General features: G+C 60.8%; 50 protein-coding genes and 2 tRNA genes (2 of these 52 cut by a window edge). 32 read left to right on the top strand and 20 right to left on the bottom strand.

Annotated features, from left to right (window positions below):
• The 3 genes from NVB75_RS22760 to NVB75_RS22770 form a co-directional block, all read right to left on the bottom strand.
• On the bottom strand, positions 1-613 hold the 5' portion of the coding sequence (locus NVB75_RS22760) for an extracellular solute-binding protein (protein WP_063033383.1). Its footprint begins 413 nt before the window's first position; 613 of the gene's 1,026 nt are visible here — the first part of the coding sequence; the start codon lies at positions 611-613; the stop codon falls past the left edge of the window.
• A 170-nt stretch (positions 614-783) separates the two neighbouring features.
• Positions 784-870: transfer RNA gene (locus NVB75_RS22765), tRNA-Leu, on the bottom strand.
• Positions 871-1,048: 178 nt separating this feature from the next.
• Positions 1,049-1,135, bottom strand: a tRNA-Leu gene (locus NVB75_RS22770).
• Positions 1,136-1,359: 224 nt separating this feature from the next.
• Here NVB75_RS22770 and rnr point away from each other — a divergent pair.
• From rnr to NVB75_RS22835, 13 genes are all read left to right on the top strand, one after another.
• Positions 1,360-3,993, top strand: coding sequence for a ribonuclease R (rnr, locus tag NVB75_RS22775; RefSeq protein WP_218264399.1), 2,634 nt, complete (start codon positions 1,360-1,362; stop codon positions 3,991-3,993).
• Positions 3,990-4,745 (top strand): 23S rRNA (guanosine(2251)-2'-O)-methyltransferase RlmB, encoded by a 756-nt coding sequence (rlmB, locus tag NVB75_RS22780; RefSeq protein ID WP_003217493.1) that lies wholly within the window; start codon positions 3,990-3,992, stop codon positions 4,743-4,745. Before rnr ends, rlmB begins: the two co-directional genes overlap by 4 nt.
• Positions 4,746-5,052: 307 nt before the next feature.
• Complete coding sequence (gene rpsF, locus NVB75_RS22785; RefSeq protein ID WP_003217491.1) at positions 5,053-5,475, top strand: 30S ribosomal protein S6; 423 nt, start codon at positions 5,053-5,055, stop codon at positions 5,473-5,475.
• Positions 5,476-5,503: 28 nt separating this feature from the next.
• Positions 5,504-5,734 carry a 30S ribosomal protein S18 gene (rpsR, locus tag NVB75_RS22790; protein WP_002551829.1) on the top strand — a complete coding sequence of 77 codons (231 nt, stop codon included), beginning with the start codon at positions 5,504-5,506 and terminating at the stop codon, positions 5,732-5,734.
• A 36-nt stretch (positions 5,735-5,770) separates the two neighbouring features.
• Entirely contained in the window at positions 5,771-6,658 is an 888-nt protein-coding gene (locus tag NVB75_RS22795) for a hypothetical protein (protein WP_258343428.1), read from the top strand.
• A gap of 18 nt (positions 6,659-6,676) precedes the next feature.
• Positions 6,677-7,123: a 50S ribosomal protein L9 gene (gene rplI, locus NVB75_RS22800; RefSeq protein WP_003171376.1), complete on the top strand. Its 447-nt coding sequence runs from the start codon at positions 6,677-6,679 to the stop codon at positions 7,121-7,123.
• A gap of 120 nt (positions 7,124-7,243) precedes the next feature.
• Positions 7,244-8,638 (top strand): replicative DNA helicase, encoded by a 1,395-nt coding sequence (dnaB, locus tag NVB75_RS22805; RefSeq protein ID WP_003217484.1) that lies wholly within the window; start codon positions 7,244-7,246, stop codon positions 8,636-8,638.
• A gap of 99 nt (positions 8,639-8,737) precedes the next feature.
• Positions 8,738-11,041: a YgiQ family radical SAM protein gene (locus tag NVB75_RS22810; protein ID WP_008439091.1), complete on the top strand. Its 2,304-nt coding sequence runs from the start codon at positions 8,738-8,740 to the stop codon at positions 11,039-11,041.
• Between the two features lie 221 nt (positions 11,042-11,262).
• Complete coding sequence (locus tag NVB75_RS22815; protein WP_003217480.1) at positions 11,263-12,195, top strand: NAD synthetase; 933 nt, start codon at positions 11,263-11,265, stop codon at positions 12,193-12,195.
• Positions 12,192-12,641, top strand: coding sequence for a hypothetical protein (locus tag NVB75_RS22820; RefSeq protein ID WP_258343429.1), 450 nt, complete (start codon positions 12,192-12,194; stop codon positions 12,639-12,641). The genes NVB75_RS22815 and NVB75_RS22820 overlap by 4 nt, the downstream gene beginning before the upstream one ends.
• Positions 12,642-12,828: 187 nt before the next feature.
• Positions 12,829-16,119 carry a DUF2126 domain-containing protein gene (locus NVB75_RS22825; RefSeq protein ID WP_258343430.1) on the top strand — a complete coding sequence of 1,097 codons (3,291 nt, stop codon included), beginning with the start codon at positions 12,829-12,831 and terminating at the stop codon, positions 16,117-16,119.
• Between the two features lie 175 nt (positions 16,120-16,294).
• Positions 16,295-18,781 carry a circularly permuted type 2 ATP-grasp protein gene (locus NVB75_RS22830; RefSeq protein ID WP_258343431.1) on the top strand — a complete coding sequence of 829 codons (2,487 nt, stop codon included), beginning with the start codon at positions 16,295-16,297 and terminating at the stop codon, positions 18,779-18,781.
• Positions 18,781-19,671: a transglutaminase family protein gene (locus NVB75_RS22835; RefSeq protein ID WP_017478354.1), complete on the top strand. Its 891-nt coding sequence runs from the start codon at positions 18,781-18,783 to the stop codon at positions 19,669-19,671. Before NVB75_RS22830 ends, NVB75_RS22835 begins: the two co-directional genes overlap by 1 nt.
• Positions 19,672-19,801: 130 nt before the next feature.
• On the opposite strand, the gene NVB75_RS22840 is transcribed toward NVB75_RS22835, so the two are convergent.
• Positions 19,802-19,981 carry a hypothetical protein gene (locus NVB75_RS22840; RefSeq protein WP_017478355.1) on the bottom strand — a complete coding sequence of 60 codons (180 nt, stop codon included), beginning with the start codon at positions 19,979-19,981 and terminating at the stop codon, positions 19,802-19,804.
• 68 nt (positions 19,982-20,049) lie between these two features.
• Positions 20,050-20,637, bottom strand: a complete 588-nt coding sequence (locus NVB75_RS22845) for a TIGR00730 family Rossman fold protein (protein WP_063033377.1) — start codon at positions 20,635-20,637, stop codon at positions 20,050-20,052.
• Positions 20,638-20,974: 337 nt separating this feature from the next.
• On the opposite strand from NVB75_RS22845, the gene azu reads away from it, so the two are divergent.
• On the top strand, positions 20,975-21,421 hold the full coding sequence (gene azu, locus NVB75_RS22850) for an azurin (protein WP_008439083.1): 447 nt from the start codon (positions 20,975-20,977) through the stop codon (positions 21,419-21,421).
• 111 nt (positions 21,422-21,532) lie between these two features.
• Here the strand turns inward: azu and nadE are convergent, their stop codons facing one another.
• The 3 genes from nadE to NVB75_RS22865 form a co-directional block, all read right to left on the bottom strand.
• The gene (gene nadE, locus NVB75_RS22855; RefSeq protein ID WP_177025915.1) at positions 21,533-22,360 is read right to left on the bottom strand and encodes an ammonia-dependent NAD(+) synthetase; all 828 of its coding nucleotides are present in this window, start codon (positions 22,358-22,360) and stop codon (positions 21,533-21,535) included.
• A gap of 3 nt (positions 22,361-22,363) precedes the next feature.
• The gene (pncB, locus tag NVB75_RS22860) at positions 22,364-23,578 is read right to left on the bottom strand and encodes a nicotinate phosphoribosyltransferase (protein WP_076018037.1); all 1,215 of its coding nucleotides are present in this window, start codon (positions 23,576-23,578) and stop codon (positions 22,364-22,366) included.
• 225 nt (positions 23,579-23,803) lie between these two features.
• The gene (locus NVB75_RS22865) at positions 23,804-24,700 is read right to left on the bottom strand and encodes a LysR family transcriptional regulator (protein ID WP_258343432.1); all 897 of its coding nucleotides are present in this window, start codon (positions 24,698-24,700) and stop codon (positions 23,804-23,806) included.
• A 154-nt stretch (positions 24,701-24,854) separates the two neighbouring features.
• Here NVB75_RS22865 and NVB75_RS22870 point away from each other — a divergent pair, with 154 nt between their 5' ends.
• The 9 genes from NVB75_RS22870 to NVB75_RS22910 all read left to right on the top strand — a co-directional run bounded on the left by NVB75_RS22870 (position 24,855) and on the right by NVB75_RS22910 (position 36,018).
• The gene (locus tag NVB75_RS22870; protein ID WP_226475853.1) at positions 24,855-26,345 is read left to right on the top strand and encodes an aldehyde dehydrogenase family protein; all 1,491 of its coding nucleotides are present in this window, start codon (positions 24,855-24,857) and stop codon (positions 26,343-26,345) included.
• Positions 26,346-26,515: 170 nt separating this feature from the next.
• Positions 26,516-27,799, top strand: coding sequence for an FAD-binding oxidoreductase (locus NVB75_RS22875; RefSeq protein ID WP_076018034.1), 1,284 nt, complete (start codon positions 26,516-26,518; stop codon positions 27,797-27,799).
• Positions 27,800-28,186: 387 nt separating this feature from the next.
• Complete coding sequence (locus NVB75_RS22880; protein WP_017478363.1) at positions 28,187-29,323, top strand: ABC transporter substrate-binding protein; 1,137 nt, start codon at positions 28,187-28,189, stop codon at positions 29,321-29,323.
• Between the two features lie 213 nt (positions 29,324-29,536).
• A complete protein-coding gene (locus NVB75_RS22885) occupies positions 29,537-30,451 on the top strand; it encodes a branched-chain amino acid ABC transporter permease (RefSeq protein ID WP_003217447.1) in 915 nt (304 codons plus the stop codon).
• A 2-nt stretch (positions 30,452-30,453) separates the two neighbouring features.
• The gene (livM, locus tag NVB75_RS22890; RefSeq protein ID WP_167664835.1) at positions 30,454-31,731 is read left to right on the top strand and encodes a high-affinity branched-chain amino acid ABC transporter permease LivM; all 1,278 of its coding nucleotides are present in this window, start codon (positions 30,454-30,456) and stop codon (positions 31,729-31,731) included.
• Positions 31,728-32,603, top strand: coding sequence for an ABC transporter ATP-binding protein (locus NVB75_RS22895; RefSeq protein WP_258343433.1), 876 nt, complete (start codon positions 31,728-31,730; stop codon positions 32,601-32,603). Before livM ends, NVB75_RS22895 begins: the two co-directional genes overlap by 4 nt.
• Complete coding sequence (locus NVB75_RS22900) at positions 32,600-33,316, top strand: ABC transporter ATP-binding protein (RefSeq protein WP_063033374.1); 717 nt, start codon at positions 32,600-32,602, stop codon at positions 33,314-33,316. The genes NVB75_RS22895 and NVB75_RS22900 overlap by 4 nt, the downstream gene beginning before the upstream one ends.
• A gap of 805 nt (positions 33,317-34,121) precedes the next feature.
• On the top strand, positions 34,122-34,889 hold the full coding sequence (locus NVB75_RS22905) for an SDR family oxidoreductase (protein ID WP_003217437.1): 768 nt from the start codon (positions 34,122-34,124) through the stop codon (positions 34,887-34,889).
• A 223-nt stretch (positions 34,890-35,112) separates the two neighbouring features.
• Positions 35,113-36,018, top strand: coding sequence for a cation diffusion facilitator family transporter (locus NVB75_RS22910; RefSeq protein WP_258343436.1), 906 nt, complete (start codon positions 35,113-35,115; stop codon positions 36,016-36,018).
• Here NVB75_RS22910 and NVB75_RS22915 read toward each other — a convergent pair.
• The 5 genes from NVB75_RS22915 to ureE all read right to left on the bottom strand — a co-directional run bounded on the left by NVB75_RS22915 (position 35,990) and on the right by ureE (position 39,712).
• On the bottom strand, positions 35,990-37,120 hold the full coding sequence (locus NVB75_RS22915; protein WP_258343438.1) for an AGE family epimerase/isomerase: 1,131 nt from the start codon (positions 37,118-37,120) through the stop codon (positions 35,990-35,992). The genes NVB75_RS22910 and NVB75_RS22915 overlap by 29 nt on opposite strands.
• Positions 37,121-37,305: 185 nt before the next feature.
• Positions 37,306-37,878: a HupE/UreJ family protein gene (locus NVB75_RS22920; protein WP_258343440.1), complete on the bottom strand. Its 573-nt coding sequence runs from the start codon at positions 37,876-37,878 to the stop codon at positions 37,306-37,308.
• A gap of 24 nt (positions 37,879-37,902) precedes the next feature.
• A complete protein-coding gene (gene ureG, locus NVB75_RS22925) occupies positions 37,903-38,517 on the bottom strand; it encodes an urease accessory protein UreG (RefSeq protein ID WP_003217431.1) in 615 nt (204 codons plus the stop codon).
• Between the two features lie 23 nt (positions 38,518-38,540).
• A complete protein-coding gene (locus NVB75_RS22930) occupies positions 38,541-39,215 on the bottom strand; it encodes an urease accessory protein UreF (RefSeq protein ID WP_258343442.1) in 675 nt (224 codons plus the stop codon).
• The gene (gene ureE / locus NVB75_RS22935) at positions 39,212-39,712 is read right to left on the bottom strand and encodes an urease accessory protein UreE (protein WP_076018025.1); all 501 of its coding nucleotides are present in this window, start codon (positions 39,710-39,712) and stop codon (positions 39,212-39,214) included. Before ureE ends, NVB75_RS22930 begins: the two co-directional genes overlap by 4 nt.
• A gap of 338 nt (positions 39,713-40,050) precedes the next feature.
• On the opposite strand from ureE, the gene NVB75_RS22940 reads away from it, so the two are divergent.
• Complete coding sequence (locus NVB75_RS22940) at positions 40,051-40,539, top strand: C40 family peptidase (RefSeq protein ID WP_177025921.1); 489 nt, start codon at positions 40,051-40,053, stop codon at positions 40,537-40,539.
• 1 nt (position 40,540) lies between these two features.
• Here the strand turns inward: NVB75_RS22940 and NVB75_RS22945 are convergent, their stop codons facing one another.
• Together NVB75_RS22945 and NVB75_RS22950 are read right to left on the bottom strand one after the other, a co-directional pair.
• Entirely contained in the window at positions 40,541-41,173 is a 633-nt protein-coding gene (locus NVB75_RS22945; RefSeq protein WP_017478372.1) for a TetR family transcriptional regulator, read from the bottom strand.
• Between the two features lie 151 nt (positions 41,174-41,324).
• Positions 41,325-41,774, bottom strand: coding sequence for a hypothetical protein (locus tag NVB75_RS22950; RefSeq protein WP_258343446.1), 450 nt, complete (start codon positions 41,772-41,774; stop codon positions 41,325-41,327).
• A 368-nt stretch (positions 41,775-42,142) separates the two neighbouring features.
• Here NVB75_RS22950 and NVB75_RS22955 point away from each other — a divergent pair, with 368 nt between their 5' ends.
• A complete protein-coding gene (locus NVB75_RS22955) occupies positions 42,143-44,212 on the top strand; it encodes an AsmA family protein (protein ID WP_258343448.1) in 2,070 nt (689 codons plus the stop codon).
• Between the two features lie 127 nt (positions 44,213-44,339).
• On the opposite strand, the gene NVB75_RS22960 is transcribed toward NVB75_RS22955, so the two are convergent.
• Both NVB75_RS22960 and NVB75_RS22965 read right to left on the bottom strand, forming a co-directional pair.
• Positions 44,340-44,870: a bacterioferritin gene (locus tag NVB75_RS22960; protein WP_003217418.1), complete on the bottom strand. Its 531-nt coding sequence runs from the start codon at positions 44,868-44,870 to the stop codon at positions 44,340-44,342.
• A 98-nt stretch (positions 44,871-44,968) separates the two neighbouring features.
• Positions 44,969-45,880 (bottom strand): LysR substrate-binding domain-containing protein, encoded by a 912-nt coding sequence (locus NVB75_RS22965; RefSeq protein WP_258343450.1) that lies wholly within the window; start codon positions 45,878-45,880, stop codon positions 44,969-44,971.
• A 124-nt stretch (positions 45,881-46,004) separates the two neighbouring features.
• On the opposite strand from NVB75_RS22965, the gene NVB75_RS22970 reads away from it, so the two are divergent.
• Both NVB75_RS22970 and NVB75_RS22975 read left to right on the top strand, forming a co-directional pair.
• Complete coding sequence (locus NVB75_RS22970) at positions 46,005-46,646, top strand: FMN-dependent NADH-azoreductase (protein WP_258343452.1); 642 nt, start codon at positions 46,005-46,007, stop codon at positions 46,644-46,646.
• Position 46,647: 1 nt separating this feature from the next.
• Positions 46,648-46,953, top strand: a complete 306-nt coding sequence (locus tag NVB75_RS22975; RefSeq protein WP_177025925.1) for a multidrug efflux SMR transporter — start codon at positions 46,648-46,650, stop codon at positions 46,951-46,953.
• Here NVB75_RS22975 and NVB75_RS22980 read toward each other — a convergent pair.
• On the bottom strand, positions 46,946-47,842 hold the full coding sequence (locus NVB75_RS22980) for a DMT family transporter (protein ID WP_177025926.1): 897 nt from the start codon (positions 47,840-47,842) through the stop codon (positions 46,946-46,948). The genes NVB75_RS22975 and NVB75_RS22980 overlap by 8 nt on opposite strands.
• Positions 47,843-47,939: 97 nt before the next feature.
• Here NVB75_RS22980 and NVB75_RS22985 point away from each other — a divergent pair, with 97 nt between their 5' ends.
• The 3 genes from NVB75_RS22985 to NVB75_RS22995 all read left to right on the top strand — a co-directional run bounded on the left by NVB75_RS22985 (position 47,940) and on the right by NVB75_RS22995 (position 50,318).
• Positions 47,940-48,728 (top strand): helix-turn-helix transcriptional regulator, encoded by a 789-nt coding sequence (locus tag NVB75_RS22985; RefSeq protein ID WP_258343454.1) that lies wholly within the window; start codon positions 47,940-47,942, stop codon positions 48,726-48,728.
• A gap of 71 nt (positions 48,729-48,799) precedes the next feature.
• Entirely contained in the window at positions 48,800-49,114 is a 315-nt protein-coding gene (locus NVB75_RS22990; protein ID WP_010173948.1) for a PsiF family protein, read from the top strand.
• Between the two features lie 190 nt (positions 49,115-49,304).
• Positions 49,305-50,318: an AI-2E family transporter gene (locus tag NVB75_RS22995; RefSeq protein ID WP_076018014.1), complete on the top strand. Its 1,014-nt coding sequence runs from the start codon at positions 49,305-49,307 to the stop codon at positions 50,316-50,318.
• Between the two features lie 118 nt (positions 50,319-50,436).
• Here NVB75_RS22995 and NVB75_RS23000 read toward each other — a convergent pair whose 3' ends face one another.
• Positions 50,437-51,705, bottom strand: a complete 1,269-nt coding sequence (locus NVB75_RS23000; RefSeq protein ID WP_017478383.1) for an Hsp70 family protein — start codon at positions 51,703-51,705, stop codon at positions 50,437-50,439.
• A 288-nt stretch (positions 51,706-51,993) separates the two neighbouring features.
• Between NVB75_RS23000 and NVB75_RS23005 the strand changes: the two genes are divergently transcribed.
• Together NVB75_RS23005 and NVB75_RS23010 are read left to right on the top strand one after the other, a co-directional pair.
• Complete coding sequence (locus tag NVB75_RS23005; protein WP_003217399.1) at positions 51,994-52,941, top strand: DnaJ C-terminal domain-containing protein; 948 nt, start codon at positions 51,994-51,996, stop codon at positions 52,939-52,941.
• A 2-nt stretch (positions 52,942-52,943) separates the two neighbouring features.
• Complete coding sequence (locus NVB75_RS23010) at positions 52,944-53,252, top strand: chaperone modulator CbpM (protein ID WP_003217397.1); 309 nt, start codon at positions 52,944-52,946, stop codon at positions 53,250-53,252.
• A 5-nt stretch (positions 53,253-53,257) separates the two neighbouring features.
• Here the strand turns inward: NVB75_RS23010 and NVB75_RS23015 are convergent, their stop codons facing one another.
• Positions 53,258-56,857: the 3' portion of an NEL-type E3 ubiquitin ligase domain-containing protein gene (locus NVB75_RS23015; RefSeq protein WP_258343458.1), read on the bottom strand. The gene runs 2,316 nt beyond the window's last position; the window shows 3,600 of its 5,916 coding nt (coding positions 2,317-5,916); its start codon lies off the right edge, out of view; it ends in the stop codon at positions 53,258-53,260.

A 56,857-nucleotide genomic window follows, 5' to 3' on the forward strand; every position in this document is an offset into this window, starting at 1 on the left:
CCTTGCCGAAGGCGCGCAGGCCGGTCAGCCATTCTTCAGCGGCTTCGCGACCGTGCAGCTTGATGATCGCCACGGCCTGTTCCTGGAATGCGCCGCTGGTGGGTACGAAACCGACCTTGCCTTGCCATTCAGGTCCGGCGAAATCCAGTACTGACTTGGGCAGGTCTTTCTCGGCGATCAGTTTCGGGTTGAACGCCACGACGCGGGTGCGTGCGGTCACGCCCATCCAGGCACCGTTGGCGGCCACGTATTCCTTGGGCAGAACGTCGAGGGTGCTGGCGTCGATGGTCGCCAGCAGGCCTTGCTCGCCGAGTTTATTCAGCGGCGGTGATTCTTCGGTGTAGATCACGTCGGCAGGGGAGCGGTCGCCTTCTTCGACGACCTGGCTGGCCAGCTGGTTGCTGCTGCCCTTGCGCACATTGACGTGGATGCCGGTCTTGGCTTCGAAGGCCTTGGCAAGTTCATCGCCGACCTCCTTGTGTTGGCCGTTGTACAAGGTCAGTGCAACCTTGTCGGCAGAATAGGCAGCGGGCGAGAGCAGGGTCAGGCCGAGCAGAGTGATGGTCAGGCCACGCAGAAGGGATGTCTTGAGACGGGTATCGCGGATCATCATCCGGGGTGTTCCTCACTTGAGTGCAACAAATCGTTGCTAGGATAAACGATAAAGTTTCTCAGGTGCGGTCATGGGGCAAATCGGTCTGGAAGTTTTCAAACCCCGGAAACGCAAAAACCCGCTTTCGCGGGTTTTTGTGAGACTCAAGGTTAAAACCTCAAGTTTTGAATTGGTGCCCAGAAGAAGACTCGAACTTCCACGACCTTGCGGTCACCAGCACCTGAAGCTGGCGTGTCTACCAATTTCACCATCTGGGCAGCATCAGCAACGTTGCCGCTGTTGATGGAGCGAACTATACGGAGGGCTTTTTGATCTGTAAACCCCTGATTTGATTTTATAAATCAACTTTATGGTTAAAAATCAAAGGCCTGAAACGCAAAAACCCGCTTTCGCGGGTTTTTGTGAGACTTAAGGTTAACACCTCAAGTTTGGAATTGGTGCCCAGAAGAAGACTCGAACTTCCACGACCTTGCGGTCACCAGCACCTGAAGCTGGCGTGTCTACCAATTTCACCATCTGGGCAGCATCGTCAACGTTGCCGTCGTCGATGGCGCGCACTATACGGACCACTTTTTGCGCTGTAAAGCCCAGTTATCAAAAAAGTCTGGAAAATTTCGCAGGCGGTCGCGCAAGGTGTATTCCGAGGGCTACAAAGTGCTTTTACGGGCTTGTCGACACCTGAAATTTCCCGTTTCAATACGCGTATGCCAAACTAACCCGCATATAGACAAGGTGAAAACTCTCTAATGGCCGATTGGCAGTCCCTCGATCCCGAGGCCGCTCGTGAAGCGGAAAAATATGAAAACCCTATTCCTAGCCGCGAACTGATCCTGGCGCATCTCGCCGATCGGGGTTCGCCTGCTAGCCGCGAGCAGCTGGTTGAAGAATTCGGTCTGACCACCGAAGACCAACTCGAAGCCCTGCGCCGCCGCCTGCGCGCCATGGAGCGCGATGCCCAGTTGATCTACACCCGCCGAGGCACCTATGCGCCGGTGGACAAGCTCGACCTGATCCTCGGTCGCATTGCCGGCCACCGTGACGGTTTCGGTTTCCTGATCCCGGACGACGGCAGCGATGACCTGTTCATGAGCCCGGCGCAAATGCGCCTGGTGTTCGATGGCGACCGTGCCCTGGCGCGCGTTTCCGGCCTCGACCGTCGCGGTCGCCGCGAAGGCGTGATCGTTGAAGTGGTGTCCCGTGCCCACGAGTCCATCGTTGGTCGCTACTTCGAAGAAGGCGGCATCGGCTTTGTCGTTCCGGATAACCCGAAGGTTCAGCAGGAAGTGCTGATCACCCCGGGCCGCAATGGCGCTGCCAAGGTCGGCCAGTTCGTCGAGGTGAAAATCACCCACTGGCCAACTGCGCGCTTCCAGCCACAGGGCGATATCGTTGAAGTGGTCGGCAACTACATGGCGCCGGGCATGGAAATCGATGTTGCGCTGCGCACCTACGATATCCCTCACGTCTGGCCTGAGGCTGTGCTCAAAGAAGCCGCCAAGCTCAAGCCGGAAGTTGAAGAAAAAGACAAAGAGAAGCGCATCGACCTGCGTCATCTGCCGTTCGTCACCATTGACGGCGAAGATGCCCGCGACTTCGACGATGCGGTCTACTGCGAAGCCAAGCCTGGCAAGCTGCGTCTGTTCTCCGGCGGCTGGAAGTTGTTCGTCGCGATTGCCGACGTGTCCAGCTACGTGAAGATTGGTTCGGCCCTGGACAACGAAGCCCAGGTGCGCGGCAACTCGGTGTATTTCCCCGAGCGCGTTATCCCGATGCTGCCTGAGCAGTTGTCCAACGGCCTGTGCTCCCTGAACCCGAAAGTCGACCGTTTGGCCATGGTGTGCGAGATGACCATCTCGAAAACCGGCGAAATGACCGACTACCAGTTCTATGAAGCGGTGATCCACTCCCAGGCGCGCCTGACCTACAACAAGGTCAGCACCATCCTGGAACAGCCGAAAACCAGCGAAGCCAAAGCCTTGCGCGGTGAGTACGGCCATGTGGTGCCGCACCTCAAGCAGCTCTATGCGCTTTACAAAGTGCTGCTGGGCGCTCGTCACGTGCGTGGCGCGATCGACTTTGAAACTCAGGAAACCCGAATTGTCTTCGGTTCCGAGCGTAAGATCGCCGCGATCACCCCGACCACTCGTAATGATGCTCACAAGCTGATCGAGGAATGCATGCTGGCGGCCAACGTGGCTACTGCAGAATTCCTGAAAAAGCACGAGATTCCTGCCTTGTACCGGGTGCACGACGGCCCGCCGCCGGAGCGTCTGGAGAAGCTGCGCGCGTTCCTCGGTGAGCTCGGCCTGTCCCTGCACAAAGGCAAGGACGGCCCGACGCCGAAGGACTACCAGGCTCTGCTTGCGAGCATCAAGGACCGTCCGGATTACCACGTGATCCAGACCGTCATGCTGCGCTCCCTGAGCCAGGCGGTGTACAGCGCTGATAACCAAGGCCACTTCGGCCTGAATTACGAGGCGTACACCCACTTCACCTCGCCGATTCGCCGTTACCCGGACTTGCTCACACACCGGGCGATCCGCAGCGTGATCCATTCCAAGCAGAACACCCCGCACGTCAAGCGCGCCGGTGCCATGACCATTCCGAAGGCACGGATCTATCCGTACGACGAAGCGGCCCTGGAACAGCTGGGCGAGCAGTGCTCCATGAGCGAGCGCCGTGCCGACGAAGCGACCCGCGACGTAGTGAACTGGCTCAAGTGCGAGTTCATGAAAGACCGCGTGGGCGAGTCGTTCCCGGGTGTGATCACCGCCGTGACCGGTTTTGGCCTGTTCGTCGAATTGACCGACATCTACGTCGAGGGTCTGGTACACGTCACCGCTTTGCCGGGTGACTACTACCACTTCGACCCTGTGCATCACCGCCTGGCGGGCGAGCGCACCGGTCGCAGCTTCCGTCTGGGCGATACCGTGGAAGTGCAGGTCATGCGCGTCGACCTCGACGAGCGCAAGATCGACTTCGGCATGCCCGACAAGCCAGCCGAGCCGACTGGCCGTAAAAAACGTGGCGGCGAAACGACTGCGCCGGCCAGCAAAGGCAAAGGTACTCCTGCGAAAGCAGCGGTCGCCGAGCCTGCGCCAGCCAAGCCCGCTCGTCGTTCGTCTGCCAAGGACAAGGCCCCCGAAGCCTACCGCCCAAGCGATGCTGCGGCGAAAAACGCCGAGCTGCGCAAGAGTCGCGAATTGAAGCAGCAGTTGCTCAACGAAGCCAAAAGCGGTGGTAAAGCGGCGTCTGGGGGAAAGTCCCGCGAGGCGGAAAAACCGTCGAGCAAGCCGAGTAAACACCGTAAAGGCCCGCCAAAAGCGGGTTCGGCCCCTGCGAAAAGCAGCGGGTCGCGCAAACCTAAGGCCAAGTCATGAGTCTGGAAAAAATCTACGGCGTACACGCCGTAGAAGCATTGCTGCGTCACCACCCGAAACGCGTCAAGCAGGTGTGGTTGGCAGAAGGCCGCAGTGAGCCGCGCGTTCAAGCGCTGGTCGAACTGGCCAATCAGAACAAAGTTGCCATCGGCCAGGCCGAGCGTCGTGAGATGGACGTCTGGGTCGAAGGCGTTCACCAAGGCGTGGTAGCGGACGTAAGCCCGAGCCAAGTCTGGGGCGAAGCGATGCTCGACGAGTTGCTCGATCGCACCGAAGGCGCGCCGCTGTTGCTGGTGCTCGACGGCGTGACCGATCCGCACAACCTCGGCGCCTGCCTGCGTTCGGCGGATGCTGCCGGTGCGTTGGCGGTGATTGTGCCCAAAGACAAGTCGGCAACCTTGACGCCTGTCGTGCGTAAAGTCGCCTGCGGTGCGGCGGAAGTGATTCCGCTGGTGGCCGTGACCAACCTGGCGCGTACCCTGGAGAAACTCCAGCAGCGCGGCCTGTGGGTTGTGGGTACGGCGGGGGAGGCTGAGGTCAGCATTTATGACCAGGACCTCACCGGCCCGACCATCCTGATCATGGGTGCTGAAGGCAAAGGCATGCGTCGCCTGACCCGCGAGCATTGCGATTACCTGGTGCACCTGCCGATGGCCGGTAGCGTCAGCAGCCTCAACGTTTCAGTCGCAACGGGCGTCTGCCTGTTCGAAGCCCAGCGCCAGCGTGGCGCCAAGGCTAAAGCCAAGAAATAACCAAGTCTGGCGCAGGTCAAAATGTGGGAGGGGGCTTGCTCCCGAATACGGTGTGTCAGCCAGTGCATTTGGCGATTGGCACACCGCTTTCGGGAGCAAGCCCCCTCCCACATTTGTTTTTGTGGTGTATGGGGGCTGTTCAAATAATCACCAATCACCTTGCGCCCTTTCTCCCCCTTCTCTACAATTGCGCCCCTTGCCTTCATGGCAGGCACGCATGTGCCTCCCTTCGGCAAGATCCATAAGTGTCATTCACTCCTTGTCTGACCGTTTTTGAGCGGCAGGCTACAACCCGTAAGGAGCATTCATGCGTCATTACGAAATCATCTTTTTGGTCCACCCGGATCAAAGCGAGCAAGTCGGCGGCATGGTAGAGCGTTACACCAAGCTGATCGAAGAAGACGGCGGCAAAATCCACCGTCTGGAAGATTGGGGCCGTCGTCAACTGGCCTACGCAATCAACAATGTTCACAAGGCTCACTACGTGATGCTGAACGTTGAATGCACTGGCAAGGCCCTGGCCGAGCTGGAAGACAACTTCCGCTACAACGATGCAGTGATCCGTAACCTGGTCATCCGTCGCGAAGAAGCCGTTACCGGCCAATCCGAGATGCTCAAGGCTGAAGAAAACCGCAGTGAGCGCCGTGAGCGTCGCGACCGTCCTGAGCACGAAGGCGCTGAAAGCGCTGATAGTGATGACAGCGACAACAGCGATAACGCTGACGAGTAATCCACGGACCTTTTAAGGAGCCTATCAAATGGCACGTTTCTTCCGTCGTCGTAAATTCTGCCGCTTCACCGCTGAAGACGTGAAGGAGATCGATTACAAAGATCTCAACACTCTGAAAGCCTACGTATCCGAGACCGGCAAAATTGTTCCAAGCCGCATCACCGGTACCAAAGCTCGTTATCAGCGTCAGCTGGCCACCGCTATCAAGCGCGCCCGCTTCCTGGCCCTGCTGGCCTACACCGACAGCCACGGCCGCTGAGACCGGGCAGTCGACAAGTAGTAAGGGATTGAATGCATGCGCGCCTTAGCTGAGTTCATCATGCGCGGTCGTGTGCAGGCCACTCTGGTAGTGGCTGGATGTGCAGCGTTGCCGCTGTTGTATTGGTTGGGTGCTGCTGCAGGTTGCCTCGTGCTCCTGCGGCGCGGTTTGAGGGACGCCCTTGGCGTTCTTGCCCTGGGAATGCTGCCGGCCTTGGTCTGGTGGTTGAAATTCGATGATCCACGGGTACTTCTGGTACTGCTCGGTTCATCGGCCCTTGCGTTGGTTTTACGCGCAAGTGAGTCCTGGGTCCGTACGCTGCTGGTCAGCGTGGCATTGGGGTTGGTGTATTCACTGGCGCTTGGCGCGGCTTTCCGCCCGCAAATCGAGGCGCTGGCGCAGGAGATCATAAAGATCCTGCCGCTGGCCCTCGGGGATCTCTACCAGCAGTTATCGGTAGAGGAGCGAGCGCGCTTTGCGTCAGTGGTTGCACCGATGCTGACCGGCCTGATAGCGGCACTGTTGCAGATCGTCAGCGTGCTGAGCCTGATTCTTGGGCGTTACTGGCAGGCGTTGTTGTATAACCCGGGTGGTTTTGGTCGCGAGTTTCGCAGTATCAGAATCCCCGCTGGACCGGCGATGTTGCTGCTGGCGTTCATGGTGGTCGGGCCGACGTTTGGCCTGGCGCTGTTGGTGCCGTTGTGCAGCGTACCGCTGGTATTCGCCGGGCTATCCCTGATTCATGGGCTGGTGGCGCAAAAGCGACTGGGCAGATTCTGGCTGGTGGGGTTGTACGTGACGCTGTTGCTGTTCATGCAGCTGATCTATCCGTTACTCGTGGTCTTGGCCATTGTCGACGGCCTGATTGATTTTCGCGGTCGTCTGGCGCCGAAAGACGCCGATAACGCGAACGGTGAAGGTTAAAAGTTAGAGGATTTTCACATGCAACTGATCCTTCTGGAAAAAGTCGCCAACCTGGGCAACCTGGGCGACAAAGTGAACGTTAAGGCCGGCTACGGTCGTAACTACCTGCTGCCATACGGCAAAGCCACCGCTGCAACCGCTGCCAACCTGGCTGCGTTTGAAGAGCGTCGTGCTGAGCTGGAAAAAGCAGCAGCAGACAAAAAAGCTTCGGCCGAAACTCGCGCTGCCCAACTGGCTGAGCTGGAAGTGACTATCACTGCCACCGCCGGTGACGAAGGCAAGCTGTTCGGTTCGATCGGCACCCACGACATCGCTGATGCACTGACCGCCTCCGGCGTTGAAGTGCAGAAGAGCGAAGTTCGTCTGCCGAACGGCACCATCCGCAACGTTGGCGAATTCGATGTAGCCGTGCACCTGCACGCTGAAGTCGAAGCAACCGTACGCGTTGTTGTGGTAGCAGCTTAAGCAGCACCTAACTGACTGGCACCTCGCGTGCCGGGCGGTTAACATCGGGCACGATCCTGTTTACAGGTCGTGCCTTTTGTTTTTCTGTAGCTCCTGATTCTCCAACTATTCCAAGTGGCCATGAACGATATCTCCGCTCCTGAGCAATATGATCTGCAAACTGCTGCCCTGAAGGTGCCGCCGCATTCCATCGAGGCCGAACAGGCCGTGCTCGGTGGCTTGATGCTGGACAACAACGCCTGGGAGCGCGTGCTGGATCAAGTCTCGGACGGCGATTTCTACCGTCATGACCACCGCCTGATCTTCCGCGCCATTGCCAAGCTGGCCGACCAGAACTCACCGATCGACGTGGTGACCCTGGCCGAGCAGTTGGACAAGGAAGGCCAGACGTCCCAAGTGGGCGGCCTGGGTTACCTGGGCGAGCTGGCGAAAAACACGCCATCGGTCGCCAACATCAAGGCCTATGCGCAGATCGTCCGTGCGCGGGCCACGTTGCGCCAGCTGATCGGTATCGCCACCGAGATCGCCGACAGTGCCTTCAACCCGGAAGGCCGTACCGCCGAAGAAATCCTCGACGAAGCCGAGCGGCAGATCTTCCAGATCGCCGAAGCCCGTCCGAAAACCGGCGGCCCGGTCAGCGTCAACGACCTGCTGACCAAGGCTATCGACCGTATCGATACCCTGTTCAACACCGACAACGCCATCACCGGCCTGTCCACCGGCTACACCGACCTCGACGGCATGACCAGCGGCCTGCAGCCTGCCGACTTGATCATCGTCGCCGGCCGTCCGTCCATGGGTAAAACCACCTTCGCCATGAACCTGGTGGAAAACGCCGTGTTGCGCAGCGACAAGGCCGTACTGGTGTACTCCCTGGAGATGCCAGGTGAATCGCTGATCATGCGTATGTTGTCGTCCCTGGGCCGCATCGACCAGACCAAGGTGCGTGCCGGCCGCCTGGAAGACGACGACTGGCCGCGCCTGACCTCGGCGGTCAATCTGCTCAACGACCGCAAGCTGTTTATCGATGACACCGCGGGCATCAGTCCGTCGGAAATGCGCGCGCGTACCCGACGCCTGGTGCGTGAGCATGGCGACATCGCCCTGATCATGATCGACTACCTGCAGCTGATGCAGATCCCGGGCTCCAGCGGTGATAGCCGGACCAACGAAATTTCCGAGATTTCCCGCTCGTTGAAAGCCCTGGCCAAGGAATTCAACTGCCCGGTGGTTGCCCTGTCGCAGCTCAACCGGTCCCTGGAGCAACGCCCGAACAAACGCCCGATCAACTCCGACTTGCGGGAATCCGGCGCGATCGAGCAGGATGCTGACGTGATCATGTTCGTATACCGGGACGAGGTGTATCACCCGGAGACCGAGCATAAAGGCATCGCTGAAATCATTATTGGTAAGCAGCGTAACGGGCCAATCGGTACCACGCGCCTGGCCTTTATCGGCAAATACACCCGCTTCGAAAACCTGGCGCCGGGCAGCTACAACTTCGAAGACGAGTAAAAAGCGGTCCCGCCAATTCCGACTGCAAAGGTCGGAATTGGTCAAAATTTGTGCTATATTCCGCGCCCGCGATTTTTCATCTCAACACCGGTCACCGTCATGCAAACAGCCAAGCCGTTATTTGACTATCCCAAGTACTGGGCCGAATGTTTCGGTCCTGCGCCATTCCTGCCGATGAGCAGGGAGGAGATGGATCAGCTTGGCTGGGATTCATGCGACATCATCATCGTCACCGGTGATGCGTACGTGGACCATCCGTCGTTCGGCATGGCAATCATCGGCCGGCTGCTGGAGTCCCAGGGCTTCCGCGTCGGGATCATTGCCCAGCCCAACTGGCAGTCCAAAGACGACTTCATGAAGCTCGGCGAGCCGAACCTGTTCTTCGGCGTCGCGGCCGGCAACATGGACTCGATGATCAACCGCTACACCGCCGACAAGAAAATCCGTTCCGATGACGCCTACACCCCCGGTGGCATGGCCGGCAAACGTCCGGACCGCGCGAGCCTGGTCTACAGCCAGCGCTGCAAGGAAGCCTACAAGCACGTGCCGATCGTGCTCGGCGGCATCGAAGCGTCCCTGCGCCGCATCGCCCACTACGACTACTGGCAGGACCGTGTACGTAACTCGATCCTGATCGACGCCTGCGCCGATATCCTGCTGTACGGCAACGCCGAGCGGGCCATTGTCGAAGTCGCCCAGCGCCTGTCGTGGGGCCACAAGATCGAAGACATCACCGACGTGCGCGGCACTGCGTTCATTCGCCGTGACACGCCTGAGGGCTGGTACGAGGTGGACTCCACCCGTATCGACCGTCCGGGCAAGATCGACAAGATCATCAACCCGTACGTGAATACCCAGGACACCCAGGCCTGCGCCATCGAGCAGGAAAAGGGCCCGGTTGAAGACCCGGAAGAGGCCAAGGTCGTACAGATCCTGGCCAGCCCGCGCATGACCCGTGACAAGACGGTCATTCGTCTGCCGTCCGTGGAAAAAGTCCGTGGCGACTCGGTGCTGTATGCCCACGCCAACCGCGTGCTCCACCTGGAAACCAACCCGGGCAACGCCCGCGCCCTGGTACAGAAGCACGGCGAAGTGGACGTGTGGTTCAACCCGCCGCCCATTCCCATGACCACCGAAGAAATGGACTACGTGTTCGGAATGCCTTACGCCCGTGTTCCACACCCGGCGTACGGCAAGGAAAAGATCCCGGCCTACGACATGATCCGCTTCTCGGTAAACATCATGCGTGGCTGCTTCGGCGGCTGCACCTTCTGCTCGATCACCGAGCACGAAGGCCGGATCATCCAGAACCGTTCCGAAGAGTCGATCATTCGCGAAATCGAAGAGATCCGCGACAAGGTGCCAGGCTTCACGGGCGTCATCTCCGACCTCGGCGGCCCGACCGCGAACATGTACCGCATCGCCTGCAAGAGCCCGGAAATCGAATCCGCGTGCCGCAAGCCGTCCTGCGTGTTCCCGGGCATCTGCCCGAACCTGAACACCGACCACTCGTCGTTGATCCAGCTGTACCGCAGCGCCCGTGCGTTGCCGGGTGTGAAGAAGATCCTGATCGCTTCCGGCCTGCGCTACGACCTCGCGGTCGAGTCGCCGGAATACGTGAAAGAGCTGGTGACCCACCACGTTGGTGGCTACCTGAAGATCGCCCCGGAACACACCGAGGAAGGTCCGCTCAACCAGATGATGAAACCGGGCATCGGCAGCTATGACAAGTTCAAGCGCATGTTCGAGAAGTACACCAAGGAAGCGGGCAAGGAGCAGTACCTGATTCCTTACTTCATCGCCGCCCACCCGGGCACCACCGATGAAGACATGATGAACCTGGCCCTGTGGCTCAAGGGCAATGGCTTCCGCGCCGACCAGGTGCAGGCGTTCTACCCGTCGCCAATGGCCACCGCCACGGCGATGTACCACTCGGGCAAGAACCCGCTGCGCAAGGTCACCTATAAGAGCGACGCGGTGACCATCGTCAAGAGCGAAGAACAGCGCCGTCTGCACAAGGCCTTCCTGCGCTATCACGACCCGAAAGGCTGGCCGATGCTGCGTGAGGCCTTGACCCGCATGGGCCGTGCCGACCTGATCGGGCCGGGCAAGGAGCAACTGATCCCGTTGCATCAGCCGTCCACCGACAGCTACCAGAGCGCCCGTCGCAAGAACTCGACGCCGGCTGGCAGCCACAAGGTTGCGAAGGAAACCACCACCAGGATCCTCACCCAGCACACCGGCTTGCCGCCCCGTGGCAGTGACGGCAGCAACCCGTGGGACAAGCGTGAGCAAGCCAAGGCCGCGGCCATGGCGCGCAACAAGCAGGCCGCCAAGGAACGCACCGACGCCGCCAAGGGCAAAGGCAAGAAGCCAGCCCGCAAGCCGGTCGTGCCGCGTTGATCGCAGCCTGAAACGCAAAACGCCAGCCTCGTGCTGGCGTTTTGCTTTCTAGCGGGTGGGTAGCCTGTTTGTTAAGGTGGCGCCCATTCGAGCGCCATCGCAGGCAAGCCAGCTCCCACATGTGACCGGGTTTCAGCATGAGAATGCGGTCGAATGTGGGAGCGGGCTTGCTCGCGAAAGCGCCAGTTCAGACACCACCCATTTCAAGGAAGAACACCCCCATGAGCAGCCCCCTGCTTGGCATCGGCATGGACTCCAACCGCTCCCAGTTCATGGCGCGCCAGCGCATCGAAAGCCAGATCAACCTGCCACGCCTGTTTGCCGCCATCGACGCCGACCCCGGCATTGTGGGGGCGGGTGTGGTGTATATCGATGCTGACTTCAATGTCGTCACCCTGCGCGAATTCAAACCGATTTGCAGCATCAGGCCCAAGCGCATCATTTTGCGTGAGGCGCAAAAATACATAGCCCCCGCACAGTTTGTGGAGCAGGTGAAGACCAACCCTCGGGAAGGGCGCCTCATGAGCGAGACGTTCGATATGGGGTTGTCATGCTCCGCTGCAGTGATCGGCTGGATCGTTGTCTTCAGCGGCAGTGTTGCCGTACCGTTTACGGCGGGTGCCAGTGCCTTTGTGGTCGGCATTGGTGTTACGGCGGCGCTGGCCAGTAGCGCGCAATGTGGGTTTGGCGTAGCGCGTACCTACAACGAAATCCTTGACCCCGATGCCAATGACCGTATGGATGACGCCGAATGGTACGGCGCTGTTTCCCCCATCCTTGATGCCGCTTCTTTGGTGGGTATCGGCACCGGCGCTCTGACGACGGTGAGATTGCTCAAGGCCAACAAGGCCGCCGCGTTGGGCAAGAGTTGGTACGAACTGCTCAAGGGCTTGAGCCGCCAGGAACGCAAGAAGTTGACCAAGGAACTGCTAAGCCTGAGGGACCCCAGCCTGACGCCCAAGTTGCTCAAGTTGCAGCAGCGTACGGGCAAGCTGACGAAGAGTTTCAGCTCCACCGAAATTCGCCACGCAACCCTGACCCAAATGAAAGATGCGCTGGGTGGCATATTAGGCCTCACCGGCAGCTACCGTACCGGTAATGTTGGCGCCGCCAGCACCCTTGCAATTGGCTTGTACGAGGACCTGACGGAATGAACGGCTTTCCCGACATGGGCAGTTTTCTCGCACGCTATTTCCCGGTGTTCATGGGCACGATCTTCATGGCGATCTTTTCCGGGGCGTCTGCTGTATCCCTGGCGGGCGTGACTTATTTACGTGGCGTTGATCCGGGGCTCAAATCCAGCTACTCCGGGATTGCCATTCTGGTGTTGGTCACGGTGATAGTGTTTGGCAACGTAATGATCGCGCGCGGACGTTCGTGGGCCACCGGCTTGATGGCGGGTTACCTGGGATGTTGCCTGCTGTTCGTATTGCCGATGATTCAATACACCTCTCACGTGCTGGTCTATGGCTCGGCTGTCCTCTTCCCGTTGTTGGGGTTATTGCTGCTCAACAGCAAGCGCCACCGCGAAATGCGCCAGAAACTGCGCGAAGTGCGCCACCTGCGCGAAGCCGTGATCGCCAGGCGCAAAGCACGGTGACTGGGTAGATTCACCACCCACCCTCACACTCCCGCCACAAATATGTGCAACCCTCGCACCACGACGGCAGCCATCGCGCCGTTTTGGTGCTGTACTGCACCGGGTCCCACGATAAAGCGCAATGACTGCTGCTCTGGCATAAGTCTTGCGCGCTTTGTTTTCATGCCCTGGCTCGCAGGAGGCCGCCGTGTCGATTCATGTCGCGTTGCACCACGTTACGCATTACCGCTACGACCGCGCGGTCGAACTCGGCCCACAGATTGTTCGCCTGCGTCCGGCGGCCCATAGCCGCACGCGGATTCTTTCCTACGCGTTGAAGGTGTTGCCGGAGCAGCACTTCATCAATTGGCAGCAAGACCCCCAGGGCAATTACCTGGCGCGTCTGGTGTTCCCGGAAAAAACTGACGAGTTGCGCATCGAGGTCGACCTGGTCGCCGAGATGGCGGTGTTCAACCCGTTCGACTTTTTCCTGGAACCCTACGCCGAAAAAATCCCGTTCAGCTACGCCGCCGATGAGCAGCGCGAGCTGGCGCCGTACCTGGAAACATTGCCGCTGACCCCGCGATTTGCCGCGTATCTGGCGGGTATCGACCGCACGCCGTTGCCGGCGGTGGATTTCCTGGTGGGCCTCAACCAGCGCCTGGCCGCCGACATCGGCTACCTGATCCGCATGGAACCGGGCGTACAGACCCCGGAATTCACCCTCGAAAACGCCTCCGGTTCCTGCCGGGATTCAGCGTGGTTGCTGGTGCAACTGCTGCGCAATCTCGGGTTGGCGGCGCGGTTTGTGTCCGGTTATCTGATCCAGCTGACCGCCGACGTCAAAGCCCTGGACGGCCCGTCCGGCACCGAAGTGGATTTCACCGACCTGCATGCCTGGTGCGAGGTGTATTTGCCCGGCGCCGGCTGGATCGGTCTAGATGCCACCTCCGGCTTGTTCGCCGGTGAAGGGCATATCCCGTTGGCTTGTAGTCCTGATCCATCCTCAGCAGCGCCCATCAGTGGCCTGGTGGAACCCTGCGAGTGCGAATTTACCCACGAGATGTCCGTGGAGCGCATTTGGGAGGCCCCACGGGTTACCAAGCCCTACACCGAAGAGCAGTGGCTGGCGATCCAGGCCCTGGGCCGGCAGATCGACGGTGACCTGCTCAAGGACGACGTGCGCCTGACCATGGGCGGCGAACCCACCTTCGTCTCCATCGACGACCCCGACGGTGCGGAATGGAACACCGCCGCTTTGGGCCCGGACAAACGACGCCTGTCTGCCGAGCTGTTCCAGCGCATGCGCAAGCACTACGCGCCCAAGGGCCTGGTGCACTTTGGCCAGGGCAAGTGGTACCCCGGCGAGCAACTGCCGCGCTGGTCCCTCAACTGCTACTGGCGTCGCGACGGCGTGCCGATCTGGCAGAACAGCGCGCTGATCGCCGATGAGCAGCAAAGCTATGGCGCCGACGGCGTGATGGCCGGGCGTTTTCTGGCCAGCGTCGCCGAACGCCTGAAACTGCCTGCGCAGTTTGTATTCCCGGCCTACGAAGACAATTTCTATTACCTGTGGCGCGAAGGCGCCTTGCCGCAGAACGTCAGCGCCGAAGATCCACGGCTGGAGGACAAGCTTGAGCGCGAACGCCTGCGCAAAGTCTTCAGCCAGGGCCTGGATAAAGTCATCGGCCAGGTATTGCCGCTGGCGCGTACGGCGGCCAATGACCGCTGGCAGAGCGGCCGCTGGTACCTGCGGGACAACCATTGCCGCCTGGTGCCGGGTGATTCGCCCCTGGGTTATCGCCTGCCACTGGCCTCGCAGCCGTGGGTGACGGCGGCGGACTATCCGTTCGTGCATCCCACCGATCCCAACCAGGACCTGGCCGACCTGCCGACCCCCTCACAGTTGCAAAGCCACGGGGAGGCGGCCGAGAGCAAAGACCGCATTCCGAAAATCGACGAATCCGCCGACTGGCTGACCCGCACCGCCCTGTGTGCCGAAGCGCGGGAAGGCCGGCTGTACCTGTTCATGCCGCCGCTGGAGCGAGTCGAGGATTATCTGGAGTTGGTGGCGGCCATCGAAGCCACTGCCGAAGAACTGCATTGCCCGGTGCTGCTGGAAGGTTATGAGCCGCCGAGCGACCCGCGCCTGAGCAACTTCCGGGTGACACCGGACCCGGGCGTGATCGAGGTCAACGTGCAGCCGTCCGCCACCTGGGACGAGTTGGTGGAGCGCACTGAGTTTCTCTACGAGGAAGCCCGGCAAACCCGCCTCACCACAGAAAAATTCATGATCGACGGCCGCCACACCGGCACCGGCGGCGGTAACCATTTTGTGCTCGGTGGTGCCACGCCGAAGGATTCGCCGTTCCTGCGGCGTCCCGATCTGCTGCGCAGTTTGATCAGCTATTGGCATAACCACCCGTCGTTGTCCTACCTGTTTTCCGGCTTGTTCATCGGCCCGACTTCCCAGGCGCCACGGGTCGACGAAGCGCGTAACGATGCGTTGTACGAGTTGGAAATCGCCTTCGCGCAGATGCCCGAAGTGGGTGAAGAATGCCCGCCCTGGTTGGTGGACCGCCTGCTGCGCAACCTGCTGATCGACGTCACTGGCAACACCCACCGCGCCGAGTTCTGCATCGACAAGCTCTACTCGCCGGACGGTGCCACCGGCCGCCTGGGCCTGCTGGAATTGCGTGCCTTTGAAATGCCACCCCACGCGCGCATGAGCCTGACCCAGCAACTGCTGTTGCGGGCGCTGGTCGCGCGCTTCTGGCGTGAACCCTATGCGCCGCCGAAGCTGGCGCGCTGGGGTACGGAATTGCACGACCGTTTCCTGCTGCCGCACTTTATCGAGCAGGATTTTGCCGACGTGATCGTTGAGCTGAACGCGGCCGGTTATCCGCTGCGGGCTGAATGGTTTGCCGCGCACCTGGAGTTCCGTTTTCCCAAGGTCGGCGACTATGCCGTCAGCGGTATCGAACTGGAACTGCGCCAGGCCCTGGAGCCCTGGCATGTGCTGGGCGAGGAGGGCGCGGTGGGCGGCACGGTGCGTTATGTGGACTCGTCCCTGGAGCGCTTGCAGGTCAAGTTGAGCGGCCTGCCGCCCCAGCGTTACTTGCTGACCTGCAACGGCATCCCGGTGCCGCTGCAACCCACCGGGCGTGTCGGCGAGTTTGTGGCTGGCGTGCGCTATCGCGCCTGGCAGCCGGCCAACTGTTTGCAGCCGACCATCCCGGTGCATGCGCCGCTGGTGTTTGATCTTTTGGACACGTGGATGCAGCGCTCGCTGGGGGGTTGCCAGTACCATGTCGCCCATCCGGGCGGACGCAATTACGACAGCCTGCCGGTGAATGCCAATGAAGCTGAAAGCCGGCGAATGGCGCGGTTTTTCCGTCTGGGGCACAGCCCCGGGAAATTGCCGGTGCCGAGTGTGGTGATCAATGATGAATTGCCGATGACCCTGGATTTACGGCGTTTCCCCAATAAGAATGACTAAACGCGATTCAAAATGTGGGAGCGGGCTTGCTCGCGAATACGGTGTATCAGAAACACATTAAGTGACTGACACGCCGCTTTCGCGAGCAAGCCCGCTCCCACACAAGCCCGCTCCCACAATTGGATCGCGTGGTTTGTGAGTTAATCTGACTTCCCTTGCCCCTGCCGAGCGTTCCATGCCCGATTTGCTCGACCGTTACCCGCTGACTGCGGGCACTTATCACGAACTGCTGGACGACAGCGGCGCGGTTCGCGCCCATTGGCAGCGCCTGCTCGATCACCTGCAACGCAGCACCCCGGCGCAACTGGCCCAGCGCCAGGCCTTGCTGACCCGGCAGATCCAGGAAAACGGCGTGACCTACAACGTCTACGCTGACCCCAAGGGCGCCGATCGCCCCTGGGAACTGGACCTGTTGCCCCACGTGCTGGCGGCCGATGAATGGAAGCAACTTGCCGCCGGCATCGCCCAGCGCGCACGCCTGCTGAATGCGGTATTGGCCGACCTCTACGGCCCGCAACGCTTGATCGCCGAAGGGTTGCTGCCGGCAGAACTGGTATTCGGCCACAACAATTTCCTGTGGCCGTGCCAGGGCATCCAACCGCCCGACGGCGCGTTTCTGCACCTGTACGCCGTGGACCTGGCGCGCACGCCGGATGGCCGCTGGTGGGTCACCGCCGACCGTACCCAGGCCCCATCCGGCGCCGGCTACGCCCTGGAAAACCGCACCATCGTGTCCCGCGCCTTCCCGGACCTGTACCGCGACTTGCAGGTGCAGCACCTCACCGGGTTTTTCCGCACCTTGCAGGAAACCCTGGCCCGCCAGGCGCCGAGCGACGACCAGCCACCGCTGATCGTGCTGCTGACCCCGGGCCGTTTCAACGAAAGTTATTTCGAGCATTTGTACCTCGCCCGCCAGCTTGGCTACCCGCTGGTGGAAGGCGGCGACCTGACCGTGCGCGACGCCACGGTGTACCTCAAGACCCTCAGCGGCCTGCGCCGGGTGCACGCGATCATGCGCCGCCTGGACGACGACTTCTGCGACCCGTTGGAGCTGCGCACCGACTCGGCCCTCGGCGTGCCCGGCCTGTTGGACGCTGTGCGCCAAGGCAATGTGCTGGTGGCCAACGCCCTGGGCAGTGGTGTCCTGGAATCCCCCGGCCTGCTGGGCTTTTTGCCGAAGATCAATCAATTCCTGTTTGGCGAAGAACTGATCCTGCCGTCCATCGCCACCTGGTGGTGCGGTGAGGCGCCGGTGCTGGCCGAAGCCCTGGAAAAACTGCCGGAGCTGCTGATCAAGCCGGCGTTCCCGTCGCAAAGTTTCACCCCGGTGTTTGGTCGCGACTTGAACGACGAACAGCGCGAGGCCCTGGCCGAACGCATGCGCGCGCGGCCTTACGCCTACGTCGCCCAGGAACTCGCGCAGCTGTCACAGGCGCCGGTCTGGCACACCGTCGACGATCACCTTCAACACCGCGCCATCGGCATGCGTGTGTACGCCGTGGCCAGCGCCGACGGTTACCGGGTATTGCCCGGTGGTTTGACCCGCGTGGCAGCGGAAGCCGATGCCGAAGTGGTGTCGATGCAGCGCGGCGGTGCGAGCAAGGACACCTGGGTGCTCGGCGAACGCGCCCTCGGCACCGAGCAATGGCGCGCCCAACGAGCCATCGGCGCCCACGACCTGGTGCGGCGCGATCCGTACCTGCCGTCGCGGGTGGTGGAAAACCTGTTCTGGTTTGGCCGCTATTGCGAGCGCTGTGATGACAGCGCGCGCTGGCTGCGGATCGTCCTCGCCCGCTATGTCGACGGAGACGACCCGCTGGCGCTGCAGGCGGCCGTTGAGCTGGGTGAGAACCTGCGACTGTTGCCGGAGGAGGGTGAGTTGCCTGAGCGGCTTCAGGCGGCGTTGCTCGGTGACGACTGGCCGTCGAGCCTGCGGGCCAACTTGCAGCGCTTGCAGTGGGCGGCGTCCCAGGTGCGCGGCAAGTTGTCCCGGGAAAACTGGCAGGCGCTGGTGGAGTTGCAGCGCGAAGCCCTGGAGCTGGAGAGCGAAGAGCCGGACTTCGGCGAACTGCTGGATTTCCTCAACCGTCTGGTGATGTCCCTCGCGGCGCTGTCGGGCTTTGCCCTTGATGACATGACCCGCGACGAAGGATGGCGTTTCTTGATGATGGGCCGACGCATCGAGCGCCTGCAGTTTCTCAGCAGCAGCCTGGCCGCCTTCCTGCGCGGCGTGGCAGTGTTCGATCAGGCCGGGCTGGAATGGTTGCTGGAATTGGGCAACAGCAGCATCACCTATCGTTCGCGCTACCTTGCGGTGCCGCAATTGATTCCGGTGCTGGACCTGTTGCTGCTGGATGAGCAAAACCCCCACGCGGTGCTGTTCCAGCTGAAACTGGTGAGCCGCACCTTGCGTCGCTTGAATGACGATTTCAGCGTGCCCCGGGAAACCGGGTTGGCGCCGTTGGTGGAGCGCCTGGCGCGCTTTGACCTGGGCTGCCTGGAGAATCCGCTGTTCGGCGAGTCCAGTGTGCGCGCTGCGCTGGACGGCCTGGCCGACCTGCTGCAAGCGGTGGCCGATGAAAGCGGGCAAGTCTCCGACCGCCTGGCCCTGCGCCATTTTGCCCATGTGGACGATGTCAGCCAGCAAACGGTGTCTGTGTGATGAGTGCCCGCTACCAGATTTTCCACGATACCCATTACCACTACGACAGCCCGGTGTCCCTGGCCCAGCAGCTGGCGCACCTGTGGCCGCGGCCTTGCGCCTGGCAGCGCTGCAGCTCGCAGCAACTGGAGATCAGTCCCGAGCCGACCTCGCGCCGGGATGAGCTGGACGTGTTTGGTAACCCGATCACCCGGCTGGCATTCGAGCGGCCCCATGATGAGCTGTTGGTCAACGCCGGGCTGACGGTGGAAGTGCTGGCCCGGCCCGTGCTGGATTTCAGCCTGTCGCCGGCCTGGGACCAGACCCGCAACGGCCTGACCTACAGCAGCCAACCGCTGTCGGCCGAAGTGATCGAGGCCTGCCGCTATCGGTTCGAATCGCCCTACGTGCATCTGAAGAAAAGCTTCGTCGAGTTCTCCGAAGACTGTTTCCCGGCAGGTCGCCCTTTGCTGCTGGGTGTGCAGGCGCTGATGGAAAAGATTTTCAGCGAGTTCACCTTCGATGCCGAAGCCACCCAGGTTGCCACGCCGCTGGTGGAAGTGCTGGAGCGCCGGCGCGGCGTGTGCCAGGACTTCGCCCACCTGATGCTCGCATGCCTGCGCTCCCGGGGCCTGGCGGCGCGGTATATCAGTGGTTACCTGCTGACCCAGCCACCGCCCGGCCAGCCACGGTTGATCGGCGCGGATGCGTCCCACGCGTGGGTATCGGTGTTTTGCCCGGTGTCGGGCTGGGTGGATTTTGACCCGACCAACAATGTGCAGCCGGCACTGGAACACATCACCCTGGCCTGGGGCCGGGATTTTTCCGATGTTTCGCCGTTGCGGGGGGTGATTCTGGGGGGAGGGAGCCATGACCCGGAAGTGCGGGTGACGGTGATGCCGCTGGAGTAATGCACAAGATCGTTCCCGCGCTCCGCGTGGGAATGCCTGTTGTGACGCTCTGCGTCACCCTGCACCTATCTCAAATCGGGACGCGGAGCGCCCCAGGATGCATTCCCACGCAGAGCGTGGGAACGATCACCTATTCAGCGTCTTTCGGTGCTTCGGTGTCGTCTGTAGCCACTGTACCTTCAGCATCCGGGTTCAGTGCACCGGCTTCTTCGTCGGCTGCAATTTTCTTGCGCTGCAGCTTTTCCTCTTTCTTCTGCTCTTTGGCCAAGTCTCTCTGACGTTTGGCGAAGGAGTAATTAGGTTTTGCCATGGGCGATCCTCTGGGGTCGAAGGTGAGGTTGAGCGGCGCGTATTCTGCCTTTAATCGCGTCCCAAGGGTTAATCGGGTTTTTGGTCTACCCATTTGGGCAGGACCAGCGGTTGCCAGGCATCCAGTACGTCAAGCAGCTCAGCCGGCGATTCGCTCATTTGCAGCATGGCACGATGCGGTGCACGGACGAAACCTTCGCCGACGATATGATCAAGAAAATCGGTCAACTTGCGGTAAAAACCATTCACTTCGAGCAAACCCAGCGGTTTTCCGTGGTAACCGAGCTGGCCCCAGGTCCAGACCTCGAACAGTTCTTCCAGGGTGCCCAGGCCGCCCGGCAGTGCAATAAAGGCGTCGCTCAGCTCGGCCATGCGGGCCTTGCGGGCGTGCATGCCGTCGACCACTTCGAGGCGGGTCAGGCCTTTGTGGCCGATTTCCAGGACTTTCAGGCTTTCGGGAATGATCCCGATCACTTCACCGCCGGCTTCCAGGGCGGCATCGGCGACGATGCCCATCAGGCCCACGGCGCCGCCGCCGTACACCAGGGTCAGCTTGCGCTCGGCCAGCGCGCGCCCGAGGGCCACGGCTGCTTCACGGTAGGCCGGGTTGGTGCCGCTGCTGGCACCGCAAAACACACAGACAGACTTCAAAGACATACCTGACTCCACTCAGTTGTGGCTAAAGAGTAAAGGCTGGCGTGCGTCTCTCAAAGGATTAAACCTCGCGTCGAGGCGTTTCGCAGGTGCCGCTGGCGCCACAGGCATAGGCGGCAAGCAGGCTGCGGAACAGGCTATTGAGGTGCATGGCTCGGACTCCGGAAGGGTGATGAGCCGATCATAGGCCGGCATCAGTACTTTGGCCGGTAGATTGTGTCGATGAGTCTGATAGCCTAAAGTTGTATACAATCTGTTGACTCAGATCATAAGAATTCCCGCCTGCCTCAGGCACCCTTGTCGCAATACGCGTTTTTTAAACCCTGCCCTGGAGATTCACATGTTTGCCAAACTCGTTGCTGTTTCCCTGCTGACTCTGGCTAGCGGCCAGTTGCTTGCTGCAGAGTGCAAGGTCACTGTCGACTCCACTGACCAGATGTCCTTCAACACCAAGGCCATCGAAATCGACAAGAGCTGCAAGACGTTCACCGTTGAGTTGACCCACTCCGGCAGCTTGCCGAAAAACGTCATGGGCCATAACTGGGTGCTGAGCTCCGCCGCCGACATGCCTGGCATCGCCAGCGACGGCATGGCCGCCGGTATCGACAAGAACTACCTGAAAGACGGCGACACCCGCATCATCGCCCACACCAAGATCATCGGTGCTGGCGAGAAAGACTCCGTGACCTTCGATGTGTCGAAGCTGGCGGCCGGCACTGACTATGCGTTCTTCTGCTCGTTCCCAGGCCACATCTCGATGATGAAAGGCACTGTGACCCTGAAGTAAACACTCTTGTAGGAGCGAGCTTGCTCGCGAAAACCTCAAAGGCACCGCGCTCATCCAGGATGGGCGCGTTTTCGTTGACGATCTTCGCGAGCAAGCTCGCTCCTACAGTGCTCAGGGTGCAAACGGCATTACCCGCTTGTGCTCGGTCTTGCGATAGGTGTCGCAGATGATCTTGAAGGCTTCCTCGCGCACCGGCTCGCCGTGCAGGAACGCATCGATCTCGGCATAGGTCACGCCATGGGACGCTTCGTCCGGCTTGCCCGGCGAGAGGTCTTCCAGGTCGGCCGTCGGGATTTTCTCCACCAACGATTCCGGTGCACCAAAGTGCCGGGCAATCGCGCGCACCTGGTTCTTCACCAGCCCGCTCAGCGGCGCCAGGTCGCAGGCGCCATCACCGAACTTGGTGAAAAAGCCCATCACCGCTTCCGCCGCATGGTCGGTACCAATCACCAAACCACTGGCCGCGCCGGCGATGGTGTACTGCGCCACCATGCGCATGCGCGCCTTGGTGTTGCCCAGCACGAAGTCCCGGGAGACCGCAGCCTTGCCTTCAAACGCCGCCACTTCATTGGCCAGGGATTTCACCGCCGGGCCGATGTTTACCGTGTGGCGCTCGTCGGGTTCGATAAAGTCCACGGACGCCTGGGCGTCGTGTTCGTCGAACTGGGTTTCGTAGGGCAGGCGCACCGCGATAAAACGGTACGCATCGTCACCCTTGGCGGCCCGCAACTCTTGCATCGCACGCTGGGCCAGCAGGCCGGCGGTCAGGGAGTCGACGCCGCCGCTGATGCCCAGCACCAACGTCTTGAGGCCTGAATTGAGCAGGCAGTCCTGGATAAAGGTAACGCGCCGGGCAACCTCCGCCTCAAGGGCGGCCTGGTCCTTGAACGGTGGTTGGACCTTGAGCTGTTCAGCAATCTCGCGCTGTACGGCTTGCATGATTCACTCCTTGCTGGGTAGGGCAGGTACTTTGAAAACGTGGCGCAAATAAGCGACGAAGTTCGGATCGGTGCAGTGGGTCTTGCCCGCTTCATCAGAGATCTTTGCGACGGGCTGGCCATTACAGGCGGTCATTTTAAGCACGATGCTCATCGGTTCCACACCTGGAATGTCACAGGTCAGGTTGGTGCCGATGCCGAAGCTCACATTGATCCGACCACGCAGCGCGCGGAAAATCTCCAGCGCCTTGGGCAGCGACAGGCTGTCGGAGAACACCAGGGTCTTGCTCATCGGCTCGATCCCCAGCTTGTGATAGTGGGCGATTGCCTTTTCGGCCCATTGCACCGGGTCACCGGAGTCGTGGCGCAGGCCGTCGAAGAGCTTGGCGAAGTACAGGTCGAAATCGCCGAGGAACGCATCGGTGGTGATGCAATCGGTCAGAGCGATCCCCAGCAGGCCACGGTACTCGCGCACCCAGCAATCGAGGGCGGCGATCTGGCTGTCGATCAGGCGCGGGCCGAGTTGCTGGTGGGCCATGATCCATTCGTGGGCCATGGTGCCCAGCGGCTTCATATCAAACTCACGGGCCAGGTGCACGTTGCTGGTGCCGACAAAACGCCCGGGGAAGTCGTGCTTGAGCACGCTCACCACTTCTTCCTGCACGCGGTAGGAGAAGCGTCGGCGCGTGCCGAAATCCGCCACCTGCAATTCGGAAAGTTCTTCGACGCTGGCATTCGCCGTCAGCCAGTCGAACTTGCGATACAGCTGCTCGCGGGCCTGTTCGAGGATCACGGTCTGGTAGCGATAGCGGTTACGCACTTCGCTGACGATGGCCAGCATCGGCACTTCAAACAGAATCACATGCAGCCACGGCCCGCGCAGGCGGATAAACAGCTCGCCGTTTTCGATGCCGGTCTGGACGTAGCGCAGGTTGAAGCGAAACAGCCCGAGGAAGCGCAGAAAGTCCGGTTTCATGAAGCTGATGCGTTCCAGGAAGCCCAGTTGGTCGGGGCTCAGGCTCAGCTCGGCGAGGCGCTCGATCTGGTAGCGGATCTCCGCCAGGTACGGGCGCAGGTCTTCACTGTTACGGCAACGAAACTCCCATTCAACTTCCACGTTCGGGTAGTTGTGCAGCACCGCCTGCATCATGGTCAGCTTGTAGAAGTCGGTGTCGAGCAGGTTCTGCACGATGCGATCGGCAAACACACTCTCGCTCATAACGGGAATCTCCAGACGGGTCGGCGATGGGCGCCGACCTTTACGCACAATTAAGGAATGGCGCTAGTGGCGCATAGACCTGTGCTGTTTTGCCAGTGTTTTTTCAGCTGGGCATTGTTGTTTGGCCCCTGACGCCTTCGCGAGCAAGCCCGCTCCCACATTTGAAATGCGTTCCAAATGTGGGAGCGGGCTTGCTCGCGAAGGCGGTATTGCAGGCAACGCGCCTCAATCAGACTCAACCTGCTCCATCATCCACTTCACAAAATCCCGCACCTTGGGCACTTCAGCCGAGTGCTCGGGGTAGGCCAGGTAATAGGCATCCTGGCTCGGCATCGCGTGCTCCCAGGGAATCACCAGCTTGCCTTCGGCCAACTCCTCTTCCACCAGAAACCTGGGCAATAGCGCCACGCCGCAGCCGACTTGTGCGGCGCGGATGCACATATAAAAGGTTTCGAAGCGCGGCCCGTGATAGCTGTGTTCGGTGTGATGGCCCTGTGCAGCGAACCAGTCGTGCCAGCCCTGGGGGCGCGAGGCGTTTTGCAGCAGCACCAGTTCGCTGAGTTGCGTAGGGTCGGTAAATGGTTGCGCCGGCAGGCTGTCGGGCGAGCACACGGGCACCAGTTCTTCGCTGAACAGCTTGAGGCTCTCGGTGCCGGGCCGTGAGCCCTGGCCGAAATAGAAGGCCAGGTCGGCCTTGCCTTGCAGCAGGTCGTCGGGCTCCTGTTCGTTGCACAGGTCCAGGTGAATCTGCGGATGCCGCAGTCGCCAGCCCTTGAGGCGCGGCACCAGCCAGCGCGCGCCGAAGGTGTAGGGCGTGGACACCCGCAGCACTTCAGTCTCGCCGCCGTAGGAGCGCAGGTAATGGGTGGACATCTCCACCTGGGTGAGGATCTTGCGCACTTCCACCAGGTACAGATCGCCTGCCGGGGTCATCTGCAAGCGGCGGCGCACCCGGCGAAACAGCAGGTGCTGCAGCAGTTCTTCCAGCTGCGCGACCTGTTTGCTGACGGCGCTCTGGGTGAGGTTCAGCTCTTCGGCGGCGCGGGTAAAACTCAGGTGGCGGGTAACCGCTTCGAAACACTGCAAGGCGGTGATCGAGGGCAAATGTCTTTTATTCAGCACGGCACGCCTCTTTTTGTTCTTAGCATGAATAAACGGAATGATATCTCGCCTAATCGTCGTTTGTTGGCAAGTCTTGGGCCAGCTACAAATAAGGTCTGGATCGCCGTATGAACTGGCGGCGCATATTTCTGTTTGTGGATTGAAGGAGTGACCCATGGTTGCCGCATTGCTTGATCGTCTCGGGGTAAACCCGGCGCTGTACCAGTCGGGTAAACAACCCGTGCATTCGCCCATTGATGGCAGCCGGATTGCCAGTGTGCACTGGGAAGGCGCCGCCGAGGTGGAGCAGCAGGTCAGTCGCGCCGAGCATGCATTCGACGCCTGGCGCAAGGTACCGGCCCCCCGTCGTGGTGAGCTGGTGCGCCAGTTCGGCGACGTGTTGCGCGAGTACAAGGCCGACCTCGGCGAGCTGGTGTCGTGGGAAGCCGGCAAGATCACCCAGGAAGGTTTGGGTGAAGTGCAGGAAATGATCGACATCTGCGACTTCGCCGTCGGCCTGTCGCGCCAACTGTACGGCTTGACCATTGCCTCCGAGCGCCCGGGCCACCACATGCGTGAAACCTGGCACCCGCTGGGCGTGGTCGGCGTGATCAGCGCGTTCAACTTCCCGGTCGCCGTATGGGCGTGGAACACCGCGCTGGCGCTGGTATGCGGCAACGCGGTGATCTGGAAACCCTCGGAAAAGACCCCGCTCACTGCCCTGGCCTGCCAGGCGTTGTTTGAGCGTGTGCTGAAGAATTTCAGCGATGCGCCGCCGTACCTCAGCCAAGTGATCATCGGTGGCCGCGATGCCGGCGCCGCACTGGTGGATGACCCGCGCGTTGCGCTGATCAGCGCCACCGGCAGCACCCGCATGGGTCGCGAAGTGGCACCGAAAGTCGCCGCACGTTTTGCCCGCAGCATTCTCGAGCTGGGCGGCAATAACGCGATGATCCTCGGCCCAAGCGCCGACCTGGACATGGCCGTGCGCGCCATCCTGTTCAGCGCCGTCGGTACCGCCGGGCAGCGCTGCACCAGCCTGCGCCGCTTGATCGCCCATGAGTCGGTGAAAGAGGAAATCGTCACCCGCCTCAAGGCCGCGTATTCCAAAGTGCGCATCGGCCATCCGCTGGAAGGCAACCTGATCGGCCCGCTGATCGACAAACACAGCTTCGAAAACATGCAGGACGCCCTGGAGCAAGCCTTGAGCGAAGGCGGCCGGGTGTTTGGCGGCAAGCGTCAGTTGGAAGACACGTTCCCCAACGCTTACTACGTGTCGCCGGCCATTGTGGAAATGCCGGAGCAGAGTGATGTGGTGTGCACCGAGACGTTTGCACCGATTCTGTACGTGGTTGGCTACACCGATTTTGCTGAGGCGCTGCGCCTGAACAATGCCGTGCCACAAGGCCTGTCTTCGTGCATCTTTACCACTGACGTGCGTGAAGCTGAGCAGTTCATGTCGGCGGTGGGCAGTGATTGCGGGATCGCCAACGTCAACATCGGCCCAAGCGGCGCGGAGATTGGTGGCGCGTTTGGCGGTGAGAAAGAGACCGGTGGCGGGCGTGAATCGGGTTCGGATGCATGGCGCGGGTACATGCGTCGCCAGACCAACACCGTGAACTACTCGCTGGAACTGCCGCTGGCTCAGGGCATTACCTTCGACTGATACCTCAGGTCGGAGTGAGGTCAATGTGGGAGCGGGCTTGCTCGCGAAAACGGTGTGTCAGTCAACGAATGCTTATCTGATCCACCGCTTTCGCGAGCAAGCCCGCTCCCACATTGGCCCGTATTTACAACTCGGAAAAGTGGTTTGTTAGGTCTCATCGGAGTCTGGCAATGGCATTACGCGAAGCATGTTTGTGGGAACAACTCACCCCTGGCCGGCCGGACCGCGCTGCGCTCAAGGGCGAGGTCAAGGTGGATGTGTGCGTGATCGGCGCCGGGATCACCGGTTTGTCGGCGGCCATTCACCTGCTGGAACAAGGTAAAAGCGTCGCCGTACTCGAAGCCCATCGCACCGGCCACGGGGGTTCGGGGCGCAACGTGGGGCTGGTCAACGCCGGGATGTGGATTCCCCCGGACGAGATCGAAGCCGGTTTCGGCGAAGCGGTAGGCAGCCAGCTCAACCGCATGCTCGGCGCGGCACCGTCCCTGGTGTTCAGCCTGATCGACAAATACAACATCGATTGCCAACTGCGCCGCGAGGGCACGTTGCACATGGCGCATAACGCCCGTGGCGAGGCGGATCTGCGCAGTCGTGAAGAACAATGGAAGCGTCGCGGCGCACCGGTGGAGCTATTGACCGGCGCGGCCTGCGAGCAAGCCACCGGTACCAAAAAGATTGCTGCCGCCTTGCTGGATCGACGTGCCGGCACCTTGAACCCGATGGCCTACACCAGCGGTTTGGCCAATGCCGCAGTCGGCCTGGGCGGGCAGTTGTTTGACCATTCCCCAGTCACCCAACTGGAACGCCAGGGCCAGCACTGGTCTGTGCAGACTGCCCAGGGCTCAGTGCAGGCTGAACAGGTGGTGATCGCTTCCAACGCCTACACCGAAGGCGAGTGGACCGAGCTGCGCCGCAACTTCTTCCCCGGTTATTACTATCAGGTGGCGTCGGCCCCGCTGACCGACGCAGCCGCACAACAAATTCTCCCGGGCGGCCAAGGCTCCTGGGACACCCGCCAGGTACTCAGCAGCATCCGCCGCGACGCCGAGGGCCGGCTGTTGCTCGGCAGCCTGGGCAACGGCAACCAGAAACCCGCCTGGTTCCTCAAGGCCTGGGCCGATCGGGTGCAGCAGCACTATTTCCCGTACCTCAAGCCGGTGCAGTGGGAGTGCACCTGGACCGGCTGCATCGCCTTCACGCCGGACCACCTGATGCGCCTGTTCGAACCAGCCCCCGGGCTGGTGGCCGTCACTGGTTACAACGGGCGCGGCGTGACGACCGGCAGTGTCGTGGGCAAAGCCTTCGCGGACTACCTGTGTCATCAGGATCCACAGGCGTTGCCGATCCCCTTTGCACCCATGCAGCCGCTGGCCGGTGTGGGCCTGCGCAGCTGTCTATATGAGGCGGGATTCTCGCTGTATCACGCGGGCCAATGCCTGCGGATCGTGATCTGATCAACGAAATACCGCTCAGAAGCCTGCATTTTCTTAGCAGGCTACTAATCTGTATTGGTGCGAGTCGTAGCAGTAACGCACTGTAAATGTGCACTTCCGTTACGCACGCTGTTACAGGTTCAAGGGTGGCCGTTTAATGGCCGGGTTGCAGTGCTTGATGGGTCGGGTTGCACTTTATGGGTCCAATGGTTGCACCCGGTTGAGATAGACGGTTGCACGTCCAGTCAAAAGGCGCCCAAAAACCTGTAATAACAATGACACCGTGTCTTTTTGAATAATAAAAACGTAATGGCACGCCGCTTGCTCTGGGCTTTCCGAAAGCTTTTGAAGTGAAGCCGGCTGTTATTAAAAGAATGCCAATTCAACAAAAACCTCGGAGCACCACTCATGTCCCAGACGTTTTACAAGAAAGGTTTTCTAGCCCTCGCCGTTACTGCGGCGCTGGGTGTTTCTGCGTTTGCTCAAGCTGATGTGAAGATTGGCGTAGCGGGGCCGATGACCGGTGCCAACGCGGCATTTGGCAAGCAGTACATGACAGGTGCCCAGGCGGCAGCCGACGTTATCAACAAGGCCGGCGGCATCAATGGCGAGAAAGTCGTATTGGTTGCCGGCGACGATGCCTGCGAACCCAAGCAGGCCGTGGCCGTGGCCAACCGTCTGGTCGACCAGGACAAAGTGATCGGTGTGGTCGGGCACTTCTGCTCCTCGAACACCATTCCGGCCTCCGAGGTTTATAACGACGCGGGTGTAATCGCGATCACTCCAGGCTCCACCAACCCGCAAGTGACCGAGCGCGGCATGACCGCCATGTTCCGTATGTGCGGCCGTGACGACCAGCAAGGCATCGTGGCCGGTGACTACATTGTCGACGTGCTCAAGGGCAAGAAAGTCGCGGTTATCAACGACAAGGACACCTACGGCAAAGGGTTGGCAGACGCCACTGCGGCGCAGTTGACCAAGCGTGGCGTGAAGCCGGTGCTGGAAGAAGGCCTGACCCGTGGCGAGAAAGACTTCAGCGCCCTGGTCACCAAGATCCGCTCCACCGGTGCTGATGTCGTGTACTTCGGCGGCCTGCACCCGGAAGCCGGTCCACTGGTTCGCCAGATTCGTGAAGCCGGCCTGAAAGACGTCAAGTTCATGTCCGATGACGGTGTGGTCACCGACGAACTGGTAGCGACCGCCGGCGGCGCACAGTATGTGGACGGCGTGTACATGACCTTTGGCGCCGACCCGCGTCTGCTGCCAGACAGCAAGGCGGTGGTGGAAGAGTTCCGCAAAAGTGGCACCGAGCCTGAAGGCTACACCCTGTATGCCTATGCTTCACTCCAGGCCCTGGCCGCTGGCTTCAATGGCGCCAAGTCCAACAAGGGCGAAGACGCGGCCAAGTGGCTGAAAGCCCACCCGGTCAAAACCGTCATGGGCGAGAAGACCTGGGACGCCAAGGGCGACCTGAAAGTCTCCGACTATGTGGTTTACCAGTGGGACAAGGATGGCAAGTATCACCAGCTGGAAAAGCAGAAGTAATCCGAACTGACTGCATGACCTCTCTGTAGGAGCGAGCTTGCTCGCGAAGAACGTCAACGATGACGCGGGCATCCTGGATGCATGCGTCGCTCTCGGGTTTTTCGCGAGCAAGCGCGCTCCTGCAGTGGGCGAGTGCCGAGCCTCTGTTTTCCTCCTAGAAGATCCGCACACACACGCACCCGTGTGCAGGCTCTCACTGCGTGAGATTGCGTTATGGATGGTATTTTCCTGCAGCAACTGGTCAATGGGCTGACCCTCGGGTCGGTCTATGGCTTGATCGCCATCGGCTACACAATGGTCTATGGCATCATTGGCATGATCAACTTCGCCCATGGCGAGGTTTATATGATTTCCGCTTACCTCGCGGCGATCAGTCTGGCACTGCTGGCTTACTTCGGCATCGAATCCTTCCCGCTGCTCATTCTTGGCACCTTGATCTTCACCGTCGTCGTCACCGGCGTTTACGGCTGGGTCATCGAGCGTGTCGCCTACAAACCGCTGCGTAACTCCACCCGATTGGCACCGCTGATCAGCGCCATCGGTATTTCGCTGATCCTGCAGAACTACGCGCAGATCGCCCAGGGCGCCAAGCAACAAGGCATCCCGACGCTGCTGGCCGGCGCCTGGAGAGTCGATATCGGCACCGGCTTCGTGCAGTTGACCTACACCAAGGTGTTCATCCTGGTGGCCGCGTTTGTCGGCATGGGCCTGCTGACCTACATCATCAAGTACACCAAGCTCGGCCGCATGTGCCGCGCAACCCAGCAAGACCGCAAGATGGCGTCGATCCTCGGCATCAACACCGACCGGGTCATCTCCTACGTATTCGTGATTGGTGCCGCCATGGCCGCCTTGGCCGGTGTGCTGATCACCCTGAACTACGGCACGTTCGACTTCTATGCCGGCTTCATCATCGGCATCAAGGCATTTACCGCAGCGGTACTCGGCGGCATCGGTTCCCTGCCTGGGGCCATGCTGGGCGGGATCATCCTGGGTATTTCCGAGTCGCTGTTCTCGGGGTTGATCAACTCTGACTACAAAGACGTGTTCAGTTTCTCCCTGCTGGTGGTGATCCTGATTTTCCGTCCCCAGGGCCTGCTCGGTCGCCCACTCGTGGCGAAGGTATAACTATGTCTGCTGCCTACTCTATCGATATCAAGAAAAGTGTCGTCGATGCGGTACTCGCCGGGCTGATTTCGCTGATCGTGTTCGGTCCGATCGTCGGCGTGGTCCTCGACGGCTACAGCTTCAACCTGCAACCGGCGCGTGTCGGCATCCTGGTGGCCATCGTGATGGTTGGCCGGTTCGCCATGAGCCTGTTCCTGCAAACCCCCAAGGGCCTGCGGATTCTCCAGGGTTTTGAAAGCACCGGCTCCGGTGTGCATGTACTCAAGCCGGACTACAAATCGCGCCTGCGCTGGATCATCCCGGCGTTGATCGTGATTGCCATTGTGTTCCCGTTCTTTGCCAACAAGTACCTGCTGACCGTGGTCATTCTCGGGCTGATCTACGTGCTGTTGGGCCTGGGCCTGAACATCGTGGTGGGCCTGGCCGGGCTGCTCGACCTGGGTTACGTGGCGTTCTACGCCATCGGTGCCTACGGCCTGGCGCTGGGTTATCAATACCTCGGCCTGGGCTTCTGGACGGTGCTGCCGTTGGCGGCGATCTGTGCGGCGTTGGCGGGATGCATACTCGGGTTCCCGGTGTTGCGAATGCACGGTGACTACCTGGCGATCGTGACCCTGGGCTTCGGTGAAATCATCCGCCTGGTACTGAACAACTGGCTGTCGTTTACCGGTGGCCCGAACGGCATGCCGGTGCCGTCGCCAACCTTTTTCGGCCTGGAGTTCGTGCGTAAGGCGAAGGATGGTGGGGTGCCGTTCCACGAGTTCTTCGGCATCGACTACAACCCCAACTTCAAATTCCTGTTCATCTACATCGTGCTGTTCCTGGTGGTGCTGCTGGTGCTGTATATCAAGCACCGTCTGACCCGCATGCCGGTGGGCCGCGCTTGGGAAGCCTTGCGCGAAGATGAAATCGCCTGCCGTTCCATGGGCCTCAACCACGTGCTGGTGAAGCTCTCGGCGTTCACCATCGGCGCGTCCACTGCCGGCCTGGCCGGGGTGTTTTTCGCCAGCTACCAGGGCTTCGTCAACCCGTCGTCGTTCACCTTCTTCGAGTCGGCGCTGATCCTGGCCATCGTGGTGTTGGGCGGCATGGGCTCGACCGTCGGCGTAGTGATTGCCGCGTTCGTGCTGACCGTGGCGCCGGAACTGCTGCGCAGCTTCTCTGAATACCGCGTGCTGCTGTTCGGCGTGTTGATGGTGGTGATGATGATCTGGCGACCACGAGGCCTGATTCGTATCAGCCGTACCGGTGTAGTCCCACGTAAAGGAGTGGCGCCATGAGCAAGGAAGTCGTCCTCTCCGTGGAACACCTGATGATGCACTTCGGTGGCATCAAGGCCTTGAGCGATGTGAGTCTCAAGGTCGAACGCAACTCGATCTTCGCCCTGATCGGCCCCAACGGTGCCGGCAAGACCACGGTGTTCAACTGCCTCACCGGTTTTTACAAAGCCTCCGGCGGCAAGATCGAACTCAATGTGCGCGGCAAGCAGACCAACGTGATCCAGCTGCTGGGCGAGCGCTTCAAGGTCACTGACTTTGTCTCACCGAAAAGCTTCTTCAGCCGGGTGTTCTACAAAATGTTCGGCGGCACCCACCTGGTGAACCGTGCCGGTTTGGCGCGCACCTTCCAGAACATTCGCCTGTTCAAGGAAATGTCGGTGGTGGAGAACCTGCTGGTGGCCCAGCACATGTGGGTCAACCGCAACATGCTCGCGGGCATCCTCAACACCAAGGGTTACCGCAAGGCTGAAAGCGATGCCCTCGACCATGCCTTCTACTGGCTGGAAGTGGTGGACCTGGTGGACTGCGCCAACCGCCTGGCCGGCGAGTTGTCCTACGGCCAACAACGCCGCCTGGAAATCGCCCGCGCCATGTGCACCCGGCCGCAGATCATCTGCCTCGACGAACCGGCTGCCGGCCTCAACCCCCAGGAAACCGAAGCCCTCAGCGCGATGATTCGCCTGCTGCGGGACGAGCACGACCTGACGGTGGTGCTGATCGAACACGACATGGGCATGGTGATGAGTATTTCCGACCACATCGTGGTGCTGGACCACGGCAACGTGATTGCTGAAGGTGGCCCTGAAGCAATCCGCAACGATCCTAAAGTGATCGCGGCTTACCTGGGCGCTGATGAAGAGGAGCTGGTATGAGTGAGCCAATCCTCGAACTGAAAGACCTGGACGTGTACTACGGCCCGATCCAGGCCCTGAAGAAAGTCTCGCTGCACATCAACGAAGGCGAAACCGTCAGCCTGATCGGCTCCAACGGCGCGGGTAAATCCACGCTGCTGATGTCGATCTTTGGCCAGCCACGGGCCGAGTCCGGGCAGATCATCTATCGCGGCGTCGACATTACCCACAAGTCGTCCCACTACATCGCCTCCAACGGCATTGCGCAGTCGCCGGAAGGGCGGCGGGTGTTCCCCGACATGACCGTCGAGGAAAACCTGCTGATGGGCACCATCCCGATTGGCGACAAGTTTGCTACCGAGGACATGCAGCGGATGTTCGAGCTGTTTCCGCGGCTCAAGGAGCGGCGTAACCAGCGGGCAATGACCATGTCCGGTGGTGAGCAGCAGATGCTCGCCATCGCCCGCGCGCTGATGAGCCGGCCCAAGCTGTTGCTGCTGGACGAGCCGAGCCTGGGGCTGGCGCCGATTGTGGTGAAGCAGATCTTTTCCACGCTGCGGGAGCTGGCGTCTACCGGCATGACCATCTTCCTGGTGGAGCAGAACGCCAACCATGCGCTGCGCTTGTCGGACCGGGCGTACGTGATGGTCAACGGCGAGATTCGCCTTACAGGCACCGGCAAGGAACTGCTGGTGAATGAAGAGGTGCGCAACGCCTACCTCGGCGGGCACTGATGTAACTCTGATCGTTCCCACGCTCCGCGTGGGAACGCCTCTTGTGACGCTCTGCGTCACGCTTTGGGACGCGGAGCGTCCCGGCCTGCATTCCCACGCAGAGCGTGGGAACGATCAGCGTGGGAACGATCATCCACAGCGCTTTCCTGAAATTGTGGACAACAAATCCAGACACCTGCCAAAGCGCGACATATAGCCGCCGCAAATCCCTGTTTTGTCACAGTTTTGACTTGTCCCCAACCACTGTGGAACCGGCTGTGGGTAACGTGGGAGTAGCTGGCTGGAGGCCTTTGTTTTCGTGGCTTGCAGCGTGGTGGTTGTTTATTGATCAGTGAGTTTTTCGTGACCGCCCGAGGGTTTTGTCAACCTGTTTAAAGACACAGGTATATGACCGGAATATGTCACTCCGGCCTGTGGATAAGTCTGTGACTAAACTCTGGAAAGAGTGCCGCAGAGGCCGGAATGACTGGCCTGTAGCCATCGTCCTGAGTGCACTGTTTTGAACCGGGCTACATATGGCTGGGTCCAGGTCAAGCAAAAAACTTTTTGAATCGCGCTGAAAGCCTTGTACACCGTGGCTTTCAGCTTTTGCACTTGCCCCCAAAGACTGTGGACGGGGCTGTGGATAAGGTGCGCGCACATGGCTGAACGCCACAGCCTGTATGGCTCCCAATTGATTGGTTGAATTTCGTACAGTATGAGCCGCCTTCACCGCTGCCCACAGCGCGTATCAGTTGCCGCCAGCCCGGCAGCCGGGCATTCTGCTGGCTGATTTTTTACCTCGTAGCCCTGCAAGGAGAACACCATGTCCAATACGCTGTTTATTACTGGCGCGACCTCCGGTTTTGGCGAAGCCTGTGCCCGCCGTTTTGCCGAAGCCGGCTGGAAACTGGTGCTCACCGGCCGCCGCGCAGAGCGTCTGAACGCCCTGTGCGCCGAGCTCTCCAAGCAGACCGAAGTACTCGGCCTGGTGGTGGACGTACGTGACCGCAAGGCCATGGAAGAGGCAATCGCCAACCTGCCGCCGTCCTTCGCCACGCTGCGCGGGCTGATCAACAACGCCGGCCTGGCGGTGGGCACCGACCCTGCGCCCAAGTGCAGCCTCGACGATTGGGAAACCATGGTCGACACCAACATCAAAGGCCTGCTGACCACCACCAGTCTGCTGTTGCCGCGCCTGATCGCCCACGGCCGTGGCGCCGGCATCATCAACCTCGGTTCCATCGCCGGCAGCTACCCGTACCCGGGCAGCCATGTGTATGGCGGCACCAAGGCCTTCGTCAAACAATTCTCGCTGAACCTGCGGTGCGACTTGCAGGGCACCGGCGTGCGCGTGACCAACATTGAGCCCGGCCTGTGCGAAAGCGAGTTCTCCCTGGTGCGGTTTGCCGGTGACCAGGCGCGTTATGACGCGACCTATGCCGGCGCCGAGCCGATCCAGCCGCAGGACATTGCGGACACGATCTTCTGGGTGCTGAACACCCCGGCACACGTGAACATCAACCGTCTGGAACTGATGCCGGTCAGCCAGACCTGGGCCGGGTTTGCGATTGAGCGTGGCGCCAAGGCCTGATTTCGTCGAGCTGTTGTGGCGAGGGAGCTTGCTCCCGCTGGGCTGCGAAGCGGCCCCAAAAAAGCCAGGGCCGCTCCGCGCCCCAGCGGGAGCAAGCTCCCTCGCCACAGGTTTTTGTCAGCCTTGAATATGCGGCAAATCGGCCAAAACAGGACATAAGGTACACTCCACCCCTGAAAACCCCGCCGCGCTGTGCGGTTCAAAGGTTTTGACAGGAGGATATGTGAGTAACCGAGGTGAGCAGTCGCTGCTCAAACAATCGACCATCCTGATGTTCGCCGTGGCGATCGCCGGGATTGTCACGGGTGTGGTGTCGGGCGCCCAATCGATCTTATTCGACGGCTTTTTCTCGCTGATCGCCACCGCCATCAAGGTGCTGATGCTGATCACGGCCAAGCTGATCGCCAAGAAAAGCAACGAACGTTTCCAGTTCGGCTACTGGCACCTGGAACCCATGGTGCTGCTGATCGAAGGCAGTTTCCTGCTGTTGATCGCCATCTATGCGTTTCTCAACGGTGTGTTCGGCATTATCAATGGCGGGCGCGATATCGAGTTGGGCCTGGTGATCATCTACGCGGCGGTGTTTACCGTCGTCGAGTTCGCCTATTTCTTCTATGTGCGTTACCGCAATCGCACGCTCAAGTCGTCGCTGATCCAGTTCGACAACATCAGCTGGCTGGTGGACGCGATGCTGTCGGTGGGGCTGCTGGTGAGCTTCCTGGCGGCGCTGTTGCTCAAGTCCCAGGGCTATGGGCAGTGGGCGGTGTACGTCGACCCGTTGATCCTGATTCTGCTGGCGCTGAGCATGCTGGCGCCGGCCTTCAAGATCCTGCGCCCGGCGCTGCGGGATGTGCTGGGGATTGTGCCGGACCAACTGGACGGCAAGGTCCGCGAAGTGATGGAGGCGGTGGTGGCCAAGCATGGTTTCGATGATTACGTGTCCTACGTGCAGAAGCACGGGCGGGCGCGGTTTATCGAGATTCATGTGGTGCTGCCGGCGGATTACCCGGTGGATAACGTCGCCACCCTGGACGGGCTGCGCGAAGAAATATCCACAGGGCTGGGCAAACCGGACGCGGCGCGCTGGCTGACGATCAGTTTTACCGGGGATCGCAAATGGATTGCGTAAGGCCCAGGTAGCATGTCGCCAAGTGGTAAGGCGTGGTCGACGGCATATCCCGTCGGCTCACTTGCCCCTTGGCATCCAGGCATTCATTCCAGCCTTTGTCGTGCAGGAAGCGCTGCTGCAACGCCAGCAATTGGCGGTGCAGCACGGCTTCACTGTTGGGCCGCAAGGTCAGCGCCCGCAGGTATTCGGCCTGGGCCCAGATGCGTTGGGTGCCGTCGCGTACGCTGCCGTCCAGGGCCAGCATGCCGCTGACCGCACCGGTCAGGTTATCCACACCCTTTTGCTCGGCATAGCTGAACGCTTTGTTCAGGGACGCGTGCAGCGGTGTACCTCGCAACAAGTCCGAAGACTCCAGCAGGAAGAACCATTCGAACTGGTGCCCCGGCTCAAACCAGTTATCCACAGCACCCAGGGGTTTTTCCATCATCACCCCGTGTTGGCGGTCGATGAAGCGCTTCTGCATGGCGTTGGCCAGGTCCAGCAATGCGTCCTGGGTGACGGCGTCTTCACGCACGGCCAGCGTGGCAAGGAAGCCTTCGGCCAGGTGCATCAACGGGTTTTGCAGAGGGCCGGACTTGAGGGACGACCAGTTACGTTCCAGCACCGCTTCGTACAGGCCGTCGCCGGTGGCGAAGCGTTCGGCGACCACTTCCAGGGCGGCATCGAGCACCGACTCCACCAGCGATTCACGCACCTTGGCCCAATAGTGGGCGCAGGCGAAGATGATGAAGGCGTGGGTGTAGAGGTCCTTGCGTTTATCCAGCGGCTTGCCGTGGGCGTCGATGCTGTAGAACCAGCCGCCGTGCTCGGCGTCGTGGAAGTGCCGTTGCAGGGAACGGAACAGCGCGGCGGCGCGCTCCTCGGCAAAGGCTGCGCCGGGCTCGCCGATCAGGCTGGCGAACAGGTACAACTGCCGTGCGCAGGCCATGGCGCGGTAGCGTTGCGGGGGCAACGGCCGATGGTCGGCGTCCAGGGCCTCATAGGGTAGCGCCAGGTCGGCATTCCAGCCCGGGCCATGCCAGAGCGGCACGATCAGGTCGTGGAAGTGCGTCAACACAGCGGTCAATTGAGGCTTGAGGGCGGAGCTTGGAGCGATGGGCATCGGCTGGCGTCGTCACGGCAGGGGGTGTTTGCGCGACATGGTATCAGGCTTGGGATCGGTGTTGTCTTTACTGCCGCCTTCGCGAGCAAGCCCGCTCCCACATTCGATCGAGTTCCATTGTTGGAATGCAGTCGAATGTGGGAGCGGGCTTGCTCGCGAAGAGGCCCTCAGGAGCGCTGGAAATCTCAGGCAGCGAGCAACCAAACCCCAGTCGCCGCCGAAACCGCACCCGCCACCCGCACCAACGGCGCAGCCGCCGCCGGCAGGAAACGCACCACGGCATAACCGGCAGCATGCAAAACCGCCGTCGCACCCACAAACCCTATGGCATACGCCCAAGGGCTGGACATATCCGGCAGCTCCAAACCATGCGCCACGCCATGGAACAGCGCAAACAGTGCAGTGGCCGCCACTGCCACGAACAACGGCGGACGCACCGCCAGCGCAACCGCCAGGCCCAGCGCCAGCACCGACGCGGCGATCCCGCTTTCCAGCGCCGGCAATGCCAGGCCTTCAAAGCCCAGCATTCCGCCGATCAGCATGGTGCCGACAAAGGTGCACGGCAGCGCCCAGCGTGCTGAGCCTTTTTGTTGGGCGGCCCACAGGCCTACGGCGACCATCGCCAGCAAGTGGTCGATGCCGCCCAGCGGGTGGCTGATACCGGCCACCAGGCCGTTGTCGCCATGGCCGGGGTGGGCGAAGGCGAGGGCGGGAGTGAGCAGCAACGCTGCGGCAGCGATAAGTGTATTGAGGCGCATGGACAGGCTCCTTGTTGAGGTTGATCAGGCTGCGGTCAGCAAGCCCTGGCGTTCGATAAAGGCGACGATTTCTTCCAGGCCGACGCCGGTTTTCTGATTGCTGAAGACGAAAGGTTTACCGCCGCGCATGCGCTGGGTGTCGCTGTTCATCAGCTCCAGGGACGCGCCCACCAGCGGCGCCAGGTCGATCTTGTTGATCACCAGCAGGTCGGATTTGCAGATCCCCGGCCCGCCTTTGCGCGGCAGCTTGTCGCCGGCCGACACATCGATCACGTAGATGGTCAGGTCCGACAGTTCCGGGCTGAAGGTGGCCGATAGGTTGTCGCCGCCGGATTCCACCAGGATCAGGTCCAGGCCGGGAAAGCGCCGGTTGAGTTGGTCTACCGCTTCGAGGTTGATCGAGGCGTCTTCGCGAATCGCGGTGTGGGGGCAGCCGCCGGTTTCCACGCCGATGATGCGCTCGGGCGCCAGGGCCTGGTTGCGCACCAGGAAGTCGGCGTCTTCACGGGTGTAGATATCGTTGGTGACCACCGCCAGGTTGTAGCGATCACGCAGGGCCAGGCACAGGGCCAGGGTCAGGGCGGTCTTGCCGGAGCCGACCGGGCCGCCGATGCCGACGCGCAGGGGTTGGGTGTTCATATGATTCTCCAAGATAAAGTGCCCTAGGAACGGAACAGGCGGCTGTACTGGCGCTCATGGGCCATGCACGCCAGGGACAGGCCAAAGGCGGCGCTGCCGTAGTGATTGGGGTCGAGTTGGCTGGCGCTCTGCTGGGCTTGTTGCAGCAGCGGCAGCAGTTCACTGGTCAGGCGCTGGGCGGCTTGCTGGCCCAGTGGCAAGGTTTTCATCAGCACCGCCAGCTGGTTTTCCAGCCAGCTCCACAGCCACGCGGCCAGGGCGTCGTCGGGGCTGATCTGCCAGGCGCGGGCGGCCAGCGCCCAGCCCAGGGCCAGGTGCGGTTCGGGTCGCTGCGCGAGAAACGCCCGCGCGTGATCATCCAGCTCCGGCAAACCGTTGAGCAGTTGATGCAGCGAATAACCCATTTGCCGGCTTTCCTGGTACAGCTCGCGGGTCTCGCGGCTGGCGCGGTGTTCCTCACACAACTGCGCGAGGCGCGGCCAATCCTGTTCAGCGGCGGCCTTGCAGTGGGCGAGCAGCAGCGGCGCTTCGAAGCGCGCCAGGTTGAGCAACAGTTGATCGCTGATCCAGCGCCCGGCACTCGCCGGGTCGATCACGCGGGCTTGCTCCACGGCCATTTCCAGGCCTTGGGAATAGCTGTAGCCGCCAATCGGCAGCTGCGGACTGGCCAGACGCAACAGCGCCCAGGCTGGGTTCATAGACGTACGCCGAACTGGTGCAGTTTGGGCGGGTAGTTGAAGTCTTCGTCACCATGGCGGGAGTGATGGTGGCCGCCGCCATAGGCGCCGTGTTCCGGCTGGAAGGGGGCCTCGATGGTTTCAGTCGTCGCACCCAACTGATCAAGCATGGCCTTGAGCACGTAGTCATCCAGCAGGCGCAACCAACCATCACCCACTTGCAGGGCGACATGGCGATTGCCCAGGTGATAGGCCGCGCGGGTCAGTTCAAAGGCACTGCTGCAGGTGACGTGCAACAGTTGTTCAGGGCGGGCGCATACGCGTACGACACGTCCGTCTTCGGCTTGTAGGAATTCACCATCGTGCAGCGGCGATTGGCCGCGCTCCAGGAACAGGCCGACGTCTTCTCCATCGGCACTGAAACAGCGCAGACGGCTTTTGCTGCGGGCTTCGAAGTTCAGCAGCAACTCGGCGGCCCAGACGGGTTCGGGGGCGATTCGGCGGTGGATCACCAGCATCAGAAAGCTTCCAGCTATGAGCGATAAGCAAGCTAGAGCAAGGGTCTTGCCAACCACGCGGGGAGTAGGAATTCCCTGTAGGCAGGCGGTGTGTGCCACCTGATGGCGCAGGAAATTATTCCAAAATGTTTCATTTTGGTGCGTGAGTGGATTTATAGCACCGGATTCGGGCGCTTAGCGTTGAATTCCATGGCTTGCTGCATGAAATTTCTTTCATCTTTGGGAGGGTGATGAGTTGTTTCGGATTTTTCCCACGCAGTTACAGGATTAGGCGGTCATCGGGTTACGCGCTGTTTCATTAGGATTCCGCTCCGTGTTTAATTCTCAGCGGTTCCATCATGTACAAGTCATTTTTCTGTTTAATCATTGTCAGCTTGTCGCTCACCCTTTCATCCGCTTCGGCCAATCTCCATCGGGCCCCGGCATTTGCCCCGCGGCCTTCTATCGACAACGTGATCGATCGTGCCCATGCGCTGCTGGGCACGCCCTACAAGTGGGGCGGCACCTCGGTACGGCAGGGCTTCGATTGCAGCAGCTTTCTGGTGTACCTGTTCAAGACCGAAGCCAATATTCATCTGCCCCGCACGACGTCTGAGATGCACCGCTCAACCGCGGCCACGATCAAGCGCGATGCATTGCAACCGGGTGATGCCGTGTTTTTCAGGGGCAACGGGCGCGGCCAGGTCAGCCACGTCGGTCTCTATATAGGCGAGGGCAAATTCATTCACTCGCCCCGCACCGGCAAAAGCGTGCGCATCGATTCACTGGCCAACAGTTACTGGAACAAGAACTACACCACCGCCAAGCGTTTCCACGCCGTGCGCTGATTTATTCAGTGCTGCCCAAGCCTTGCCAATGCTTGAGGCCAATGAAGATAAAGCGCAGTTGCTGGGTGATCTTGGCTTGAGGCGTGAGGTGCGCAGGCAGCGCTTCGGCGGGCGGGTCGATGATGTCGGGCAGGGTGGCGAACACGCTCTTGACGATCAGGTCGGCCATTACGTGCAAACCGTCGGCATCCAGGTGCTGGAGCTTGGGCATCAGGGTCAGGTCGGCGGCGAGGTCGCTGGTGATGTCTTCGCGCAGGGCACCAATGGCTTGGCGCACGGCGAGGCTGCCACCGTATTGCTCGCGGGCCAGGAACAGGAATTGTGAACGGTTGGCGGCGACCACATCCAGGAAAATCCGTACCGAGGCATCAATGATGCCGCCCATTACGAATTCATTGTGGCGCACCAGGCGAATCGTCGCGCGAAAGGTCTGGCCGACTTCACTGACCAATACCAGGCCCAACTGATCCATATCGGCAAAGTGACGGTAGAAACCGGTGGGCACGATGCCGGCGGTCTTGGCCACTTCACGCAGGCTCAGGCTGCCGAACCCACGGCCACACTCCATCAGATGGCGGGCTGCGTCCATCAGGGCGAGTCGGGTCTGTTGCTTCTGTTCGGCACGGGGCAGCATTGGCAGGCGGGCTTTGTGGACAAGGACAGCGACGCACTCTAGCAAATCAGCTTTGCCAGCGTCGAACTTCAAAAGGGAGAAGGGCGTTGCGGTTCACACAAAGTCAAAGCCCGATCGGGTGATCGGGCTTTTTTCCAGGGCCAGCACGGGCTTAGCTCTGTGCTTGATGCAGTTCTTGCAGACGGTCAGCACCGCCTTCAGCTACGGAACCGGCATAGGCGCGTTCGTTGGCTTGTTCAGCACCGCCTTCAACCAGACCTTTCTGTTCCAGGCGATCACGGCCACCTTCGGCAACAGCGTTGCGTTCCATCAGGCGATCAGCGCCACCTTCAACCAGACCTTTCTGTTCCAGACGATCACGGCCGCCTTCAGCAACGCCTTCGGTGTAAGCGCGTTTGTTGGCTTGTTCCGAACCGTTTTCAGTGATGCTGCCGTTGTAGTCGGTGTTGTTCTTGTCCGAAGCACCGCTGCGCGCCAGGGTTTGGCTGACGTGGGAAGCATCGGCTTTCACTTGTGGGGTGGCCTGTTCAGCAGCTGGCAGGGCAAATGCGCTGGTGGCCAGGACGGAAAGTACAAAGCTTGCGAGTAATTGGCGTTTCATGATGGGTTGCTCCTTGGGAGGGCGATAAATTGGGTACAGGGCTAATGCTACTCTTGATAAGTCGATATAAAAGTTCATAAACACAATGGTAATAATCAACAGAATTGATTGTTCTCGGCGAAGGCTCTATCTCGCAGGTCTCAAGCCCGCGCTTTTGCACCGTGGTGGGTATTTTCGACACGGTCGTGGGTAACAACGGTGCGTGGTTGATGATTGAAATTGTCTGATTGGTCAGGAAAGGCGGTTTTTAGCGCTAATTCATCAATGGGGTTAAACCCCCGTGCCGTTTGTCAGTCGTAGCCATATAAGCTGTAGTCAAAACGTGCGCCGCAATGCGCCCGCTCAGTCGTAACCTGGAGTCCTGTGCAATGACGCGCACTCGTAAAATTCTCGCCTGGAGCTGCGCCAGCTTCGTTTTGTTAATCGCCATTGTGGTGTTGGTTTTGGTGTTCTTTGACTGGAACCGGATCAAGCCGCCGCTCAACGCCAAGGTCTCCGAGGAGCTGCATCGACCGTTTGCCATCAATGGCAACCTGGCCGTGGTGTGGCAGCGCGAGCCCGATGAAGGCGGCTGGCGCGCCTGGGTTCCGTGGCCCCATGTGATTGCCGAAGACCTGACCCTGGGCAACCCCGACTGGTCGAAAACCCCGCAGATGGTCACCCTCAAACGCGTGGAATTGCGTGTCTCGCCCCTGGCGTTGCTGGCCCAGCGTGTGGTGATCCCGCGTATCGACCTCACCGAACCGAGTGCGCAGTTGCAGCGCCTGGCCGACGGCCGCGCCAACTGGACCTTCAAGTTCGACCCCAAGGACCCGAATGCCGAACCCTCCAACTGGGTGGTGGACATCGGCGCCATCGGCTTCGATAAAGGCCATGTGACCCTCGACGACCAAACCCTCAAGACCCAACTCGACGTAGTGATTGATTTGCTTGGCAAGCCAATTCCCTTCGGCGAAATAGTCGGGGACGCCGACGCCAAGAAGGCCCTGGAAAAAGGCTCGGCGCCGCAGGATTACGCGTTCGGCCTCAAGGTCAAAGGCCAATACCACGGCCAGAAACTCGATGGCACCGGCAAGATCGGTGGCCTGCTGGCGTTGCAGGACGCGGCCAAGCCGTTCCCGCTGCAAGCCCAGGCCAGGATTGGCGACACCAGCATCGCGCTGGCCGGCACCCTGACTGACCCGATGAACTTGGGCGCCCTTGACCTGCGCCTCAAACTCTCCGGCAGCAGCCTGGGCAATCTTTACCCACTCACCGGCGTGACCCTGCCGGACTCGCCGGCCTATTCCACCGACGGCCACCTGATCGCCAAGCTGCATGAGCCCAGTGGCGCGTCGTTCCAGTATGAAAACTTCAACGGCAAGATCGGCAACAGCGATATCCACGGCAACCTTGGTTACGTCGCGAGTCAGCCGCGGCCCAAACTCACCGGCGCGCTGGTCTCCAACCAGTTGTTGATGACCGACCTGGCGCCGCTGATTGGTGCCGACTCCAACGCCAAGCAAAAGGCCCGTGGCGGTGAAAGCAAGCAGCCGGCGACCAAGGTGCTGCCGGTGGAAGAGTTTCGCACCGAGCGCTGGCGCGATATGGATGCCGACGTTGAATTCACCGGCAAGCGCATCGTCCACAGTGCCGAATTGCCGTTCACTGACCTTTACACCCACCTGGTGTTGAACGACGGCCAGTTGAGCCTCGAGCCCCTGCGTTTCGGCGTAGCCGGTGGCAAGCTCGACGCGCAGATTCGCCTTAACGGGCGGACCACGCCGATGGAAGGCCAGGCCAAACTCACCGCACGTAACTTCAAGCTCAAGCAGTTGTTCCCAACCTTTGAGCCGATGAAAACCAGCTTCGGTGAACTCAACGGTGACGCCGACATTTCCGGACGCGGCAACTCCGTCGCAGCGCTGTTGGGCACGTCGAATGGCGATCTGAAGATGTTGATCAACGACGGCGCCATCAGCCGTGGCCTGATGGAAATCGCTGGGCTTAACGTCGGCAACTACGTGGTAGGCCGTCTGTTTGGCGACAAGGAAGTGAAGATCAACTGCGCGGCGGCGGACTTTGGCATCAAGTCCGGCCTGGCGACGACTCGTCTGTTTGTGTTCGATACCGAGAACGCGATCATCTACATCGATGGCACCGCGAACATGGCCAGCGAGCAACTCGACCTGACGATTACCCCAGAGTCCAAAGGCTTCCGCCTGTTCTCCCTGCGCTCGCCGTTGTACGTCAACGGGCCGTTTATCAAGCCGAACGCTGGCGTGAAGGCGGTGCCGCTGATGCTGCGTGGTGCGGGCATGGTTGCCTTGGGTGTGATTGCCGGCCCGGCGGCGGGTTTGCTGGCGCTGGTGGCGCCGAGCGGCGATGAGCCGAACCAGTGTGCGCCGTTGCTGCAACAGATGAAGGAAGGCAAGGCACCAAAAACAGTGAAGGGCTAGCTGTTGATCGTTCCCACGCTCCGCGTGGTAACGCCGCCTTGGACGCTCCGCGTCCGCTCTTAGGGCGTGACGCAGAGCGTCACAAGATGCATTCCCACGCAGAGCGTGGGAACGATCGGGGAAAGGCTTACAGGTCCTTCAGAATATCCGCCATGTCGTCAGCGTGTTCTTCTTCCTGGGCCAGGATGTCTTCGAAGATCCGGCGAGTGGTCGGGTCTTTGTCGCCGATGTACTGGATGATCTCGCGATAGCTGTCTACCGCGATGCGCTCGGCCACCAGGTCTTCGTAGACCATTTCCTTCAGCGTATTGCCGGCCACGTACTGCGCGTGGGAGTTTTTCGACAGCAGGTCGGGGTTGAACTCCGGCTCGCCACCCAACTGCACGATGCGCTCGGCCAGCTTGTCGGCGTGTTCGGCTTCCTGGGTGGCGTGCTCGAGGAATTCCTCGGCGGCGACATGCGCCTTGACGCCATTGGCCATGAAGTAATGGCGCTTGTAGCGCAGCACGCACACCAGTTCGGTGGCCAGTGATTCGTTGAGCAGACGCAGGATTTCCTGGCGGTCGGCGTCATAGCCTTCAGTCACGGCACCGTTTTCGACGTTCTTGCGGGCGCGGTCACGTAAAGTGGCTACGTCAGACAAATGTGAGTCAGTCATCTCATTCTCCTGGTACTAATCCGGTTTTGCGCCACGCTCTGCCGGCGTGATCGCTCCAAGTTGTGAGTCCCAGGCAACGCAAAAAGTTTTATCGGATTTTACAGAGCGTGCCCCGACAGCCGCGCTTCCTCCTGCAGCCATTCGAAAAACGCTCGGACTGGCGGGTGCCGTTCACGGCCCGGTACGCACAGGGCGCTGTAGCCGGCGCCGTTGACGCGTATCTGTGGCCGGTATTGCACCAGCAACCCGCTGGCGATGCTTTCCGAGACCAGGATATTGCTGGCCAACACCAGGCCCTGGCCGGCGATGGCTGCTTGCAGGGCATAGTGTTCTTCGTCGTATTCGCGCAGTGGCGAGGCTGATCTCAGCCAGTCTTCCCCGGCCTTTTCGCACCAGGCCTGCCAGCCCAGGGCGTACAGCTTGGAGTTGTGCCAGCGCACGCTGATCAGCGTCGGGGTGCGTTCGCTCGCCAGGGCGACTTGTTCGGGGGAGCCATACACGGCGAAACATTCGTCGAACAGGCACAAACCGTACAGGTTCGTGTAGTCGTCGATGCTGTAGCGGATCACCAGGTCGACGCTGGCGTCCTGCTGCAAATCGACCACGGCGCAGTTGGTGTCCAGGCGCAGGCTGATATCCGGATGGGCGGCATAGAAGCGCCCGAGTCGCGGCACCAGCCACAGAGCGGCGAACGCCGGCGTAGTGGAGAGCGTGAGATTGCTGGCGCTGCGCTGCGGGCGAAGGGTGTCGAGGCTTTGCGCGACGTCCAGCAGGGCGCCGTGCAGGCTGTGGAACAAGCGCTCGCCGCGTTCCGTCAGGCGCACCTGGCGCGGCAGGCGCTCGAACAGTGGCACGCCGAGCCAGGTTTCCAGCGAGCGAATCTGGTGGGACACGGCCGTTGGCGTTACCGACAGCTCCTTGGCGGCGGCCTTGAAGCTCAGCAGGCGCGACGCCGATTCAAAGGCGCGCAGGGCGGTCAGGGGCAGCGAGGCAAACATATGAGGCTCCACGGATGAATTAAAATCATCCAGAACAACTATTGCTCATTTGTGAGGTTAGCCAGGCATCTCTAGATTTGTGGGCAAGAGAGGCGGCCAGTCAGGTTGCCTGAGTCTAGCGTGTGAAGGCCTACAGATGAAAAAAATGCTTGCTATCCATTCCAGTCCCCGCGGTGAACGTTCCCATTCCCGGCGCCTGGCCGAGGTGTTCCTGGCCGCCTGGCACGCCGCTAACCCTGACGCACACCTGAGCCGCCGCGAAGTCGGCCGTGCATCGATTCCCCATGTCAGCGAAGCGTTTATTGCCGCCAGTTTTCACCCCGAGCCGCAGTCGATGCCCTTGTCCATGCACGCTGATTTGCAACTGAGCAATGAACTGGTGGCCGAGCTGGTCGAGCACGAACTGCTGGTGATTTCCGTGCCGATGTACAACTTCGGGATTCCCAGCGGCCTCAAGGCCTGGATCGACCAGATCGTGCGCATGGGCCACACCGTGGACATCACTCAGGACAGCCAGGGCATCGCCCACTACCAGCCGTTGCTGTTGGGCAAAAAGGCGCTGATCATCACCAGCCGCGGCGGCAGCGGCTTTGGCCCGGGCGGTGAAAACGAGGCGATGAACCACGCCGATCCGCACCTGCGGACCGCGCTGGGGTTCATCGGCATTGAAGACGTCACAGTGATCGCCGCAGAGGGTGAGGAGTCCGACCCGAGTGTTTTCCGTCGCTCCTGCGATGCGGTCGAAGGCCAACTGCGCGATCTGGCCGGGAGCTTCTGAGGTGTCCTGGCTCTTCCTGCTGATCGCTGCCGGGTTTGAGGTGACGTTCGCCATGGGCATGAAGTACGCCGACGGTTTCACCCGGCTGTGGCCATCGCTGATCACCGTCATCGCGGCGGTGGGCGGGATCTATTTCCTGACCCTGGCCATGCGTGAACTGCCGGTGAGCGTGGCCTACCCGATCTGGACCGCCATTGGCTCACTGGGCACGGTGTTTCTCGGGTTTGCGCTGCTGGGGGAGAGCCTGACGCTGATCAAGCTGGTGTCGGTGGGCTTGATCGTCGCCGGCGTGGTCGGCCTTAAGTAGCTTCAGGCGCGCCGACATTGCTGCGAACCGGTGTCGTCCAGCGCTCCGACAAAATCACCCCGCCCAAAGTCAGCAAGCCGCCCACCAGGTGGTACATCGCCAGTTGCTCCTTCAACACCACTGAGGCAATCAACGCGGTGATCAACGGCAGCAGGTTGAAAAACAGCGTGGTGCGGCTTGGGCCGAGGGTCTTCACCGAATGCATCCACGCCAACGGCGCGAGCATCGAGGCCAACAGGCAGGCGTACAGCACCAGGGGGATATTCGACCAGCCAAGGCCGGCCTTGTCGGAGAGCAGGAACAGTGGAAACAGCACCACCACTGCCACCAGCACCTGCAAATACAGCAACACCAGCGGCGGCAAACGCAGCTGCCATTTTTTCAGCAGGGTGCTGTAGACCGCGTAGGCCAGCGTGGCCACCAGCATCATCGCATCACCCATGTTCAGCCCGTGTTGCAGCAGCGCGCTGAGACTGCCGGCGGAAACCACCACCACCACGCCGGCGAACGACAGCACGGCACCGGTCAGGGCGCCGAAGGTCAGGCGTTGGCCGAGGCTGATGATGGCGGCGGTGAGGGCCATCAGCGGCATCAGCGACAGGATGATGCCCATGTTGGTGGCCGAGGTCAGGTTCGCGGCGTAATACGCCAGGCTCTGATACACCGCCATGCCCAGCACGCCGAGGATGAAGATCTTGCCCAGGTTGGGGCGAATCAGCGACCAATTGGCGATGACGGGTTTGAGCATGAACGGGGTAAACAGCACGCCGGCCAGCAGCCAGCGATAAAAGCCGATCTCGGCAGGGAAAATCGTCCCCACCGCGAGTTTGTTGACCACGGTATTGCCGGCCCAGATAAAAATGGCCAGTAACGGATAAGCGTATTGCATCGAAAGGAGCCTGTTGCGTCTATGAGCGGCGATTATCCTTTGTCTGGATCGAAGCCTATACTTCGATCCAGCCATCCGACCTTTGTATCCAGACAATATGCCGAAGAAGTACATCAACCTTCCCGATTTCGACCAGTTGCCGTCCCCGGTGTATTTCCGCTATTCGGAATTCGAGGCTGACACCCATGCCAGTGCGCACCAGCATGCCTGGGGTTCCCTGGATTACTCGGCCCGAGGCGTGATGCGCTTTGAAGTGGCCGGCAGCCGCTTCATGTCGCCGCCGCAATACGCGGTGTGGATCCCGCCGAATACCCAACACAGTTCCTACAATGCCCAGGCGATTGTCTATCGCTCGGTGTACCTGGCGCCCGCGCTGTGCGAGCAATTGCCAGCGCAGCCGTGCACCCTGACCATCAGCGATATCCTCAAGGCGATCCTCAGTGATTTCGCCGAACGTGACGTCAACATTCCCGAGAATGAAGCCGATGTGCGCCTGGCCCAGGTGCTGGTGGACCAGCTTCGGCAGGCCCCGGTGCATGATTGTTTCCTGCCGTACGCCAGCCATCCCGGTTTACTCAGCGTGCTGGAGGGTATGCAGGCCGATCCCGGGGATAACCGCGCGCTGGCCCAGTGGGCGGAGCAGGTACATGTCAGCGAGCGCACCCTGGCGCGGCAATTTGTGCGTGAGCTGGGGATGAGTTTCGGCGAATGGCGCCAACGCCTGCGTTTCCTTGCGTCCATCGAAGCGTTGGACAGCCCGCGCAGCGTCCAGGAAGTAGCGTTTGACCTGGGCTACAGCACCGCCTCGGCGTTTATTGCGATGTTTCAGCGCCAGGCCGGCTGCACCCCGGAGCAGTACCGTCGGACGAATATTCGTAGCAGGTGAACGTGTAACAGGGTTTGACTACACTGCTGGGGAGGCCGTGCCCCTCGGCACGGTAACAGGGAGAAAACTCCATGAAGATGCTGCGTATTCCGCTGTTGATGATGGGCTTGCTGTTGTGTTCCCAAGGCTTTGCCGCGACTGCTGCACAGACGGCTCAGCAACAAAAAATGACCACTTGCAACGCCGAAGCCAAGACCAGTGGCAAAACCGGTGATGAACGCAAGGCATTCATGAGCACCTGCCTCAAGGCGGCCCCGGCGGCCAACGACGCCAAGACCCTCACGCCACAGCAGCAAAAAATGAAAGACTGCAACGCCACGGCGAAAACCCAGGCGCTGACTGGCGATGCACGTAAAACGTTTATGAGCACCTGCCTGAAGAAATAATAGCCGGGTGCCATAGAAGGCTGCGACACTCATACACAGCCCTCTGTTATCTGTAGGAGCGAGCTTGCTCGCGAAGAACGTCAACGAAAACGCGTTCATCCTGAATAAACGTGGCTTCCTTGGGTTTTTCGCGAGCAAGCTCGCTCCTACAAGTAACAGCATCCTTTAACGCCGTTCGTTTTGAGGCTGTATGCCAACGTTTTCTCAGCGTCACGTGTTGTTGTTGGTCAGTTGCGTGCTGATTTTTGGCGGGCTGCTGCTGGTTTTGCCGTTGAAGTTGCTGCCGAGCCTGTTGGCCGGGCTGCTGGTGTATGAGCTGGTCAACATGCTCACCCCGCAGTTGCAGCGGCTGATAGAAGGCCGGCGTGCGCGCTGGTTGGCAGTGGCGTTGCTGGGGACTTTGATCGTCAGCATCCTGACCCTGATCTTCGCCGGGGCCATCAGCTTCCTGCTGCACGAAGCGGAAAACCCCGGGGCTTCCCTGGATAAATTCATGGGCGTGGTCGACCGTGCCCGCGGCCAACTGCCGCCGTTCCTCGATGCCTACCTGCCGGCCAGCGCCGCCGAGTTTCGCGTGGCCATCGGCGAATGGCTGAGCAAACACCTCAGCGAATTGCAGTTGGTGGGCAAAGACGCTGCGCACATGTTCGTGACCTTGCTGATCGGCATGGTGCTGGGCGCGATCATCGCCCTGCAGCGGGTGCCGGACGTCACCAAGCGTAAACCCTTGGCTGCTGCGCTGTTCGATCGCTTGCATTTGCTGGTCCAGGCCTTTCGCAACATCGTCTTCGCCCAGATCAAGATCGCCGCGCTGAACACTGCGTTCACCGCAATCTTCCTCGCGGTGGTGCTGCCGCTGTGCGGGATTCACCTGCCGCTGACCAAGACGTTGATCGTGCTGACGTTCCTGCTGGGCCTGCTGCCGGTGATCGGCAACCTGATGTCCAACACCCTGATCACCATCGTGGCCTTGTCGTTGTCGATCTGGGTGGCGGTGGCGGCGTTGGGCTACCTGATCGTGATCCACAAGGTCGAGTACTTCCTCAACGCGCGGATTGTCGGCGGGCAGATCAGTGCCAAGTCGTGGGAATTGTTGCTGGCGATGCTGGTGTTCGAAGCCGCGTTCGGCCTGCCGGGGGTGGTGGCGGGGCCGATTTATTATGCGTACTTGAAGAGTGAGTTGAAGCTGGCGGGGATGGTTTAGGCATCCGCTTTTTGTGGCGAGGGAGCTTGCTCCCGCTGGGGCGCGAAGCGGCCCCAAAAAACCGGGCCTGCTACGCAGTCCAACGGGAGCAAGCTCCCTCGCCACACAAGCCCTGTAATCAGTAGCCGTAGCGCTTGCTGGCCTCAATCGCCAGACCACTGCCAATACTGCCAAAGATGTTCCCTTCCACATGCTGCGCATTCGGCAGCATCGCCGAGATGCTGTGGCGCAGCGCCGGAATCCCGCTGGAACCCCCGGTAAAGAACACTGTGTCCACCTGGGCCACGTCCACCGAGGCGTCGTTGAGCAGTTGCGTCACCGCATTGCGCACCCGTTCCAGCAAGCCATCGATGGCCGACTCGAACAACGCCCGGCTCAACTCCACGCTCAACCCAGGCTCGACCCGGTCCAGCAGCACATGGCGGCTGTCCTGTTGGGTCAGCTGGATCTTGGTTTCTTCCACTTCCATCGCCAGCCAGTGCCCGGCGCGCTGTTCGATCAGGTTGAACAGGCGGTCGATGCCGCCGGTGTCCTCGATGTCGTAGCGCATGCTGCCCAGCGCCAGCTTGGATTTCTGTGAGTACACCGAGTTGATGGTGTGCCAGGTCGCCAGGTTCATGTGGTGGCTGGTGGGCATGTAGGCGCCGCTTTTCATGCGGCTGCCGTAGCCGAACAGCGGCATCATGCCGGCCAGCGAGAGTTGCTTGTCGAAGTCGGTACCGCCGATATGCACACCGCCGGTGGCGAGGATGTCGTCGTGGCGGTTATCGATCTGGCGGCGCTCGGGCGACAGGCGTACCAGGGAGAAGTCGGAGGTACCACCTCCGATGTCGACAATCAGCACCAGCTCTTCTTTCTCGATGGTGGACTCGTAGTCGAAGGCCGCGGCAATCGGTTCGTACTGGAAGGAAATGTCCTTGAAGCCGATCTTGCGGGCCACGTCCACCAGGGTGTTTTCGGCTTCCTGGTCGGCCATCGGGTCGTCGTCGACGAAGAACACCGGGCGGCCCAGCACCACTTCGTCGAACTCACGCCCGGCGGTGGTTTCGGCACGGCTCTTGAGTTGGCCGATAAACAGCGCCAGCAGGTCGGTGAACGGCATGGCCGTGCCCAATACACTGGTGTCGTGCTTGATCAGCTTGGAACCCAGCAGGCTCTTGAGCGAGCGCATCAGCCGGCCTTCGTAATTTTCCAGGTACTCGTGCAGGGCCAGGCGACCGTAGACCGGGCGGCGTTCTTCGAAGTTGAAGAACACCACCGACGGCAGCGTGATCTTGTCGTCCTCCAGCGCGATAAGCGTTTCCATGCCGGGACGAATCCAGCCGACGGTGGAGTTGGACGTGCCGAAGTCGATACCGCAGGCACGGGCTGGGGATGGGTTTTTCATGTCAATCGGGTTCCGGTTGAAAAACGGCCGCGCAGTGTATGCCACCCGCGTGCAGATGCGTAGGCCGACTATCCGCTAAATACAACGGACTTGTTACCTTGAAAGCCCGGTGTTTGCCCCCAAATCCTCCCCATACGGTTGGTGGCTGCAGGATTCTGCCCGCAGCGCCGATAAACTTCTGACGCACCCTTCGGTCACAAGATTGAGATCGGTCAATCCAGACGCCGCAAACAGGCGCATGCTGTGACGCTGGCAGTGCGATATCGATAACGGACGGTGATACTCCCGATGGACTTCAAAGACTATTACAAGATTCTCGGCGTCGAGCCGACTGCCGACGACAAAACGATCAAGGCCGCCTATCGCAAGCTGGCGCGCAAATATCACCCGGACGTGAGCAAGGAAAAGGACGCCGAAGCCAAGTTCAAGGACGCGTCCGAAGCCTATGAAGCGCTGAAAAGCGCCGACAAACGCGCCGAATACGACGATCTGCGCAAATACGGCCAGCATGGCCAGCCGTTCCAGGGCCCGCCAGGCTGGCAGAGCCGTGGCGGCTACGGTGGCGGTGGCCAGGACACCGGCGACTTCTCGGACTTCTTCAGCTCGATCTTCGGTTCGCGCGGCAATGGTTTTGGTGGTGCCCAGGGCCGTAGCGCCGGGCGCCGGGGGCAAGATGTGGAAATGGAACTGCCGGTCTTCCTTGAAGAGACCCTGTCCAACGAGTCCAAGCAGGTCAACTTCCAGGTGCCGCAATACAACGCGGCCGGCCAGCACGTCAGCAACACCACCAAGAGCCTGAACGTGAAGATCCCGGCCGGTGTGGCCGACGGCGAGCGCATTCGCCTCAAGGGCCAGGGCGCGCCGGGGATTGGCGGTGGTGCCAATGGTGATCTGTACTTGATCATCAAGTTCGCGCCACACCCAAAATTCGATGTGGAAGGTGAGAACCTGATCATCACCCTGCCGCTGGCCCCGTGGGAGCTGGCGTTGGGCACGGAAGTGGCGGTGCCGACCCTCACCGGCAAGATCAACCTCAAGGTGCCGGCCGGCAGCCAGAACGGCCAGCGCATGCGCGCCAAGGGCCACGGCTTGTTGAACAAGGCCGGGCAGCGCGGTTACCTGTTTGTGCAACTCAAGGCGGTGATGCCGAAAAACACCGACGACGAGGTCAAGGCGTTGTGGCAGGAACTGGCACAAAAAGCCGCCTTCGATCCAAGAGAATCATGGAGTAGCTAACGATGAGCAGTCCCCGTTTGGTTCAAGTGAACATGGCAGAATTCTGTGAGGCCACCGATTTGTCGGTGGCCTACGTGATCGAAATCGTCGAGCACGGCATCGTTGAACCGGTGGGGACCAGTCCCGAGTCCTGGCGCTTCACCGATTACGAACTGGCCTTGGCCAAGCGCGCCTCGGCGCTGCAAAAGGACCTGGAGCTGGAATGGGAAGGCGTCGCCCTGGCGCTCGACCTGCTGGAGGAAGTCCAGCAACTGCGGGCCGAGAACCAGATGCTCAAACAACGGCTGGGGCGGTTGGTGCAAACGCCCTGAATCCATCAGGTGATGCTGCAGCGCGCCTTGCACGGCACCCAGTCGCGCAGGGTCAGCGAGCGAATCAGCTGCCCCTCGTCCACGGCCAGTTGCAGTTGCACATTTTCAGCCTGGGTTGCGTATGCCTCATCACTGAGGGCGCCCGCATCGTGTTCCTCGGATAACGCATTCAAGCGCACGTCATGGGGCTCCCTCAGAACTCTGAACTCATCGTCATAATGGTTGCGAATAAAGGCCTGCCAGAATTCGCGGCCCAACAGTGACTGTACGAGCTTCTTGGAGTTGTCCAGTTTTTCGATTGTGATGGCGGCATTATTCAGGATCTGCGGCGCTACCTGTCCCGTTGCGAGGTAGCGGGCATCGTTGGGCTGACCGGGCAGGCTGAGGCGGCGGGCCAGGCCCATGCGATAGGCCAGGCGAATTTCAATATCTTCCAGTTTTTCCAGGGCGGCGACTTTTTGTTCAGGGGTCATGGTCGACGTGCGAATCATGCCTTCTCGAACCCGAATGTCTGCGCTGGCTAATTTTTCCACCTCGTCCAGGCGAAAGAGGCCTTTGGCCAACTTGAAGAGTTCAGGCCCCGCCTCGCCATCGCTGGCATTGCGCGTGGCTTGCCACGTCAGCACCTTGGTCTCCATGTCACTGAACACCAGGGCCGACCGATCGCCGCAGCGCGGGTCACCCGCCAGGTTGAACAGCTCTTCACGCAAGCCATCGTCCTGGGCCGCATCGAGCAATTGCCACAGGCGCGATTGCAGGTCGGTATAGCTGCTGCGGTACTCCGCCGATTCTTTGAGGTTGTCGAGGATGTCGAGGAAGATCTGTGAACCGGGTTTCTCGGCAATCGACTCCCACAGTCTGCGTCTTACGTCGATTTCCTCGGGTGAAAGACCGTCCATCCAGTGCTGGTATGCCGGCTCCGGTGTGTCGTCCACGACCTGCTCTTGAGGGGCGCGAATTTCGACTGCCGCGGGCCGTGGCGCCCGATAACGCATCGCGCCGGACTGCCGGCGCAACACTGCCTCGCGGTGGAGCAAGGTTGCATTGCTCCAATACTCAACCAACTGCCTGCGGGCTTCGGTGCTCAGCGGGTTGCCGTCGATAAAGGTGACGTTGTTGACGTAGATGAATGCCTCGGCCTCCTCGGGCAGCGGGTTGACCAGGGAGTCGGGCAACTGCGTGATGCGGTTCTCCGTCAGGTTAACGTTGTCCAATGCCTGATGTGGCCCCAGGCCCTGCGGCCACTCGGTGATTCCGGTATTTTTCAAATTCACCCTACGCAGGTTCGGCAGGGTTGCGAAGTTGGGGGTACGCGCCAGGGGGTTGCGGCTCAGATTGATGATCTTGAGTGAGGTGAGCCCCTCCAGCAGATCCACGTCGGCCTCGCTCAGGGAAAGTTGGTTGCTCCTGAGGTCCAGGCGGGTAAGCCGAGTCATCCGGGCAACGCTGCGCGGGATTGAGCTCAACTCTCCGTACGACAGGTCGAGCCAACGGGTGTGGCTGAAGTGGCCGAGAAACTCATCCAGGTCGTACATCGATCGCATGCCCTGCAATTTGATTGACCCAATGTGGCTGAAATCCGCTTCCAGCGCAGGCAAATTGCCGACTCGCCCGCCGAGTACTTCAAGGGTGTACCCGGCGGGAGAACCATCATTGGCCAAGACTTTGGGGGTCATGCGCCGCCAGCACGCTTTGAGATCTCGGGCGAATTGCCTGCGATGGTTGGTATCCCCAGAACGCGGGGTTTCGCTGTCGATATTCACCAGAAATCGTTCTGTGGCCCAGGCGTCCAGTTGGGTGCTCAAGGTTTGCCACTCGCCTTCCAGGCGCGTCAGTTCAGCCGGCGCCCCGTCGCCTGCGTCCAGTACGAATTTCTCGTTTTCCTCCTCGCTGTAGCCGGGAAACAAGTCCCTTATCCGCCGCATTTCGTCGGTGTGGCTCAAGGGTACTTCGAAGGCGCCAGGCTGGCCGCCGTTGCGCCAGCCCGGGCGAGTTTGTGCCAGGCGAGCGATGTACGCCCGCATCTGCTGATTGGCTTGCGGGGTGAACGGGTTGTCACGCAGGCGGGTCATGCGGTTGAGACGGATGCTGGCTTCCACGTTTTCGGGGGTGGGGTTGAGCAGGCTGTCGGGCACCGCGCTCAGATGATTGCCGGACAGGTCGACTTCTCTCAGCTCCGGCAGTTCCAGCAGGCCTGTGGGCCACTGATTGATCCGGGTGTCACGCAGCTCCAGATTGCGCAGTCGTAGCAGCGGGCTGAAATCCGGCAGGGTGCCCAAGGGGTTGGCGTTCAGGCACAGTTCTTCCAGGCGGCTCAGGCCGGCCAGTTGGCCGGCGCTGATTTCGCTCAGGTGGATGGCATTTTTCGACAGGTCCAGGTGCGTCAGCGCCTTCATGGCCGTGATTGCTTCGGGCAGTTCGGTCAGCGTATGTCGTCCGATACCGCCGACTTGTTTGAGGGTCAAACGTTTCAGATTAGGGAAGTTGCCAAGGAACTGCCCGGGGCCGTCGGTGAAGCTCACGTAGTCGAGAACCAACTCCTCGACATGGCCAAAATCGGCGTTGAGTTTAGGCAGGTTCACCTGGGCGCTGATTTCCAGTCGGCGCCCGGTGTATGCCCCGGCACGGTCCACGGTCTGTCGGCGCCAGCAGTCTCTCAACGCATCGGCCACTGACTGCTCCCGGCGTCCCGGGTTTACCTCAAATGGACTCCGGCTCGTATCTTCTCGGGCACTGCGTTTCACCCAGTCCTTGAGTGCGCGTTTGAGGGCGGCGTACTGGTCTTCCCTGCGCGTCAACTCAGTGCGCGCATCGCTCCCGAGGGTCTCGATGAAGGCTGTGGCCTGCTCGTCGCTGAACCCCGGATACAGCTTGCGCACCCGCGTATGGGTGCTGCGCAACTGAGTGAGTTTGTGCAGCGGGGAGCCGCCCCGCAGGCGCAGGTCTCCTGCCAAGGGTTTGCGCAGCAGCGGGTATTCCAGCAGCACCGAGCGCAGCTCGTCCCGGACCAATGGCGTTTGCCGCACCCGTTGCTTCAAGGTGCCGGCGTCCCGTGCGGCTTCGCCAAGTGCTCGACGCTGGCCCTGTTCAAGGCGCGCCAGAACGGCGCCATACAGGTCGGTGGCGCCGAACGCCCCGTCTTCACCCATCGCCAGCACCAGCGGCGGTGCGTCGGTCTCTGGACCGACGGCGTCGATCAGGGGGCCCTGTTCGCTGCCCAAGCGGATTTCCACCCGCAGGCTGGGGTCCCATCCCGGCAAGCCGGGTAACGTATGCAGGGCCAGGCGCCGGCTGTCCTGGCTCTCCAGGGTGTCGAGGAACAAGCCTTCATAGGCCCGTGCCATGCGCACTTGCTGCTGGCTTTCGCGCGCCAGGGCGGTGAGCCTTGGTGACAACGGCTGATGGCCACTCAGCGCAGTTAAATCCGCGTCCGTGGCGGTTTCCAGCAACTGCCTGGCAACTTCCGCCGGCAGGCCGGAAAACCTGTCCATGAGCTGCTGTACCGGGGGCGAGCGGGTCAGGTTATGGGCGCGGTAATCCGCGTCGAACAGCGAGGTCCGACTGTCCCGGGCGGCCTGGGCAACTTCCCGGCGCCACAGCATCGT

Origin of the sequence: Pseudomonas sp. CBS, assembly GCF_024734645.1 — a bacterium.
Lineage (GTDB): Bacteria > Pseudomonadota > Gammaproteobacteria > Pseudomonadales > Pseudomonadaceae > Aquipseudomonas.

What these genes read in the sequence shown, in the direction of transcription:
- NVB75_RS22895 (WP_258343433.1), top strand. Translation starts at nt 31,728, where the DNA reads ATGAGCAAGGAAGTCGTCCTCTCCGTGGAACACCTGATGATGCACTTC.
- NVB75_RS22915 (WP_258343438.1), bottom strand. Translation starts at nt 37,120, where the DNA reads ATGCCCATCGCTCCAAGCTCCGCCCTCAAGCCTCAATTGACCGCTGTG.
- NVB75_RS23010 (WP_003217397.1), top strand. Translation starts at nt 52,944, where the DNA reads ATGAGCAGTCCCCGTTTGGTTCAAGTGAACATGGCAGAATTCTGTGAG.
- NVB75_RS22870 (WP_226475853.1), top strand. Translation starts at nt 24,855, where the DNA reads ATGGTTGCCGCATTGCTTGATCGTCTCGGGGTAAACCCGGCGCTGTAC.
- NVB75_RS22820 (WP_258343429.1), top strand. Translation starts at nt 12,192, where the DNA reads ATGAACGGCTTTCCCGACATGGGCAGTTTTCTCGCACGCTATTTCCCG.
- NVB75_RS22900 (WP_063033374.1), top strand. Translation starts at nt 32,600, where the DNA reads ATGAGTGAGCCAATCCTCGAACTGAAAGACCTGGACGTGTACTACGGC.
- NVB75_RS23000 (WP_017478383.1), bottom strand. Translation starts at nt 51,705, where the DNA reads ATGAAAAACCCATCCCCAGCCCGTGCCTGCGGTATCGACTTCGGCACG.
- azu (WP_008439083.1), top strand. Translation starts at nt 20,975, where the DNA reads ATGTTTGCCAAACTCGTTGCTGTTTCCCTGCTGACTCTGGCTAGCGGC.
- NVB75_RS23005 (WP_003217399.1), top strand. Translation starts at nt 51,994, where the DNA reads ATGGACTTCAAAGACTATTACAAGATTCTCGGCGTCGAGCCGACTGCC.
- livM (WP_167664835.1), top strand. Translation starts at nt 30,454, where the DNA reads ATGTCTGCTGCCTACTCTATCGATATCAAGAAAAGTGTCGTCGATGCG.
- NVB75_RS22815 (WP_003217480.1), top strand. Translation starts at nt 11,263, where the DNA reads ATGAGCAGCCCCCTGCTTGGCATCGGCATGGACTCCAACCGCTCCCAG.
- pncB (WP_076018037.1), bottom strand. Translation starts at nt 23,578, where the DNA reads ATGAGCGAGAGTGTGTTTGCCGATCGCATCGTGCAGAACCTGCTCGAC.
- rlmB (WP_003217493.1), top strand. Translation starts at nt 3,990, where the DNA reads ATGAGTCTGGAAAAAATCTACGGCGTACACGCCGTAGAAGCATTGCTG.
- NVB75_RS22880 (WP_017478363.1), top strand. Translation starts at nt 28,187, where the DNA reads ATGTCCCAGACGTTTTACAAGAAAGGTTTTCTAGCCCTCGCCGTTACT.
- nadE (WP_177025915.1), bottom strand. Translation starts at nt 22,360, where the DNA reads ATGCAAGCCGTACAGCGCGAGATTGCTGAACAGCTCAAGGTCCAACCA.
- NVB75_RS22955 (WP_258343448.1), top strand. Translation starts at nt 42,143, where the DNA reads ATGACGCGCACTCGTAAAATTCTCGCCTGGAGCTGCGCCAGCTTCGTT.
- NVB75_RS22945 (WP_017478372.1), bottom strand. Translation starts at nt 41,173, where the DNA reads ATGCTGCCCCGTGCCGAACAGAAGCAACAGACCCGACTCGCCCTGATG.
- NVB75_RS22795 (WP_258343428.1), top strand. Translation starts at nt 5,771, where the DNA reads ATGCGCGCCTTAGCTGAGTTCATCATGCGCGGTCGTGTGCAGGCCACT.
- NVB75_RS22835 (WP_017478354.1), top strand. Translation starts at nt 18,781, where the DNA reads ATGAGTGCCCGCTACCAGATTTTCCACGATACCCATTACCACTACGAC.
- NVB75_RS22905 (WP_003217437.1), top strand. Translation starts at nt 34,122, where the DNA reads ATGTCCAATACGCTGTTTATTACTGGCGCGACCTCCGGTTTTGGCGAA.
- NVB75_RS22985 (WP_258343454.1), top strand. Translation starts at nt 47,940, where the DNA reads ATGCCGAAGAAGTACATCAACCTTCCCGATTTCGACCAGTTGCCGTCC.
- NVB75_RS22995 (WP_076018014.1), top strand. Translation starts at nt 49,305, where the DNA reads ATGCCAACGTTTTCTCAGCGTCACGTGTTGTTGTTGGTCAGTTGCGTG.
- NVB75_RS22920 (WP_258343440.1), bottom strand. Translation starts at nt 37,878, where the DNA reads ATGCGCCTCAATACACTTATCGCTGCCGCAGCGTTGCTGCTCACTCCC.
- NVB75_RS22875 (WP_076018034.1), top strand. Translation starts at nt 26,516, where the DNA reads ATGGCATTACGCGAAGCATGTTTGTGGGAACAACTCACCCCTGGCCGG.
- NVB75_RS22990 (WP_010173948.1), top strand. Translation starts at nt 48,800, where the DNA reads ATGAAGATGCTGCGTATTCCGCTGTTGATGATGGGCTTGCTGTTGTGT.
- ureG (WP_003217431.1), bottom strand. Translation starts at nt 38,517, where the DNA reads ATGAACACCCAACCCCTGCGCGTCGGCATCGGCGGCCCGGTCGGCTCC.
- dnaB (WP_003217484.1), top strand. Translation starts at nt 7,244, where the DNA reads ATGAACGATATCTCCGCTCCTGAGCAATATGATCTGCAAACTGCTGCC.
- NVB75_RS22840 (WP_017478355.1), bottom strand. Translation starts at nt 19,981, where the DNA reads ATGGCAAAACCTAATTACTCCTTCGCCAAACGTCAGAGAGACTTGGCC.
- ureE (WP_076018025.1), bottom strand. Translation starts at nt 39,712, where the DNA reads ATGCTGGTGATCCACCGCCGAATCGCCCCCGAACCCGTCTGGGCCGCC.
- NVB75_RS22960 (WP_003217418.1), bottom strand. Translation starts at nt 44,870, where the DNA reads ATGACTGACTCACATTTGTCTGACGTAGCCACTTTACGTGACCGCGCC.
- NVB75_RS22970 (WP_258343452.1), top strand. Translation starts at nt 46,005, where the DNA reads ATGAAAAAAATGCTTGCTATCCATTCCAGTCCCCGCGGTGAACGTTCC.
- rplI (WP_003171376.1), top strand. Translation starts at nt 6,677, where the DNA reads ATGCAACTGATCCTTCTGGAAAAAGTCGCCAACCTGGGCAACCTGGGC.
- NVB75_RS22930 (WP_258343442.1), bottom strand. Translation starts at nt 39,215, where the DNA reads ATGAACCCAGCCTGGGCGCTGTTGCGTCTGGCCAGTCCGCAGCTGCCG.
- NVB75_RS22950 (WP_258343446.1), bottom strand. Translation starts at nt 41,774, where the DNA reads ATGAAACGCCAATTACTCGCAAGCTTTGTACTTTCCGTCCTGGCCACC.
- rpsR (WP_002551829.1), top strand. Translation starts at nt 5,504, where the DNA reads ATGGCACGTTTCTTCCGTCGTCGTAAATTCTGCCGCTTCACCGCTGAA.
- NVB75_RS22830 (WP_258343431.1), top strand. Translation starts at nt 16,295, where the DNA reads ATGCCCGATTTGCTCGACCGTTACCCGCTGACTGCGGGCACTTATCAC.
- rnr (WP_218264399.1), top strand. Translation starts at nt 1,360, where the DNA reads ATGGCCGATTGGCAGTCCCTCGATCCCGAGGCCGCTCGTGAAGCGGAA.
- NVB75_RS22845 (WP_063033377.1), bottom strand. Translation starts at nt 20,637, where the DNA reads ATGTCTTTGAAGTCTGTCTGTGTGTTTTGCGGTGCCAGCAGCGGCACC.
- NVB75_RS22980 (WP_177025926.1), bottom strand. Translation starts at nt 47,842, where the DNA reads ATGCAATACGCTTATCCGTTACTGGCCATTTTTATCTGGGCCGGCAAT.
- NVB75_RS22885 (WP_003217447.1), top strand. Translation starts at nt 29,537, where the DNA reads ATGGATGGTATTTTCCTGCAGCAACTGGTCAATGGGCTGACCCTCGGG.
- NVB75_RS22810 (WP_008439091.1), top strand. Translation starts at nt 8,738, where the DNA reads ATGCAAACAGCCAAGCCGTTATTTGACTATCCCAAGTACTGGGCCGAA.
- rpsF (WP_003217491.1), top strand. Translation starts at nt 5,053, where the DNA reads ATGCGTCATTACGAAATCATCTTTTTGGTCCACCCGGATCAAAGCGAG.
- NVB75_RS22940 (WP_177025921.1), top strand. Translation starts at nt 40,051, where the DNA reads ATGTACAAGTCATTTTTCTGTTTAATCATTGTCAGCTTGTCGCTCACC.